The sequence below is a fragment of the Arthrobacter sp. R3-55 genome (assembly GCF_054161505.1).
This window is the reverse complement of sequence record NZ_CP096423.1, coordinates 620,185-676,842: the sequence shown is the minus strand read 5'-3', so window position 1 is coordinate 676,842 and position 56,658 is coordinate 620,185. Positions and strand designations below refer to the sequence as shown.

Here is a 56,658-nt window from a genome sequence, read left to right as displayed (position 1 = left end):
CCGCTGAGAGAACGCCGGCAAGCAACAGTGCCATGAGTCTGAGTCGATGACCGGTGATGCTCATATGATGCTCTTTCCCTGCGGAGTCTCGATGATGACTGTGGTGGCCTTGACTACAGCGGTGGCTACCGATCCGAGCTCCAGCCCGAGCTCGCGCACGGCTTCACTGCTCATGAGTGACACCACCCGGAAAGGGCCGCATTGAAGCTCCACTTGCGCCATGACCTTGTCCGCAGTGATCCCCGTGACCAAGCCAACGAAGCGGTTCCGGGCCGAACTTCCAACCCGGGCAGGGTCATCCGGGAGATGGGACTGGTCGCGGGCAAGCGTTGCGAGTTCCAGGCCATCCACGGCAAGTCGCCCGGCCGGATCCTTCTGCGCGGTCAGCGTTCCGTTCTCGGTCCAGCGCCTGACGGTGTCGTCACTGACACCCAGGAAGCGGGCGGCCTCGGAGATTCGTATTTGCGGCATGGGCTCAGTGTAGTTCCGTAAATGCGTCTGGATGGGGCTGATTTCTTCGCAATTCAATTATTACTGGGCACGCCCTCGGCTCCGGCGCAACCAGCACAGCGATGGGGAGGTAGTGGGCCGGGGTGCTGCACCCTTTGGCGCCCGGCGCACCCGTTTGGCGTCACGGGAGCACCGTTACCCGCGCGAGGCCACCGTAAGCACTGGTGCGGTGAGCGCGAAGTGGTGCGCCGCCGTCGTCGCACTCTTCGTCATCGGGGCGCCCCGGGCTCTAGCCCCGACGGACCCGCCGCCGTACCCTGTACTAGGGAGAGAGTCTTAGGCGCGAAGGAGCGTCCCATGGAATGGATTCGTCCGGACAACCCCAGCTATGACGAGGCCCGGAAACTCTTCAATGCGATGATCGACCGCAAACCGGCTGTCATCGCCAAATGCTCCGATCCCGCCGAAGTGGCTGAAGCCCTCAGCTATGCGCACAACCACAACCTGGACGTTTCAGTGAGATCCGGCGGGCATTCCGTGGCGGGCATGTCCACCAACGACGACGGGCTGGTGATCGACGTCCGTCCCATGAAGTCCATCAGCATCAACACCGAAGCGAAGACTGCCACCGCAGGTGCCGGACTCACGTGGGGCGAGTTCGACCGGGCAACCCAGCAATACGGCCTGGCCGTTACCGGCGGCCGCGCCTCAACCACAGGTGTTTCCGGATTTACGTTGGGCGGGGGCTCGGGATGGCTGGAGCGCTCCTACGGTTTCGCCTGCGACAACCTGCTCTCCGTGGACCTTGTCACAGCGTCCGGGGATCGGGTGACCGCCAGTCCGGGAGAGAACCCGGAGCTGTTCTGGGGACTCCACGGCGGCGGAGGCAACTTCGGTGTCGCGACTTCCTTGACCTTCAAACTGCACGATCTTGGGCCAACAGTCATGGCCGGCCTGATGCTGTTCCCGGGCGGGGATGCCGCTGACGTGTCCCGTGCCTACCGGCAGATTGCCCTTGACGCTCCCGACGCCGTCGGCACAGCGCTGGTGTACCTCACCGCCCCTCCGGAACAGTTCATTCCCGAAGACATGGTGGGCAAACTGGCCGTCGGCATGGCCTACCTCTACGCGGGAGACGTTGAGTCGGGCGAAGAACATGCCCGGCCGTTCAAAGAGTTGGGACCCGCCGTGGACCTGGTCTCCCCCATGGGTTATGCGGACTTCCAGTGCATGATCGACGACCCTCCGGATCTCTACAACTACTGGAGTGCCGACTACCACAATGAGCTCTCTGATGATGCGCTGGATCTTCTGGTGGACTCGGCGCAGCGGCTTCCCGGACCGAACTCCCAACAACTGGTGGCACGCTGGGGAGGGGCAGTGGGCGGGCCCGCTGCCGCGAACACACCGTTGCAGCATCGTGGCGCAGCATGGGTTAGTCACCCCTTCGGCCTGGCTGAAACGCCGGAGGGCGGCAAGGAAGCCAAAGCCTGGGTCAAGCAGTTCCGCCAGGATATTGCCCCGCACACCACGGGAGGGGTGTGGCTGAACTTCATCGGCGACGAAGGCCAGGACAGGATCATGGCGGCCTACGGAGAGCAGAACTATCGCAGGCTCTCCCTGGTCAAGCGCGAGTTCGATCCCGACAACGTGTTCCGCGGAAACCAGAACATCCTGCCCGCCCAGCACTGAGATCCCCACGCTCCTTCCCAGTTGCCGTGAACAGTTCGGACAGTGAAGCCCGGATTTCCGGGGCGGCAGCACGGCGGTAGACGTCCCGATGGCCGGCAACTGGGAAGGATCACTTGGGACTACACTTTGGCAATGGCCGTCTACATTGATCCGCCCCTATGGCCCGCACACGGGACCGTTTTTTCGCACTTGGTATCGGATTCATCACTGGATGAGCTTCATGCATTCGCCGCCGCTGCCGGTGTCCCGGACAGGGCATTCGACGGCGACCACTACGACGTCCCGGAACGCCGCTACGATGACCTCGTCCTCGCCGGTGCCATACCCGTCGAGGCCCGCATCCTGGTCCGCAAACTCATTGCAAGCGGCCTTCGGATCCCGGCGCGCGAACGGAGCAAAGCCCTCACGGTCCCGTTGATGGAGCGGTGGAACAGCACTCTCCCCGGCCACGAGGAGTTGGGGTTGGAACTGTTGGAACGCTGGGGTGAGGACGGCAGGAAGTACCATAGCCGCACCCACCTTTTGGCAGTTCTCGAGGCCCTCGACGTCCTGACCGAACCCGCGGTACCTGCCCGGACCGTCTCCTTGGCAGCATGGTTCCACGACGCCGTCTACGAAGGTGTGGCCGGCCAGGATGAGGAAGACTCGGCTATCCTGGCGGAGGACCGACTCACGGCCGCGGGCCTCGCCCCTGCCGACGTGACTGAGGTAGCCCGGCTCGTCCGGCTCACCTCCAGCCACTCCCCGGAAGCGGATGACCATGCCGGGGCGCTCCTCTGCAACGCGGACCTCTCAGTCCTCGGCGGCGACCAGCAAGCCTATGCGCGCTACCTGGCCGCCGTCCGCGAAGACTACGCCCACGTCAGCGACGACGACTTCGCGAAGGGTCGCGCCGCCGTCGTGCGTCACCTCCTTGGCCTGGACCCGCTGTTCCATGGGGAACGAGCCAAAGGGCTCTGGCTCGACGCCGCGCGGCGCAACCTCGCGGCGGAACTCGCGTGAGCGGTTCCCCGGGCGAGCCGGGCGAGCCTGGTGTGCCCGGCGAGCGTGATGTGCCCGGCGAGCCGGGTGTGCCGCAGCGACAACTTCCGTTCGCGGTCCGGTTTGAATGGGGGCTCGACGGCGCCCGCGCGGTAGTTCCCGGAGCCGACCTCGCGGTGGTGGTTGACGTCCTGTCCTTCACCACGTGCGTCAATGTTGCGGTTGAGCGCGGGGCGATGGTGTTTCCCTATCCTCATCGGGACGCATCAGCGATTGATTTTGCGGCTCATCATCAGGCTTTGCTGGCCGGGCCGAGGAACACCGGGGGCTTGAGCCTTTCCCCTTCCAGCCTCCGCACTGCGGGCACGCTGGAGCGCGTGGTCCTCCCCTCCCCCAACGGTTCAACAATCAGCCATGAGCTCGCGGCTTCGGCATCCAAGGTAGTGGCTGTCTCACTCCGAAACGCCGCCGCAACGGCCCGCTGGGTCCACGCCACCCTGCCCGAAAACGCCGTGATAGCCGTGATCGCAGCAGGTGAAAAATGGACGGACGGAGCGTTGCGGCCGTCGTTGGAGGATCAACTCGGTGCGGGCGCGTTCATTGCCGGCCTGGCAAATGCCGGGCGACGCGGCCTTTCTCCCGAAGCTGAGATGGCTGCCGTTTCGTTCGGCGCCGCCAGACCCCGGCTGACAGAAATGTTGCGCAGTTGCTCCAGCGGCCGGGAATTGATCGACGCCGGTTATGCCGAGGACGTCACTATTGCAGCGGAACTGGATGGCAGTTCCGTGGTGGCATTGCTGCTGAACGGGGCATTTCAGACGCCCTAGACTAGGAGGTATGACCTCCTACCTCCATGCCGATGCGAGCCCAGAGCTGCCCCTGGCGGTCCCCGACCTCGAACACGTCCTGGCAGTCCGTGGCGTCGGCGGCTACCGCCAGTACCGCATCCCTGCGCTCGCCGTCAGTATGCGGGGCACCCTGCTGGCTGCCTACGACGGCCGGCCCAACCTGGACGACCTCCCCAATCCCATCGACCTCCTCCTGCGCCGCAGCAAGGACAACGGAAAGACCTGGGGTCCACAGCAAGTGGTTCGGACAGGGACCGGACTGCAGGGATTCGGTGATCCCAGCCTGCTGGTGGACGCCCGGACCGGACGCATCTTCATGTTCCACGCGGCCGGAACCCACGCCGGCTTCTTCGAGGCCGTCCCCGGTCTCGCGCCGGACGACGATATCCAGCACGCGGACGTCAGCTACTCAGACGACGACGGCGACACTTGGCAGCATCGTCGGCTCACCGCACAGCTCAAGTCGGCTCACCCCGGAATCAGCGGCCTGTTCGCGGCGGCAGGACAAGGAATCCAGGTCCACACCGGACCGTTCAAGGGCAGGCTGGTTCAGCAGTACGTAGTTCTCGTGGAGGGGACCATCATGGCCGCCTCGGCGTTCAGTGACGACCACGGTGACACCTGGGTTTTGGGAGAACTGATCGGTGATGGCCCATCCGGGATCGGTCCCAACGAAAACAAGGTGGTGTGCCTGGACGACGGCCGGCTCCTGCTTCATTCCCGGGCGACGCCGTGCCGCCTTTGGTCAATCTCGGAGGACGGCGGGTTGTCGTGGAGCCCGCTTCAGCCGGTTGAAGATCTCCCCGATCCCAGCGATAACGGCTCCCTGACCCGCTTTGACGGGCAGCCGGGCATGCCATTCTCGGAACCCGGCACATCCCGTTGGCTGATCGCCAGCAACAACCAGGACCCGCACCTGCGCCGGAACACGGTACTCAGCCTCTCGCCCGACAACGGCGCCACCTGGCCGGCCAAGCTGGTGGTGTGCCCCGGAAGTTCGGCCTATTCCACGGTGACTCGCTTGCCTGACGGGAACATCGGGGTGTTGTATGAGCGGCAGGGCTACCGGGAGATCGTGTTCGCGTCCATCCCTGCGGAGCAGTTGACGAATCAGTTGGGAGGGTCTGGATCTGCTGATGGGGCAGGCCTTTCCTCCAATTGCCGGGCTGGCGCGGAATCCGGCGACGTGGTTTTCGACATGGAACTGCGATCCATCACCCCCGGCCGTCCTGTCGCATGGCAGAACGCAGGTGAATCCCATGTGGTTCCGTCTACCAGCGACGGCCAGTGGGACGTGCAAACGTGGAAGGAAATCGGCCAAGGCTACGCCGGAAACCAGGTCCTCGGCACCCGTGAAGCCCAAGACCTCAACTACGGACCTATCATTTCCGGCTACAAAGCCGGGGACATCCTCGCGTTCACCGGGCGGGTCCGCAACTGCGGCACCCGGGCGATGACCGGCGTCGTACTTCACGGACCGCACGCCAACCATGCCGATTTTCCGCCCGCAAACCTGCTGCCGGGCGAGCACCTCCTGTACTTCACGCCTACCTGCACCGTCACAGCCGAGGATCTTGACCGGAGCACGCTGGAAGTCGCGTTCACGCTGGAGGCCGACGGCGGGGCCGTGCGTGTGGTGCGACGGTTCAGTTTCGATCTGCGCACCGGTGCCGTGGAGACCTCTTAGCGGTAGGTGCTTCCTAGCGGTAGGTGCTGACGAACGGCTGGTTGGTCGGCACAATCTGCTTGCCCAGCGGCATCAAGGACACCGGGATCAGCTTCAGGTTGGCGATGGCCAGCGGGATCCCAATGATGGTGATGGCCATGGCAAAGGCGGTGACCACGTGGCCGATCGCGATCCAGATACCCGCAACGAGCAGCCAGATCACGTTGCCGAGGAGAGCGAACACCCCTGCACCGCCCGGCTTCTCCACCACCATTTGACCGAAGGGCCACAGGCAGTAGGCACCGATCCGGAACGACGCGATGCCCCACGGGATGGTCACAATGAGCACGCAGCAAATAATGCCGGCCGCGAAGTAACCCAAAGCCAGCCAGAACCCACCGAAGACAAGCCAGATGATGTTAAGGAGCGTTTTCATAGTCCCCATTCTCCACTGTGGGGCTGACAAAAAGCCTAGGGGTCTGCCCTGAATCTTCCCTTAACTAATCCGGCGTTCCACTGCCCGCTAAGCCAGGAGCTCATCCAGCTTGTCAAACGAAGTTCCCCAGCCGTCACGGGTCATGTCCACCCACTCCTGGGATTCGAAAGGGCCCTGCGTGACATTCATGCGCGTGCGGCCGTTGAGGTCTTCGAATTCCAAGCGCATTTCCTCGAATTCGTGGTCGGCGTCCGGAGCGGCCTTGGCTTTGGCGACCAGGAGGACCGGGGGTTCCAGCTCCGAGATCACAGCTTCGATGGGTGCTTCCTGCTCGCCGTTCTCATCCGACCACACCATGACCACCTGCCAGATGCCGCCCACCCGCGGCTCAACAATGATTTTCTCGCGGGGCGCCTCCACCTCCACGGGGCCAAACCACTGTGCGAGCTTGTCCGGATCCATCCAAGCGTCGAAAACTCTCTCGCGAGGGGCGTCAAACTCACGGCTCATGGTCAGGGTGAAGTGTTCTGTGCTCATGCTTGACTCCTGGTTTTCGTGGTTTCCGGTGAATCGGGATGTTGGAAGCGATTCTATGGGGTGCCAGTGACAGCCAGACGCTCTCCCACATCCCCGCCGGATCCCACCATCCCTCTCCCACATCCCCGCCGGATCCCACCATCCCTCTCCCACATCCCCGCCGGATCCCACCATCCCTCTCCCACTAAACCGTAGGTTTCCACCATCCCTCTCCCACATCCCAACGGGACGTGAGAGAGGATCGCCAGAAAACCCAAGGGATGAACTGGTCCCCGATTGTTGGACTGGCTATTGGGATTTTAGGCTGCGAGGGTCTGGGCCCGGTATTGGACCGGGCTCTGGCCTTCGAGTTTGGTGGAGATCCTTTCGTTGTTGTACCAGCGGATGTACTCGTGCAGTGCTGTTGCCAGGGCGTCGGTGCTGAGAAACCGGACGTGGTGGAAGAGTTCTTCCTTGAGATGTCCGAAGAAGTTCTCCATGACCGCGTTGTCGTAGCAGTTGCCCTTGCGGGACATTGACTGGGTGGCGCCGGCTTCGCTGAGCAGTTGCCGCCAGAACACGTGCTGGTATTGGAAACCTTGGTCCGAGTGCACCAACGGTTTTTGACCCGGTTCCAGGCAGGTGATGGCCTGACGCAGCGAGGTGTTGGCCAGTTCCAGGTTCGGGGAGTTACCGATGGAATAGGAGATGATTTGCCGGTCGAAAAGGTCCATGACGGGTGAAAGGTAGAGCTTCCGGTCCCCGACGCGGAACTCGGTGACGTCGGTGACCCACTTCTGGTTCGGAGCATCGGCGTCGAATTCCCGGTTCAGCAGGTTCGGTGCAATCACGCCCTGTTCGCCTTGGTAGGAGTTATAGCGTTTCCGCTGCCGAACCTTGCAGCGCAGGGCCAGGGCGCGCATCAGTTTCAGCACGGTCTTCTTCGCCACCGTCCAGCCGTGCTTCACCAGCTCGGTGTGGATGCGGCGATGTCCGTAACGGCCGTGGTTGGTCGTGAAGATCGTTGTGATGGCGCTCTTGAGAGCTTCCTTCGGGTCCGGGGACAGGAGCCGGGCCTGATGGTAGAAGAACGTCGAGCGGGCCAGCCCCGCGACCCGCAGCAGAACCGGGAGCGGGTAATCAGCCTTGAGAGCAACGAGGGCTTGAACCTTCACCGTCGTTCCTGAGCCCTCAAGGCCCGCAATTTTCCCAAGTAGGCCACCTCAGCCCGCAACAGTTCGTTCTCCCGACGCAGTTGCTCAAGCTCCGAAACCTCCGCAGACCGCGGAGCTGCCCCGGACTTCACGGACGGCACGGCACCAGGCTTCCGCGAGGGCACGGCCCCGGGTTCCCGAGAAGGTGCGACCTTCGGCTTCGCTGGCGTGCCGTTGCGTTTTGGCCGCAACCCATCCTCACCCGCCAATCGATAAGCCCTGACCCATTTCTGCAGCAGTTGACGTGAAGACAGGCCCGCTTCAACAGCCAAGTCCGGCCCGGTTTCGCCCGCCAGGAACCGCTGCACCAGCGCCAGCTTGACCTCGAAAGAGTATGACTTCGGCGCCTTGGTCACCAACACTCCTCGCCCATGAATCCTCCATAACCCATACAGTCCCCTGACCGGCACAGGCGGCGCATCCAAGTACCGGGCCGCCGCCCGATACCCCAGACCCCTTTCAAAACACGCTACAGCCGAGACCCGCTGCACCACAGACAAAGAACTACGCGAACACATAAAAACTGCTCCCCTCAAATCGGAACTGAAATTCTCAGTCCAACTTCAGGGGAGCAGTTCAGGACGTGAGAGAGGATCAGGCCTTGGCGGCTTGGACGAACGCGCGGATCCTGGCCAGGTCCTTAACCCCGCGGGAAGACTCCACGCCCGATGACACGTCAACTCCCCAGGCGCCGGCCGCGGTTGCCGCAAAGGCCACGTTGCCGGACTCCAGCCCGCCGGCGAGCAGCCACTCGCGGCCATCAAGCCCCTTCGCCCGGACAGAAGCGTAGTCCCAGGACTCCCCCGACCCCGGCACGGCGGCATCAACCAGGAAGAGCTCCTCGCCCAGATCGGCGAACTCGTCTTCAGGGGCACCCATGGTGACAGCCCTGATGAGCCGCATCCCGGCGTCGTGCACTGTCTTTACGTCCTCGGCCGTGCGGTGACCATGGAGCTGAACCCACTCGAGGCCTGCCGCTCGCGCTGTTTCAACGGCATCAGCGGCAGATTCGTGCCGAAAAACCCCCACGGGATGGACCCCGGCCGGCACCAAGGGAAGCAGGATTCGGACCTGTTCCGGGCTGACTTCGCGCGGGCTGGCGGTAAGGACGAATCCCACCGCATCCGCACCGGCGTCGACGGCCTCACTGAGGGATTCCGGCGTGCTCAATCCGCACACTTTGACGAACATTCCCGTGCCTCCAGCCAAACTCGCAACGTTTTCCACATATGACGTTAGCAAGCCGGAATGCGAACGCAGAAGCCATGTCCACCACTAGGCTGGTCGGATGGAGATCATTCGCTTTGCCGACATCCGTCCCGAGCCGTGGCGCAACGGCGGTGGGGTGACGCGCGAACTCGCCAGCCATCCCAAGGCAGCATCAGCCCAGGACGGGGCATGGGACTGGCGCGTCAGCATCGCCGACGTCTCCAAAGCCGGCGATTTCTCCGTCTTTCCCGGTATGGAGCGGGTTATCACCATCATCGACGGCGAACTGCTGCTGCTCTCCGTGGACGGCTCGGAGCACCCGCTGGAGAAGTATCGGCCCTTCCGTTTCTCGGGCGAGGCTTCGTCGTCGGCCACGCTTCCTACCGGGGACATCCGGGATCTGAACGTCATTGCACGCGAGGGCGCCTTCAAGGGCTACACGTCCATTGTGGAGATCTCGAAGAAGCGGGCCCACCCAGTGTTCGAAGGCCAGCTTGCTGTTGTGCTTGAAGGCAAGGCCACCGTCGCACCTGGCGCGGTTGCGGAGGCAACGTCAACTGTGGAGGAAGAGTCCGACGGCGACGCCCCGGCACCCAGCGCAGCCGAACCTGTTGAGCTCTCACGGTATGACGCCGTGGTCGGCTCCGATACCCGCAGCCCGGAAATCTCGGGCCGCGGCTTCATCGCGGTCATTTCAATCGACCACTTGGAAGCCCACGCCTAGGTTGGTGACGTTAGCCACCAGAAGTGGCCACCGCGTGCAGTAGTTGCTAGCCTGAAATGAAGGTTCCGCTCTGGAACCTCCGGACGACGGTTCAGTACCCGGAACGCGACAAGACTGGCCAAAGGAAATGTCATGTCGTGGATAATTCTCATTCTTTCCGGAGCTCTCGAGGCCGTGTGGGCCGCAGCGCTCCACCGTTCCAAAGGCTTCCGTAAACCCGTACCTACCGTCGTTTTCCTGGTGTCGGTCATTGCCAGCATGGCAGGACTCGCGATCGCCATGCAGTCCATCCCCACGGGCACTGCTTACGCAGTGTGGGTAGGCGTCGGCGTCGTCCTGACTGCCACGTACGCGATGGTCACCAAGGTTGAACGCGCGACGACGGCCCGGCTGCTTCTGCTTGCGGGCATCGGCGCATGCGTGGTCGGCCTGAAGGTGGTGGCATAGCCATGACTGCAAACACCAAGAACACCGGCAACGGGATTTTCTGGATCATCCTCCTGGCCTCGGCTCTGCTCGAAGCCGTCTGGGCCACGGCATTGGGCCTGTCCAACGGCTTCACACAACTCATGCCCACGGTGGTCTTCGCCATCACCGCAGTATTGAGCATGCTCGGACTGGGCATCGCTGTGAAGCGTATCCCCCTTGGTACCGCCTACGCAGTGTGGGTGGGTATCGGCGCTGCACTGACGGTTGGTTGGGCCATGCTCACGGGTGTGGAATCTGCGAGCCCGCTGAAGCTGCTGTTCATCGCGGGAATCGTGGGCTGTGCTGCCGGTTTGAAGGCCCTTCCTGCCGATAAGCCTGCTGCCAAGGCCGAATAGCTCCCCCGCTCGCTCCGTTTCGATGGCTAGCAGCGCATTAGACGTCTCCTACCATCGAATGAGCAGCGAACCATCGAATCGGTCGGACCGCCCCAGCTAACCCACGTCCACTCCCCCAGCAGGAATACCTTCCGCCTTCATCGGGTTCACGCCAACAAAGGGCTCTTGGAACACCTACGCGCATTGGAGTAGTTAATGACTGCAGTTCAGCTTGGCGACGGCCTCAAAGTCAGCCCCCTCGGCTTCGGCGGAATGGCACTTACCCCTGTCTATGGCGGAATCGAGCCCGAGGAAGGCTTGAACACACTCAGGCATGCGGTGGACGCGGGCATCACGTTCATCGACACCGCAGATGTGTACGGCGCGGGCAGCAACGAGGAACTCGTGGGCAGGCTCTTGAAAGAGCGGCGCGACGAGATCCAAGTGGCCACGAAGTTCGGAATTGAGGGCAACCCCGCGGACGGGTACACGGGTGTCCGCGGGGATGCGCCCTACATCAGGCAAGCGGCGGAAGCGAGCCTCCGCCGCCTGGGCACTGACATGATTGACCTCTACTACATGCACCGCCGTGACCTCCGCGTTCCGATAGTGGAAACCGTGGAGGCTATGGCGGAGCTGGTCCGAGAGGGCAAGGTCCGGCACCTCGGATTATCGGAAGTGACAGCCGAGGAGCTCAGGCAGGCCAACGCTGTCCATCCCATTGCCGCGGTCCAGAGCGAGTGGTCGATCTGGAGCAGGGATGTTGAGCTCAACGTTGTACCTGCAGCCAAGGAACTTGGCGTCGGGTTTGTGCCTTATTCGCCTCTAGGCCGTGGATTCCTTACGGGAACCGTCAGCTCGGGCGACCTTGGAGAAAATGACTTCCGCCATAAGATCCCCCGCTTTGGTGAAGAGGCACTTGATGCGAACCAGGCCGTGGTGGCCGCGGTCCGCGAGGTAGCCAGCGGGCTGGATGCAACTCCGGCCCAGGTAGCCCTGGCTTGGCTGTTTGCCCAAGGTCAGCGCCTCGGGATTTCCGTGGTTCCCATCCCCGGCACGCGTAAAACGTATCGGATCGACGAGAACCTTGGAGCACTGTCCCTGCAACTGGGAACAGCGCAGCTTGAGAAGCTCGACCAAGCTGCGGCCGCCGTCGTGGGTTCACGCTCTGCTGACCCGAACTGGGTTTCACAGGGCCGCGAAGCCAACAACGTAGGCTGATGCGCATGGATTCGCTTATTCACTCATTGCCTGAGGTCACCATCCGCAGCATCTCGGTCAGCGAAATGAACAACAACGTGTACCTGCTGACCTCAAAGTCCACGGGTGCGCAGTTGCTGATCGATGCTGCCGATGACCTTCCGGCCATTCGGCAGCTCCTCGAAGACAGCACCGCAGATTCCCAGGTTGAAACCAAGTTGGCCAGGATCGCCACCACCCACCAGCACTGGGACCACGTCCGGGCCCTGGCTGAGCTGGTGGAAGTCACCGGCGCAAGCACCTCAGCGGGAGCGGACGACGCCGATGCGTTGCCGGTTCCGGTGGATGTCCGGCTTGGTCACGGCGACGTTGAGCGGTTCGACGACCTTGAGGTCAGGGCAATCCACTTGCGCGGACACACCCCGGGCTCGATCGCTTTCGTGTACCAGGATCCGGACGGGCCGGCCCACATTTTCAGTGGGGACTCGTTGTTTCCGGGAGGCGTCGGCAACACACAGAACGATTCCGAACGTTTCACTTCTCTGTTGAACGACGTTTCGGAGCGACTGTTCGACGCATATCCGGACGAAACCCTGGTGCACCCGGGCCATGGGCTGCCCACGACCCTCGGCGCCGAGCGGCCACACCTTGAGGAGTGGCGCGCCCGAGGCTGGTGATTGCGGGGCCTGCTCTGCGTCCCAAACCCAAGGAATGGAGCGCAGAGCGGGCCTCACAACGCGAGACTCAAACTTGCGGGGCCTGCTCTGCGTCCCAAACCCAAGGAATAGCGCGCAGAGCGGGCCTCACAACGTGAAGTTAGCGGCCGCGACGCTCGTTCGATGCCGGTGCCGATGCGCGGCGGGGACCGCTGCGTGCCGGACGACCTGCACCGGATCCACCGCGGCCGGAGTTGCCGGAGGCACCCGAACCGTAGGATCCACCGGACGTAGCGCCCGTTGCAGAAGACCAAACAGCCTTGTTTCCACCGGTGCGGGTGCTGGTGGTGGATGCCGTGCGCGGAGCCGAAGCTGAGCGCTGGCCGGTAGCCGGACGCCCGCTGCGACCGTTCTGGCCCTGCGAGCCGGGAACGTCATTGCGGTGAGTAGCGCCGGCCTTGCCGCGACCACGGGGGCTGCGGGCGACGTCGTCGTTCATTGCTGCGCGACGCTCGGCGCGGTTGACGTCCGTGCGGACCGGCTCGGCCGCGACCTTGCCGCGTCCGTTGCGACCGCCACGGCCACCAGCAGTAGGAGCAGCCTGCGTGGAACGGCGTGCGCGCTTGCGCTGGGCGTTGGCGCCGGTGGACGTGCCGCCACCCTGCTGGGTCTTCGCAGCGAGGAGGGCCGCACGGGTGCGGGGATCAACCTTGTCCGCGATGTCGCCTACGAGCTTCGAAACCAGGGGTGAGCTGGCGGTGACGCGTTCAAACGAAACGTCGACGCCGGCAGCCTTCATGAGCTTCTTGACGTCGCTCTGCTGCTCGGGAAGCGTCAGGGTGACCACGGTGCCATCGGAACCGGCGCGGGCCGTACGGCCTGAGCGGTGCAGGTAGGCCTTGTGCTCTGTGGGCGGGTCCACGTGGATGACGAGCTCGACGTCGTCAACGTGCACGCCGCGGGCTGCGACGTCGGTAGCCACCAGCACGCGAACGTCACCGTTGGAGAACTCGGCAAGGTTGCGGTCGCGGGCGTTCTGCGACAGGTTGCCGTGAAGGTCGACGGCGGGAATGCCGGCGTCGGTGAGGGTCTTGGCAAGCTTGCGGGCGTGGTGCTTGGTCCGCATGAAGAGGACGCGGCGGCCGGCGCCGGAGGCCAGTTCAACAATGAGCTGCTTCTTGACGGTCTGGTCGTTGACCACCAGGACGTGGTGTTCCATGGTGGTGACAGCGGCCTGGGGATCGTCCACGGAGTGCGTCAGCGGGTTGGAAAGGTAACGGTTGACCAGCTTGTCAACACCGTTGTCCAACGTTGCGGAGAAGAGCAGGCGCTGACCCTGGGTGGGGGTCATGTCCATGAGCTTCTTGACGACCGGGAGGAAGCCGAGGTCAGCCATGTGGTCTGCCTCGTCCAGGACGGTGACCTCAACAGCTTCGAGGGTCAGGATGCGCTGGCGGATCAGGTCTTCGAGGCGGCCCGGGCAGGCGATGACGATGTCGACGCCGGCGCGCAGCGCCTTTTCCTGGCGTGCCTGGGAGATGCCGCCGTAGATGACCGTGGTGTTCAGGCCCATGGCCTTGGCCAGCGGCTCGATGGTGGCGTTGATCTGTGTTGCCAGTTCACGCGTCGGCGCAAGGACGAGGCCCATGGGGCGGCCGGGCTTGCGGAAGTGCTTTGCTTCGCGCTCGGCCAAGCGGGCCACGAGCGGGATGGCGAAAGCGATGGTCTTGCCGGACCCGGTGCGGCCCCGGCCCAGGACGTCGCGGCCTGCGAGCGTATCCGGGAGGGTCTTCACCTGGATGGGGAATGCCTCTTCGATGCCATCTGCGGCGAGGGATTCGGCAATGGGCTTGGGCGTGCCAAGGGCAGCAAAAGTAGTCATAAACTTCATGTCTTTCGGGCGGTGTCCAATTGCGGACATCGGCCCCCGACGCCGGTTGGGCCAGGGGTTCGCCGAGGAAAAGTCAGGTGGTCTACCGATTCGCTTCAACAGCGGTGGCCGGGACCAAATAGAACGCGTTCATCGACGCAGGATGTGCCTCTCACATGAAAAATGCCCCGCCGCGCAGCCTTTCAGGCCACCTGCTTCAGGGCGTCACCGCACATCAAGTGTTCCTAGCTTAGCAGTCTTTCTCCTGCGGGCCCGCATCGGCGCTGGTCAGGCTCCGCTGCGGGGCCCGATCTGCACCCTCCCGGGCACAAATACCCCGCAAAGCAGGCCCCACAACCAACCCCCACACCTTGCGAGGCCCGATCTACACCCTCCCGGGCACAAACACCCCGCAGACCAGGCCCCACAACCAACCCCCACACCTTGCGAGGCCCCACAACCAACCCCCACACCTTGCGAGGCCCGATCTACACCCTCCCGGGCACAAACACCCCGCAGACCAGGCCCCACAACCAACCCCCACACCTTGCGGGGCCCGATCTACACCCTCCCGGGCACAAACACCCCGCAAAGCAGGCCCCACAACCCCCCCCCACACCTTGCGGGGCCCGATCTGCACCCTCCCGGGCACAAATACCCCGCAGACCAGGCCCCACAACCAACCCCCACAACTTGCGGGGCCCGATCTACACCCTCCCAAGCACAGACACCCCGCAAAGCAGGCCCCACAACCAACCCCCATAAAGGGCTCAGGCGTGGTGCGTTAGTTCGGATTCGGGGTCGGGTGTACTTGCTTCGGCAGGGGTAGCGCCCTGCCGAGCGCCCCGCCGAGCGCCCGCCCGGGCAGCGACCCGCGGCGCAATAACAACCCCGACGACGGCGATAACCGCCGTGAGTGCGAAGACCCCCGCAAACGGGTTCGTCGTAAATGCCGCGAACACCAGCCCCGTAAGTGCGAGGGAGAGTGCGCCGCCGAGGGAGTCGGAAATGGACATGGCTGCACTGTTGAAGCCTTGGTTTTCCTCGCTGGAGAGCGCCAGGGTCATCACGGAGAGCCGCGGATACATAAGGCCCATCCCGGCGCCGGCAAGGATCCACCCGCCAATTGCCACAGCCGCGGGCAGGGCAAACGCGGCCGTCACCAGTGTGGAGATGACGGCCACCAACACCAGTGCAGCTCCGATCCTCACGGCGAGATCGTCAGCCAAGCGGGCACCCAGCCGGCCTTGGATTGCGGACGCCCCCGCCCAGGCCAGCGCAGCACCGGTCAGGGTCAGTCCGGCGAACGTGGGCGTGAATGCATACCGTTCAGTCAGCAAGTACGGCAGGTATACCTCGGCTCCGAAGAACGCCGCCGACGCCAGCCCGCGGACCAGGATTACGCTGGGCAGGCCGCGCCGGGCGGTGAGGGTGCCACGCGGTACCAGCGGCTTCACCGCTACAAGGGCAATGACAAGCGCGACGACGGCAATCGCCCCGCCGTAGCCCGGCACCTCCGCGGACAGGTTCAGCCCCAGGACAGCGATTGCCGCGAGCGCAGCCCACCCCATTCGGCCGAAGGCCCAGGGAACTGGCTCGGCAGCCGGTTCGGTGTTCATTCCCCGCACGGCCGGCACCACCATCAGCAAAGCCGGAACAACAAGGCCCACGACGCCGAGGAACACCCAATGCCAACTGCTCAATTGGGCCACCACGCCTGCCGCGAATGGACCTACCAGGGAAGGAACCACCCAGGACGCGGCGAACGCGGCGAAGATCTTGGGGTGCAGAACCGGTGGGTACACCCGGGCCACCAAAACGTAAAGGGCCACGGTCATCGCTCCACCGCCCAGACCCTGCACCAACCGGCCCAGCACCAGCACCTCCATGGTTTCGGCCGTGCCCGCTATGAGCAGACCAGCCACGAACAATGCCACGGAGGAGTACAGGGGTGCTGCCGGACCACGACGGTCGGACCAGTTGCCCGCTGCCACCATGCCCATCACGCCCGTGGCCAGAGGACCTGCGAAAGCCAAGGCGTAAAGGCTCGCACCGTCGAGGTCGCGGCTCACCAGCGGCATGATGGTGGTCACGGCGAGGGACTCGAACGCGCTGAGGAACACCAGGGCGCAGGCTCCCACGGTGGCGAGCAAGTAAGGGCGGCGCAGTATCCCGGCCGTTGAAGTGTCAGAGGTCATGGTGGCTACCCTAGAACCTCAACTAAAGTTGAGGTCAATCCACTACCCACGCCACCGGAGGCCACACCATGCAGCCAGCCACAACCCACCGGCCCCTCACCATTGGTGAGCTGTCCGAGCGAAGCGGAGTGGCGCCGTCGGCCCTTCATTTCTACGAACGAAACGGGCTGATCGAAGCGGAGCGGACGGCAGGCAACCAGCGGCGGTACCGGAGGGACACACTGCGGCGGGTCGCGTTCATCAAGACATCCCAGCGGGTGGGCCTGCCGTTGAAGGACATTCGCGAGGCGTTGGATTCCCTGCCGGACGGCCGGACTCCCACCAAACGCGATTGGGCCAGGTTGTCGCTGCGGTGGCGCAAGGAACTCGACGACCGCATCGCCGCCCTACAACACCTCCGCAACGATCTTGACGGTTGCATCGGCTGCGGTTGCCTGAGCCTGAAGTCGTGCACGTTGCAGAACCCGTCCGACGAGCTCGGTGCTTCAGGAGCCGGTGCGCAGCGCTGGAACCAACCCACGTAGCCGCATCAGAGGATGGCGGTCATGACGTTCCACCCGGCGCGCCCACCTGCTGACTCCCAACTAGTTCGAACTTGCCGAAGCAGCAACAGGCATTGCCTTCCGTCCACCCCTCGCGGCACGCTTGGCGTATGACTGAAAAGACGCACGACGGCGGCACTCTCCACGGCGAACAGCGCACCGGCGCTGACACGCACCAGCACGGCCACGAACACGACGACGCCCAGCAACGCGGCCTGAACCTGCACGAGGATGCGGACAATGCAGTGGACATGTGGGATGGCATGTACCGGGAACGGACCAAGGTGTGGAGCGGCAATCCGAATCCGCAACTGGTGGCCGAAGCCAAGGATCTGAAACCCGGCAAAGCACTGGACCTCGGTTGCGGCGAGGGTGCCGACGCCATCTGGCTCGCAGAGCAAGGCTGGACCGTGACCGCCTTGGATGTCTCCGCCGTCGCGCTTGAACGGGCAGCTGCGCATGCAGCGCAAACCAGCCACGCGGACCGGATCACGTGGCAGCAACAGGACCTCACGGAATGGGCGCCGCAGCCTGAATTCGACTTGGTCTCGGCCCAGTTCCTGCACTCACCCCTGCTGCCATGGCGGGAGTCCGTGGCGATGGCAGCGGCGGCAGTTGCCCCGGGCGGCACGTTGCTGGTGGTGGGACATCATCCGCACGGGCTGCCGTCGTGGAGCCACCATCACGATTCCGGCATGTTCTTCACGCCGGAGCAGCTGGCCGGCGCATTGCGTCTGGACCGCGAGCCGTGGTTCGTTAACGTCCTCACAGATCGCCAACGTTCCGTCACCGGCCCCGACGGCGAGTCGGGCACCACCTTGGACACTGTTTTGAGGGCTGTGAAACACGCCTAGGTACCGTCGGGAAGCAGCTCCGCGTAGGGTGCCACCACCTTGCCCGTGGCGGTGGAGTCCGGGTTGAGCATCCACCCGACGCGTTTTGCCGTGTTCAACATGACCACGCTCTCCACCAGTTCGATGCCCGGGATGCGCTGCTGGACGGTGAGCTCCATTTCCAGGACTTCGGCCAAGGACCGCAGCCACATGATGATGGTGAAGTTGGTCCGCCCTGTAGTTGAGGCCGCGAACCGCACGTTCCGGATGGCGCGGGACTCGATGGCGGCGGCCTCGTGCCTGCCTGGAGGGACGTTCGCGAACCACTGGATGGTCACAGGGTAGCCCGAGAATTGTTGGGCGACCTCGCAGCGGAAGGACAGCATCCGGCTGGCCAGGACCCTGCCCAGTTGCCGCTGCACGGTGGCCGGATTCCGGCCCAACGCCCTGGCGATCTCCGCCGCGGTGGCCCGTCCGTCCCGGGCAAGGAAAGGGATGAGCGCCAAGTGGCTTTCGGGGAGCGGGGTGGCACTGGCATCCGGTCCCGCCGGATGGTTGGTTTCAGGCCCTGCGAGCGCGCGGAGTGCCTGCTGCTCGCCCTTGGTGAGGACGTTGAGCCGCCAGGCGTAACCACTGATGTGGATGCGCGTGCAGAGTGCTGTCTGGTACTTGGTGAGTCCTCGGATCTCCTTCAGCCTCGGTAGCAGCTTCGTGCTGAACTGCTCCAAATCCTGGGTGATGACGGTCAAGGTCAGGTCGCGGTTGCTGGCCGCTTCTTCCACGGTGATCACCTCAGGAAGCTCGGCCAAAGCTGCCGTCACCTCCGGCCTCAGGTCCATGTCGCAATCGACATCCACCATAGCCAGGCACATATTTTTTGGATCACCCGTGAGATGAGAGGTGGTCCAGGCAGCGCCTGCGTCCCGGAGCCGGTCCCAACGCGCAGCCAAGGTGGTGGCGTGGACCCCGAGGACCTGTGCTGCGTCGGACCAGCTGAGCCGCGGCGAAATTTGCAGGGCATTGATCAGGCGCAGATCTTCCTCGCTGAGTTCCATGACTCAATACTGCCATATCAGTGCATAATTCCTGATATTTGGCGGAGAAAGTGCATATTTCCAGATGTTTCCAAGCATGTGAAGCACATCACCAGACAATTGTTTGAAGGAAGAGACCCGGATAAGCCCAGGAGTAAAACAATGACCATCGCTGCCGACGCCAAGGAGTTGCGGGACGACATCGTCCGCCTCCGTCACGACCTTCACCGTGAACCCGAAATCGGCCTGCAGCTCCCCCGTACACAGGAAAAAGTGCTCAAGGCACTGGAGGGACTGCCGTTCGAGATCACCCTCGGCAAGGAAACGACGTCGGTCACTGCTGTTCTCCGCGGCGGCGCCGGTCACGCTTCGGCCGGGAAGCCCGTGGTGTTGCTGCGGGCAGACATGGATGGGCTCCCCGTCCAGGAGAACACCGGCGTTGACTACACCTCCCGCGTGGACGGCGCCATGCACGCTTGCGGCCACGACCTCCACACCTCCATGCTGGCCGGTGCTGCCACTCTCCTGGCAGAGCGCCGGGATCAGCTGGCAGGCGATGTCGTGCTCATGTTCCAGCCCGGCGAGGAAGGTTTTGACGGCGCCAGCTACATGATCAAGGAAGGTGTCCTGGACGCCGCCGGCAAGCGCGCGGATGCGGCGTACGGGATGCACGTGTTCTCCTCCGTGGCCGACCACGGACAGTTCCTCACCAAGCCCGGGATCATGCTCAGTTCCTCGGCAGGGCTCTTCGTCACCGTCCATGGCGCCGGCGGTCATGGCTCGGCCCCCCACCTGGCCAAGGACCCCGTCACAGCAGCAGCCGAAATGGTGACCGCCCTGCAGGTCATGATCACCCGCCAGTTCGACCTCTTCGATCCCGTGGTCCTGACCGTCGGGGTATTGCAGGCTGGAACCAAGCGCAACGTCATCCCGGAGACTGCACGTATTGAAGCCACCGTCCGGACCTTCTCCGAAGCCTCACGCAGGAAGATGATGGAAACAGTACCCAGGCTGCTCCACGGGATTGCCGCAGCCCATGGGCTGGAGGTTCAGGTGCAATACGACGAGGAATACCCCCTCACCATCAATGACGAAGACGAGACCACCACCGCGGAAAAGGTCATCGCCGGAATGTTCGGCGGGTCCAGGCACACCCGGATGGCCCTGCCCCTTAGCGGTTCCGAAGACTTCTCCCGCGTCCTTGAGGAAGTCCCCGGCACCTTCATCGGCCTTAGCGCTGTTGCCCCCGGCGCCGACCACGCGACGTCGGCCTTCAACCACTCGCCTTACGCAACGTTCGACGACGGCGTCCTCACCGACGGTGCTGCGCTCTATGCCGAACTCGCTGTATCCCGCATCGCCGCCCTGGCCGGCAACTAGCGCCCGCCCCTTCCCCGCATCAGCTTGGAGAATCACATGACCACCACCGCAGGAACGTCGGCCGACGCCACGGTCCACAAATCCCATGCGCGGACGCTCATCGGCACCGGGATCGGCAATGCCGTTGAATGGTACGACTGGGCAATCTACGCAACGTTCTCACCGTTCATCGCCAGCGCCCTCTTCAGCCAGGCAGACCCCACATCAGCTGTGCTGTCCACCCTGGCGATCTTCGCCGTCGGGTTCGTTGCCCGTCCCTTCGGCGGGTTCGTGTTCGGCTGGATCGGCGACAGAATTGGCCGCAAGACCTCCATGACCGTGGCCGTTGCACTGGGCGCGGTGGGCAGCTTGCTCATTGGTATCGCCCCGACCTTCGCTGCCGTTGGCGCCTTCGCCTCGGTGATGTTGCTGGTGGCCCGCCTCATCCAGGGCCTTGCGCACGGCGGTGAGTTGCCGTCGTCGCAAACCTACTTGTCAGAAATGGCACCCAAGGAACACCGCGGCTTCTGGGCCACCCTGATCTACACCTCCGGCACCGCGGGAATCCTTGCCGGTACGCTGCTCGGCGCAATCCTGACCAACGTCCTGAGCAAGGAAGACATGAGCGCCTGGGGCTGGCGCATCCCCTTCCTGATCGGCGGCGCGCTGGGCATCTACGCCCTGTTCATGCGGGCCAAGATGAAGGAAACCGAAGCGTTCGAGGCAGAGGCTCCCAACGAGAAACGCCTGCCGATCCTGCCGCAGATCATCAAGTACCGGAAGCAGGCATTGCAGGTCATCGGCCTGACCGTCGGCCTGACTGTTGTGTACTACATCTGGGGTGTGGTGGCACCGAGCTATGCGGCGACCAGCCTGAAGATGGACCGCGGTGAAGCCCTCTGGGCCGGTGTCATCGCCAACGTGGTGTTCATCGCCGCCCTGCCATTCTGGGGCAAGCTGTCCGACCGGATCGGCCGCAAGCCCGTGATCATCGTCTCCGCAGCCGGCGCTGCCCTCCTGCACTTCCCCATGACGTGGCTGCTGAAGGACTCGCCGTGGCAGCTGGCAGTGTCCATGTCCGTGATGCTGTTCTTCATCGCCGGCAGTGCCTCGATAGTCCCGGCCGTTTACGCCGAACTGTTCCCCACCCACATCCGAACCATCGGCGTCGGCGTCCCGTACTCCATCTGCGTGGCGGCCTTCGGCGGCACGGCCCCTTACCTGCAGACGTGGCTCGGCAGCATCGGGCAGGCTCAACTGTTCAACGTGTACGCCGTGATCCTGCTGCTGGTGGGCATAGCCTTCGCCTTCTCCATCCCGGAGACCAAGGGCAAGGACCTGACGCTCTAGGTTCTCCCGCGATTGTTGTGAGGCCCGCTCTGCACGTTTTCCCAAGGTCTTGGGGTGCAGAGCGGGCCTCACAACGTTAAACGAAGCGGTCGCGGCCTGCCCGGTAACCAAAGAAAGCAGCCAGGGAGCCCACCACCAGGAACAGGATGCCCGCCGCCGCGAAACCGCCCGTTGCCTGGTGAAGTTGGCCCACCATCAACGTGCCCGCCGAACCTACCCCGTAGCCGACGCCCTGCATCATCCCGGACAAGTGCGCGGCGGTGTGGGCGTCGCGGGTGCGGACCATGATCATGGTCAACGCCACGGCAGTCAGCGCCCCCTGGCCGAGCCCGTTCAGCCCGGTCCAGACCCAGATCAGCTCGGTGGGACCAAAGATCGTGAGGGCAAAGCCACCGCCCGTCATCAGCGCCACCACCATGTTGATGATCCGCTGGTCCTTGAAACGCGTGGCAAGCGCCGGCGCAAACAGTGAGCCAAGCATCTGCAGCACAATGGACACCGACACGATCAGTCCGGCCGTTCCGCCGTCGATACCCCTATCGCGCAGGATTGGTGCCATCCAGGCGAACACGCTGAACGACATCATGGCCTGCAACACCATGAACATGGTCACCTGCCACGCCACCGCCGAGCGCCACACATTGACGCCGCCGTGGACGGCTTGATGTTTTACCGAGGGCTGGCGGATCGCCAACGGAAGGAACAGCAAGAGCACGACGGCGGCAGGCACCGCCCAGAACCAGAGCGCCGATGTCCAGTGGCCGGTTGCCGTAAACACCGGATACGTGAAGCCCGCCCCAAGGGCCGCTGACGCGCAAATCGCTGTGGTGTAGAGGCCGCCCATCAGGCCAAGACGGTGCGGGAAATCTCTTTTGACGACGCCAGGAAGGAGGACGTTGCAGAGGGCTATCGCGGCACCGCAGGCTGCTGTTCCGGCCAGAAGTGCGGGCAGGTGACCCATTCCCGGGAACTCCACCGGCCTCAGGAGCAATCCCGCGGTCAGCACTGCCATGGCTCCGAGAAGCACCCGTTCCGCGCCGAATCTCCGGGCGAGGATGGGGGCCAAGGGCGCGAAGACTCCCAGCAGGGTGACCGGCACAGTAGTGAGGACCACCAAGGACCAGCCCGGCAGGCCGGCGTCGGACGTTATTTCCGGGAGGACCGCGGAGAAGCTGGAGAAGACGGTGCGGAGGTTAAGACCGATCAGGACCAGGCAGATGCCGAGGTATACCAGGCCCCTTCTGCCGCTTAACTGTGTGGGATCCGGTGCAGGTTCTTCGTCGATCTCTGCATCCACCGCGATCTCAGGGAGGACTGATTTCTCTTGGTACCCGGGCGTCTTGGAGGAGGTCACACGTCCTATTCTGTCAGTGCGGCTTGGGCAGGGGCCCGTTGGGCGGGATATGACCGGTGAGCGGTGTATGGCCAGCGGTGTATGGCCAGCGGTGTATAGCCAGCGGTGTATGGCCAGCTGCCTTGGCAGCGTTATCCACATAGGAAAGATTTACCCTGCCTCTGCAGCATCGCGATCCATAGCGTTGAGGGCATGGACAAGACCCCCAAACCTTCACCTCACGGCACTACTTCCGAGCATCCTCTGCCGGCTTCTCAGAAGTGGCACCCGCGGGATTCGCGCCCCCCAGGATTGAAGGTAAGCATCTGGAGTTTGGCACTGGCCATCGGGGCGCCCATTGTCTTCATGATCGTCTTTCCCGTGGGGCTGCTCTTCATGTTGGGCGCTGAGTCACTCCCGTATGCAATTGCTGCGCACACCATTCTCCTGGTCCCCACCGGAGCTTGCTGGGTCGGGGCGTTGGTCTGTGGCCTGACCTGTCTCAGGCTGGCCAAACACCGCGATGCCGATGGGCAGCGGACCATCGCGTGGATGTTTGGGATCTTCGGGCTTTGTATTGCAGGACTCGAAGGGCTGGTGTTGCTCTTGGTAGTGCTTGGCAACTGAACACCGGTGCCCGCACCTTGGAACGTCCCCCCGCAAGTACCCAGCCGGGCCGAACTAACCCGCCCAACCAAAGTATTCTGGAAAGGATGAGTGAAACCCCAGATTCCCCGCGCCCCGTCACGCCCGGCACCCAGGCATCCTTTGGGACCTATGGCGGCCGGCCCGTCAGCTTTGTGCGCCGCGGAACCCGCTTGCAGGGACGCAGGCAAGCCGCGTGGGAAGAGCATGCCGAGCGTTGGGCCATCCAGGTGCCCCGCCACGTTGCCAACACCTCCGTACACCCGGACTACACTTTCGACGCCGAGGCTGTGTTCGGGCGCAAGGCTCCGCTGATCGTCGAGATCGGTTCCGGCCTGGGCGACGCCGTGGTTCACGCTGCAGAGCAGAACCCGGACAAGGACTTCCTGGCAGTTGAGGTCTACACCCCCGGCCTGGCCAACACCATCATCAAGATCAACAGCCGCGGGCTGACCAACGTGCGCGTGGTGGAAGCCAACGCCCCCGAGGTCCTCGAGTCGATGCTCCCGGAAGGCTCAGTCAGTGAGCTTTGGGTGTTCTTCCCGGACCCTTGGCACAAGGCCCGGCACCACAAACGCCGGCTCATCCAGCCTGCCTTCGCTTCCGTAGCTGCAAAGGCACTCGAAAAGGGCGGCTACTGGCGGATCGCCACTGACTGGTCCAACTATGCAGTGCACGTCCGCGAAGTCCTGGCCGGGTCCACGGAGTTCGAGAACATGCACGAAGGCGAGCGCAGCGGCGAGGAAAGCCCGCTGACGCAAGTGTGGCAATCCGGCGTCGAGTCTGTTGTGGGCGGTGCTCCGGTAAGGGAAGGCCGCGCGCCGGTCAGCACAGAGCACACCGGTCCCAACGAGGGCGTGGATGAAGAAGGCGGTTGGGCACCCCGCTTCGACGGCCGCATCCGGACCAGCTTCGAAAACAAGGCCCACGAGGCCGGTCGCATGATCTTCGACCTCACCTACCGCAAGCTTTAGCCAACGGATTTTTGGGGGAACCATGAGCTATCAGCCGCCGGTCGACTACTACCAGCAGCCGCAAAGGACCGGGACGCGCGGTCTGCCCGCCGGGATCACCAGCATCATCGCTGCTGTGCTCTCGCCGATCGCGGCCGTGGTCAGCATCCCCTTGGGCATTGCAGCAGTGGCCTCCGCCATGAGCCGTTACAACGAGGGCAATGACGCGTGGTGGTTTGGCGCCCTGGTGCTGGCGGGGATTTCCGTGATCCTGGCAGTAGTTGCCGTGGTGAGTGGATTGATCGCCGTCTTCCGGGCGGGCCGCATGAACGCGGGACGGATCACGGGCATCATCGGATTGGCCATCATGGCAGTGAACATTTTTGGCATTGTCTTCATGGTGTTCCTGGTGCTCGGTTCGGGTCAGGGGTTCTGATGCCGCAGGTGCGCGCCGAACGATTCATCCGCCTGGATCCGGACACAGCTTTCGCCCTCTCCCAAACGACGGGCCAATTCCGGCTCAAATGGGACCCGTTCATCTCTGCGCAGGCTTTCCTTGACGGGGCTACAGCTGCCGGAAAGGGTGTCAGGACCCGGACCGTTTCCCGCATGGGCCTGAAAATGGTCAGCGAATACGTCTCCTACACCCCACCCCGCAACGTGGGTATGACCATGGTTTCGGGTCCGTGGTTCTTTGAGAACTTCGGTGGCGGCTGGCGGTTTACTCCGGAGGACGGCGGCACCCGGGCGGTCTGGAAGTACACCTTTTCGTGCCGCCCGGCTTTGGTGAAGCCGTTGGCCGAGAGACTGGGAAGCTGGCTGCTGGGCCGGGAGATCGAACGCCGGATCGAGGCGTTCGCGCGGGCTTGCGAGAACCCGGCGCTGGTGGCCGAACTGCGGGCGCAGGGCACCGACGTCGTGGAGAAATAGCGGCTACGGCACGGAAATCGAAGCTACCGTATTCTCCGACTCATCGCGGAGCTCAACCCCAGCGATGCCGGCCAACTGTACCGGAGTGGCCCCGGTGATCTTGATCCGGCCGCTCTGAGTGGCCGTCCATCCGCACGTGCGTTCTTCGGCACCGTCCCGGCCTTTTACCCACAGATACAGGGTGCCTTCCAGCGGCATCGAACGGCCCTCCACAGCGAGCTCAGTGCCCCAGTTCTTTTTCACCATACCCACTGTCAGCTGCAAGCCGTTGTCCGCCTGAACTGAATAGCTTGCGTCCGGTTTCGGGGGCTGGTTCAGCAGGGGTCCGGCGAGGAAGCCAACTGCAAGGCAAGCAGCGGCCACCGCACCCACCACAGCCGCCCACCGCCGTCGTGACTTCTTTCGACGGACCGACAGATCCACCAGGACCTTTTCGGGAAGCGCCTCGGGTTCCAACGGTGAGAGCGTGTCAGGACCCCCAACGACCGTGAGCGCGACAGCGTCAGCCCGGGGAACGGCGTCGAGCAGTGCGGGCAGGCTTTCAAGCTCTTCCAGCTCACGGCGACACTCAGCGCAAGTGGCAAGGTGGTCCTCAAACGTACGGGCTTCGTCTGCCTCCAGCCCACCCAGAAGGTAGGCGCCCAGCAACTGGTGGACAGAGTTGCCGGTCATCGTTCCACCCCCATTTCATCAAGGATTGTCCGGAGGGCTTTCACAGCATAGAAAGCCCGGGATTTCACGGTTCCCGCAGGGATGTTCAGCTGCAGTGCTGCCTCGCTGACGGTAAACCGCTGGTAATGAAGTGCAACCAGGACCTCGCGGTGCTCGTGGCTAAGCCTCAACAGAGCTTCTTCCATAAGGACCCTGTTCAGAAGTTCGTCAACGCGCTCGGTCGCCGGATGGTCCGGGAGGTCCTGTTCACCGGTCTCGGCAGGGCGGCGCTGGGTCTTCCTATAGTTATCGATGATGACGTTGCGGGCCGTCCGGAAAAGGTAGCTGCGCAGGCTGCCGGTGATCTGCGGGGCGTGCTGCCACACCTTGAGGATGGTTTCCTGCACGACGTCGTCCGCTTGGTGGGCGTCGGAGGTGCAGCTGAGAACGAAGCGCTTCAGAGCCGTGCCATGGTCACGGTAGATCGCCGCCACCACGTCCTCGTCCAACGGCATGGCCACCTCCCTCACTGTTTTCCTCTGCCCCTTCGCCTATACGACGACGCGCGTCCGGAAAAGGTTCATCCCCATCTTCTTCCTCCGAACCGCCGCCGAGATCGCGGGAAGCCTGCGATATCCCCGAAAGGTTCCGTGCGAACAGGCAGGATTCCCGCGAACTCGGGATCCGGCAGCGCGTCACCCGAGGGCCCGGAGGATGCGCTCCTTGAAGGCACGCTCTTGGAAAAGATCCTTCCATTCGATCCGGATAAACCGCCAGCCCTCCTCGACGAGTGCTTTTTCCCGCCGTCGTTCTTGAAAAATGACTTCCTCGGTGGGGTTGAAGTCGAAATACTTGGTGCGACCGTCGAACTCCAACGCCAGCTTTTCCTCTTCCCATGCAAAGTCCATACGGTGGCGACCCAAACGGGACTGTACCTCGAACTGTGGCTGCGGAGGTTTGATGCGCAGCCTCTGCATCAACTCGCGGGTGAGTGTTTCGCCGGCAGATTCGGACCGCGGGTCCGCATGGTCCAAGGCCTTGCGCAGCGTGCGTATACCCCGTTTTCCAGCAGAAGCTGCTGCCAGGGATGCCACTGTGTTCCTGTCGGCGCCCACGCGCAATCCGTGGTCCATGATCACCAAGGCTTTGGGATAGTTCAGCATCCTGGCACTGTCAAAGATGGTGCGCTCCAGCGTCGTTGCCCGCAAGCCTTGAACGGGGACAACATCGTCTTCAGTGAAGCTTTCCGTGTGTCCCCGAACATCCTTGCCCCAACGGTCCGAGGAAGGCCGGGCCGGGTGCAGGATGTGAACCTTGTCATCCACACCCCAAACGAACAGACCGTGGAGCCGTGCCGCAGACAAGTGGCTGTAGACGAACCCACCCGTTGATGTGGTCAGTGTCCCGTGAGCATGGGCCACTATCCGCTCCCTGGCCTGCCTCCTCGGACCAAACTCATTCCACATTTTCGCCCTGATATAGCACCCATATCTCATCCGATGCAGTTCTCCTGTGTCCACCAGCGCCTTGATCTTCCGGCTGTTGAGACCGAACCGGAGCAGCTCGTCCGTCCTCCACATGTAGCCGCGCAGGGGAAGCGGGGGCACGGTGCGCGTATTTGGTGTTGGCTTCATCGGCTCAGCATGGCAACCAACCCTCGGCTGCAGGAGGGGTACACGTCGCTATGTGGAAACCTGAACCCCGAGAGCCCGGAAACAGTGCGAGGACGCCGGAAATTTGCCTCCGACGGCGCACGATTCCGGCGAAGTCAGGAGAAACCGCCGGGCTAGGATCGGGAGATGAGCGAGAATCCCCACGTCAAGGCCGCCAAGACCTGGCAAACCATGGTGGACAGCAATCAGGACCTGCTTCTGCGCAAGTCCGGCCATGACGTCCGGTGGTGGGCCGAACGGGGACTAGCTCAGGGAGTGAAGAACGACGCCGAGCTCCGCGACTGGATGCGCGATGAACACGGCATCACCGGTTATGCGCAATACGCAGTCTCCTGGGAGATGTTCGGTTACCCCGAGTTCATGCTCCGGGACGCCGACCAACTCATCGACGGCCAATACGCCAACCACCCCGGCCTCCGCCCGATTGCCGATGCCCTGCTGGCTTGGTCCGCTGAGACCGACGGCGTGGAGATCCAAATGCGCAAGGGCTACGTATCGCTACACAGCCCTCGGCGGAAGTTCGCCCAAGTCACCAGAACGAACAACACCACGGTTGACGTCGCCCTGCGCCTGGACGCCCCGGCCGAGGGCAGGCTCGAAGCCGTGAAAGTACGCGAGGGAGACTTCTTCGACCGCCGGGTGCGGCTGAGATCAATCGACGACGTCGACGACGAGCTACTCGGATACCTCGCCGAGGCGTTGGAACAGAACAGCTAGACGGCAGGCCACTCCCTGGGGAGGGGAAGTGGCTCACTACCCGGGCACGCTGAGATCGTGGGAAGCCTGCCAAGTCGCCGGAAGGTTCCGGGCGAGCACGCAGGGTTCCAGCGAACTCAGCGCCGGGACCAACCAACTAGCCCCGCGCACGCCCGTACAACTGCCGGACCAGATGCTCGATGTCCGGCTCGTGCAAGGACAGGTCAGCTACCTCGGCCGTGCTTGAGATGGCCGCCAGAACCGTGGCGGCGGAGAGCCTCCGAGGGTCGAACGAAACGCTGTGCCGGATCCCGTTGGCCTCAATACCTTCATGGACGGCGCCATCAGGCAGCGAAAAGAGCACACCCGAGTGCATGGGAGTGGCGAGGTCCACCACCATGGTGCGCACGGCTCCGGCCACCTCAGCCAAACCGGTGAGCTGACCGTCGTAGGCGATGGCGCCGTCGTCGACTACTAAAACGCGTTGGCACAAACGCTGGATATCGCTCATGTCGTGGGTGGTCAGCAACAGCGTGGTGCCGTTATCGCGACGCTCGGCGTCCAGGAACTGGCGCAGTTTCTCCTTGCTGATCATGTCAAGGCCAATGGTCGGCTCATCCAGAATCACAAGCTCGGGCCGGTGCAACAGGGCAGCGGCAACCTCGCCGCGCATGCGCTGGCCCAACGACAATTGCCGGACCGGGGTGGTGAGGAACTCCCCCAGGTCCATCTGATCGGCAAGCTCGCGGAACCTGGGCCGCCAATCCGCCTCGGGCATGCGATGCATGGCACCAAGGATCGGGTACGAATCCTGCAGGGGCAAGTCCCACCAAAGCTGGGAGCGCTGCCCGAACACGACGCCGATCTTCCGGGCCAGCGCTTTACGCTGCGGCACCGGGTTGAACCCGCACACGCTCACGCGTCCCGAGCTTGGCACCAGGACACCGGTCAGCATCTTGATGGTGGTGGATTTGCCGGCACCGTTGGCCCCGATGTAACCGACCGCCTCGCCCTGCTCCACAGTGAAGTCGATCCCGCGGACTGCGTGAACGGTCTTCCTGCGTCGCCGGAACCGCCCGGCAGGCTCCATGACTTGGAACTCGCGGCTCAGATTCTCCACGTCGATGATGGGCATGTCAGCCTCCTGCGCCGGTGTACTTTTTGATGGCCGCCCGCCAGAGGAGCAGCATGAGGCCGCTCAGCACGACGGCGGCCGGCAGTCCCAGCCAACCCGTCCAGGCCGGGATTCCGGCAGGGCCGTCGAGCTCGAGGATGACCAGGCTGGGAGCGTAGGCCACCAAGGTTGCGGGGATGACGAACGTGAAGAAGATCTGGATCGGGAAGAAGAGCGCCGCTCCGGGCATGGAGGCGACGTACCGTCCACCGTAGGTGAAAGCATTGGCGAACTGCCGGCCGTCCAGGATCCAGAATTGCATGGCTCCGGCGCCGAGGAAGAGTGCGCAAAAGATTGCCGCACCGGCAAGGGGGGTGATGATGGCCAGGGCGATCTTGGCCGGGTCCCAGTGGACGTCCGTGAGCAGGAGCGCTGCAGCCAGGGCCGCCAGCGCGAAGATCAGCCTACCCACGCGTCTCAACTGGAAGTCCGAGGTGGCCAGTTGGAGCAGCACAGGCAAAGGCCGGACCAACAACACCTCCAGCTTGCCGGACCTGATGGTCTCGGACATGGAATCGGTCTCTCCCAAGAGCAGGTCTCCCAAGGCGAACGCCACGGACGCCAGTCCAAACACCAGGAGCGTCTGGGCCAATGTCATGCCGCCAAAGGTGGAGACGTTGTGGACGATTGCGTAGAGCTCCACGAACTCAGTCAATCCCAGCAGAACCTGTCCGGCGACATCCGAGAAGAAACTGCCCCGATAGGCGAGCTGCGAACGGAGCCGGGCCGAGACAAGGAGTTTGAGGAGGACAAGGTTGGTGACAGGAGCGTGCGGGTCGCCGGCGCGGGAAGACATTGCGCGGCGGGAAGTCAGGGAAGACGTTGCGCGGGGGCTAGCCACCTTGCACCACCAGCCTCCGCGAACCGAAGCGGACCATCACCTGTACGACCACCATCAACACGGCCAGCCACAGAAGTTGGACACCCACCATCACAAGGCTTTCGACGCCGTCGGTCCTCCCCGCAAGGATGTCCACCGGTGTCTGCAGCATTGATGGGAACGGCGTGGCGCGGGCAAAGTCGAGCAGCCAGCCGGGAAACCAGGTCACGGGCACCAGGAATCCGGAGAGCAGGTTCATCAGGACCATGTACAGCATCCAGAAACCCCGGATCTCAAGGACCCAGAAGGACAGCAGGTTGATGGCGAAGAAGCCCAGAAAGTTCAGGGATATGGCGGCGAGGATGGACACGAATCCCAGCAGGTAAGGCCCGGGAGTTCCCGGCATCGCCAGGCCTGTCACCAAGGCACCAACGATCAGTGGCGGTAGCCCGCGGGGCAGGACGTCAAAGGCGGCGCGGCCCAGGTCCTGCGCCCAGTAGGACGCGGTCAGGTTGACGGACCGGGAGAGGTCCACGGCGATGTCCCCCGACTTCACCCGCCCGGCCAGCTCAGCGTTGCCGAACAGCCCCAAAGGTGCCAGGAGCGCCTGGCCCAGCCACACATAAGTGGCGGCCTCCATAGCCGAGTAACCCCCGATGGCGCCGCCCGCCGTCGTAATAGCGCTCAGCAGCAGCGATGCCCGGATCAGCCCGAAAACGGAGTTGGTAAAAGCGCCGGCGACGGCGGCAGTACGGTACGTGGAATGGCGGCCGAATGATGACTTCCCCAGTTCCCAATACGCGCGCACCGATCGAGTCTACTCACGGGTGGCACCGAAATCGCCGGAAACGCGGCGAGGTCGCCGGAACGCAACGGCGATTCTGCAGCGTTCCGGCGACCTCGGCAACGAGTGGCTTACGCGTCGGCGAATTCCTCGGACTCTTCGAACTCGACGGCCGCGATGATCTCCTTGGTCTCCGGGTGGATCATGAAGGCTTCGTCGTCGTCCTCGATCATGAGGTAGTCGCCGTGGTCGGTGGAGAAGTGCCAGGCGAGGGTCTTGACGCCGTCGTGCTCGTAGTTGGGGTCGCCCATGGTGATCTTTTCCAGGGCGTACCCGGCTACGTCGCATAGTTCACGGATGATGACCTCGAACTCGGGGGCGTTGGCGAGGGCTTCCTCGTCAGCCTCGGCCTGGCGCTCGGCGAGGTCCGGGATCAGTGCGACGCGCTCGGCAATGTGGGCTTCGATCTCCTCCTCGGTCAGGACCAGCAGCTCGGATTGGTCGCGAAGGTATGCGGCGTTGAGGTCGATGATGTCCTCTTCCTCAAGAAGTGATTCGAACTCGCCGTCGAGCTCGTCCAAGGCCACCACTGAAGCAGGCGGGGTTTCGGACTCGTCCAGTTCGCCGTCGAGGTAAGCCTCCGCTTCTTCCTCACTCAGCGCATCGAAGGTAGCCGCGGTGCGGTTGAAGAGCTCCAGATGACGGGTGGCGCCCATGCTTTCGAGGCCGGCGCGGATGTAGGCGTCCACTTCTTCGCGCTCCGGTGCGGTGAAGACGTACTGGGCAAAGCCGCCGGCCAGGGCTTGGGTCAGGTAGAAGTCCACAAAGAAGCTGTTGAGCGCAGCGGTGGCGATTTCGTCGCTGTTGAGGAGCTCCTGGTACATCTGGTTCACGACGTTGACGTTGGAATCCACAACATCCGCATTGCCGGCTTCGAAGCTGGTCTTGTTCAGGACGACGGGGTACTCGTTGGTAGTCATGGGAAATCCTCACTGCTGAAAGCTGATGGTGCTCCGGACACTTTCAACGTACGCGTGGGAGCGGCGCGGCAGTCGAGGATGAGGTGAACGGAGGGCGAAGTTTGGGAGCCGTTTTCTGCTGACTAAGATTGAACAGATATCCTCCTGCCGAAAGTAGCCCGACGCATGCCGTCCCACACAGACGAAAACTGGGAACTGGCCATTCAGACTCCTGCCATTAACGACCGCTCCCTGGCGGCCGGATTGGCCTATGCCATGGGCAGCCGAGTGAGCGGGATTTCTTTCGATTCGGCCACAGGCCTCCTGCTCGGCAAGGTCCGCGGCACCGGTCCGCAGCCTTATTCGACGTCGGCCAAACTGGTCCGCAAGCCCAGCGGCTGGAGCTGCACCGTGGGTATTTGCAGCTGCCCGGTCCGTAAGGACTGCAAGCACGTTGCCGCGTTGCTCTTCACTGCCGAGGACCACCCCACCATCCGCGCCCAGCTCCTTTCACAGGCGCCCGGAATCCAGACTTCCCGCGTTGGTTCGGGGCAGCAGGGCGGCGCCGCCCGTCCGGCCTGGGAACAAGCCCTCAACAGGCTGATCACCAAGCCTGGCACGGCTCCCAGTGCTGCCGGCATTCCGCTGGCGCTTCAGTTCGAGGTGGAAGAGCCCGCGGCCCACTTCTCCTACACAGGCCGCCGCGATCCTATGCGCAGCGTCCGCCAGCTCAAGGCCCGCCCCGTCATGATGGGCGCCAAGGGCAAATGGATCCGCGGCGACGTCTCCTGGAACAACCTCAGTTACGTCAGCTTCCGACGGGAATTCAACGAAGTCCACGTCGAATGGCTTCAGACTTTCCTGGCCGCCCATGGGTCCAGTAATGGCCGGCAGCAACCCTCCGGAGCCATGTGGTTGAGCCTGAACGACTTTGCTGCCAAGAATCTTTGGACCCTCCTGGCCGACGCCACCAAAGCCGGCATCCCGCTCATCCACTCCGCTGGTAGCGAGCCTGTCCGCGTTGAGTCCCAAGCCGCCGTCGTCGGACTGAGTTTGGCGCGTCTGGACGCCGCACCGGCGGCCCCAAAGCAGGAAGCGCCCGACGGCGGCCTGCAGCTTGCCCCGTCCGTCACCGTGGGCGGGGAGCCCGTGGATCCGGGATCCGTTGGCTTCCTGGGCAAGCCCGCCAACGGTATTTTCTTCACTCATTCGGGGGAAACCCTGCCCGGCGTGCCGCAACAAAAGAACCTGATCACGCTGGCCCCGATCGAGGGCGGCATCACTGATGAGCTCCTGGAGTTCGTCATGGATGGCCAAACGCTGCAGATTCCTGCCGAGGATGAGAGCCGGTTCCTGACCTCGTTCTACCCGAAACTTCGACAGTCCACGCCGGTCCAGGCCGCGGACGAATCGGTGGAGCTGCCCACCCTGGCCGTCCCCACGTTGTCCCTGCTGGCCAACTACGGCAACGACCACAAGGTCCGGCTGCACTGGGAGTGGCATTACAAGTCCGGCACGCTGGTCACCGCACAGCCGTTGTGGCGGCATCCGGACGACCGTGGTTACCGCGATGATGCGGAGGAAGCGCGGATCCTGGAGTCGCTCGGACGGCCGTGGGACGTGGTGCCCGCGCTGGCCGAGTCGGCAACAGGTGGCTGGGGTGCGCCACGCATCGCTGCCTCCGCGGAGCTCAGCGGCCTGGACACACTGGCGTTCACCGAAGAGGTGCTGCCTGCGCTCAAGGACCTGCCCGACGTCGTGATTGAAACGTCCGGTGACATCGCGGATTACCGTGAGGCCGCCGAGGCTCCCGTGGTGTCCATTTCCACCAAGGAAACGGCCAGCGGCGACTGGTTCGACCTCGGAATCGTGATCACCCTCGAAGGCGAACCGGTCTCCTTCGCAGCCGTGTTCTCCGCACTCGCCGCCGGAATGAGCCGCATGCTGCTGCCCAGCGGCGCCTACTTCTCACTGGATCTTCCCGAGCTGCACCAGTTGCGGGCACTGATTGACGAAGCCCGCTCCCTGCAAGACAACCCGGACAACAAGGACGGCACCCTTCAGATCAGCCGCTTCCAGGCCGGACTCTGGGACGAGCTGGCCCAATTGGGAATTGTGGACGAACAGGCCGCCGCCTGGCGTGAAGCCGTGGGTGGATTGCTCGACGACGGCGTGACCGGACTTCCGCTCCCGGCCGGACTTAACGCTGAGCTGCGTCCGTATCAGCTCGAAGGATTCAACTGGCTCAGCTTCCTCTACAAGCACAGCCTCGGGGGTGTCCTGGCGGACGACATGGGCCTGGGTAAGACCGTGCAGGCCATTGCGTTGATCTGCGCGGCGAAGGATCTGGCCGCATCCACTGCCGCTGCCGCGCAGGGCGACGCCGTTGAGGTGACTCCACGCGCTCCTTTCCTGGTGGTTGCCCCTACCAGTGTTGTGAGCAACTGGGCCTTGGAAGCGCAACGGTTCGCCCCGGGCCTGGTGGTGCGAACCGTCGGTGAAACTTTCGCCAAGAGCGGCCTGTCCCCTGTGGACGCATTGGCCGGTGCCGACGTGGTGATCACCTCCTATGCCCTCTTCCGCATTGATTACGATGCCTACGCCTCCTTCCAATGGGCGGGGCTGATGCTGGATGAGGCCCAGTTCGTCAAAAACCACCAGTCCAAGGCCTACCAGTGCGCGCGGAAGCTGCCGGCCCGTTTCAAGCTAGCCATCACCGGCACACCGCTGGAGAACAACCTCATGGAGTTCTGGGCGCTGACCTCGATCGTTGCGCCGGGGCTGTTCCCGAGCCCCAAACGGTTCGCCGAGAACTACCAAAAGCCAGTGGAAAAGAACGGTGACTCGGCGCAGCTAAGCAAGCTCCGGCGTCGTGTCCGTCCGCTAATGATGCGCCGCACCAAAGAGCAGGTCATCAAGGACCTGCCGCCCAAGCAGGAGCAGATCCTCGAAGTGGTGCTCAACCCGCGGCACCAAAAGGTCTACCAGACGCACCTGCAGCGTGAACGGCAGAAGATCCTGGGCTTGATCGATGACGTGAACAAGAACCGCTTCACGATCTTCCAGTCGCTGACGTTGCTGCGGCAGCTCAGTCTGGATGCCTCGTTGGTGGACTCTTCGCTGTCCGGCGTGCGCTCCTCCAAACTCGATGTGCTGTTCGAGCAACTGGAAGACGTCATTTCCGAGGGCCACAGGACACTGATCTTCAGCCAGTTCACCGGATTCCTTGGCAAGGTCCGCGAACGCCTGGAAGAAGAGGGCGTGGAGTACTGCTACCTCGACGGCAGCACCCGGAACCGCGGCGATGTTGTCAGCGAATTCAAGAACGGGTCCGCTCCGGTGTTCCTGATCTCGCTGAAAGCCGGTGGCTTCGGGCTCAACCTGACCGAGGCCGACTACGTGTTCCTCCTGGATCCATGGTGGAACCCGGCATCCGAAGCCCAGGCAGTGGACCGGACGCACCGCATTGGGCAGGCCAGGAACGTGATGGTCTACCGGCTGGTGGCCAAGGACACCATTGAGGAAAAGGTCATGGCGTTGAAGACCAAGAAGTCACAACTGTTCGCGGACGTCATGGAAGGCGACGCCTTGGCCGGTGGCTCGTTGACGGCGGACGACCTGGCGGCGCTGTTCGCGGAGTAGGGCGTGACTGACTGTAGATGCGGGCTAGTACAGCTAGACTGCGACGCGCTCGCCGCCTCCGGCTTTTCGTCGTCGTCGGTTGAGGTCGTTCAAGGCGCCTCCCAGAACGGAGACACCAATGGTCACGCCAACCACAGGATTGACGATCACGGCGAAGGCTCCGCCGATTGCCAGGGCTCCAGCTGCTGCCAGTAGTTGAGCTTTCATGTTGTCTCCCATTTCCGTTTACCGCCCGTAGCCGATGCTAGTAACCTGCACGTTCTCCTCCGCGCCAAATAGCCGCCTGCCCACGCCGTTGATGTAGACCCAGATGGCACTTCCATCGGCCATGACGTCCACCACCACGCCGGTGCCACATGCCACGCCGCGTAGCGTCACTTCCACGTCGTCGCCCCGCTGGAAGTACTCCCACGCCTTGTGATGCCTCACCGGCAACGTTTCCGGATCTGTCATCTGAAATACCCTGCCGTTCTGCACAGGCAGCTCCCCCTCTTTCCCGCCTAACTACGCCTAACTAGCAGTGCGCGGGCGCGGTGAAAGATGACGGGTATGCGGCAAATATTCGAGGAAGAGCAATTTAGTGCCTGCTTGGTCTTCCGCCGCCAGACTCAGTCGTCCAGCCGAACCCCACGCAGCAACAGCATGGTCCCGCCCACAGCAACAGCGGATGCCAGGAACACCCCCGCCGCACCGAGGCCCACCGCCACCACGCCGATTGCGCTCGGCAGGACCACTTGGCCCACCCTGTTTCCGGCCAGCCTCAGGGCCAAGGCACGCCCGCGTTGGCCTTCCGGCGCTTGGGCGGAGAGCCAGGACATGGTCAGTGGTTGGCCGATTCCCAGGCCCAGGCCGAGGAATGCCATGACGATGAAGAGCAACCACTCGGGCATCGGAATCGCTGCGACCCCGAGGGCAGCTGTGGAAATGGCCAGGCTGATGATGAGCAGTTTCATCCGGCCGAGCCGGCGGGAGGCACCGCCCAGCCCCAGCCGGGAAACCATGGAGAACACGGCCCGGACAGTCAGCATGAGGCCCACGGTGGCCGCGGTCAGGCCCCTTTCCGCACCCAATGCCGGCAGGTAGACGACGGTCAGGTCCACCACTGCCAGGACGGTAGCGCTGGTTGCCAGCGCACGCACCACGCCTGGTGTCCTGAGGAGCGCAGCCGCACTGCCCTTGGGACCGCCCTTGGCAGTGCGCCTCCCGCGGCTGACCTTGGACGAAATCACGAACGTGGTCAGGAACAGCACCAAGCTCATGGCCGTAGCGAGCAGGAAAATTGCCTGCGTATTGGGCCGAACGGAGGCACCACCCACAATGGAAATTGCCAGCGGGCCCAAGGCTTGCCCCAGTGAAGCGGCGAACGTCAGGTACCCGAAAGCGGAGTCCAGCCGCGATGATGCCGCGTTGTTCGCCACCACCGCTTGCTGCCCCACCACGCACGCCAGCTGGCCCGCGCCAAGGAGCGCCGTTCCAGCCACAAGCGCCGGGACTGACGTCCCCCAAAACAGTAGAAACGCAGAACAACCAAGCACGACGCCGGCCCCGATCGCCATGAGCCTGCGCTCACCCAGGCGGTCCACCAGTCCGCCGATGGGCAAGGCGAGCAGCAGGGGAAACACGGCGTAGCTGGCAGCGAGAAGACCCAACGCGAACCCGGGAACATCCAATTCAAGGGCCCGGTAGGTGGTGGCCGGGCGGACCAGGAAGGTGACTGCTTGGATGAGGGCCGAGTGGATCAGGAGTGCAGTGGACGAACGCCGTCCGAGTTCGCCGATCATTCGACCACGAGGCCGGAACTCGAGATCACCCGCAGCGTCTCATCCCGTGCGCCGATGACGTGATCGAAAGCGACTTTGGCTGCCGTCTCCGCATCCTTCGAAGCAATGGCTTCAACCAGGAGCCGGTGATTGGCTAGTGCTTCATCACGGCGTTCCGAGGCCTTATTGGTGAAGTATCGGTAGCGTTCAACCTGGCTGGCGATCTGCTGGTGGAAGCGCTGGGCCCAAGAGTTTCCAGCGATCCTGGCGATGGCCGAATGCAGGGCAACCCCGTACTTCATCGCTTCATCGGCGAACTCCACCATGGCCGCGTTGCGGGCCAGGATTCCGCGAAGTTCATCCAGATCTGCCGGGCTCGCGTTGGCACACGCCTCCCGTGCCATCAGGGATTCCAAAGCGGCCCGGACGTCATAGAGCTCTGAAATCACCTTCTCATCCAGTGCAGGGACCACCACTCCCCCGGTGGGTTGCTGCTCGAGCAGGCTTTCGGAAATCAGGCGTCGGATGGCTTCCCGGAGCGGAGTGCGGCTCACCTGCAACTCGGACGCCATGGCGGGCTCGTAGAGCCGCTCACCTGGCTTGAGCTCCAGGCTGAGTATTCGGCGTTTCAGCTCTCCGTAGACGAGGTGCGCCCCAGTGTTCCGTGGTTGTTCTGCCATGCCGTGCCATCCCCGCAAAAGTGTACTTGTATACATCTATACAACCAGTACCGAGTCATCCAAAGCAACAGAAGCAATGCTTGGATGACGTTGACCACTTCTGACTGACCACGAACGAGCCTGTTCGAGTGCCTTGTTGCAGTCCAAAGAGCCTCATAGTCTCGGCATGGCCGGCCTTCCCTGAAGGCGGGCAGCACCCACACGACAAACCCTGACAATGAGGTCCACCCATGGCGTTTACCGCTCAAAGAATCCGGAGGCCAGTGGCAATACTGGCCGCAGCCGTCACAGCTGCTGCCGGCATGGCACTCCTGCCGGCAGCCACTCCCCAAGCAATCGCAGACGACGCAACAGCAGTTACCATCACCCCGAACCCCGCCAGCCGCGGCGAAGCGTTCGAAGGCTGGGGAACCAGCCTGGTCTGGTTTGCGAACGCGACGGCGGGATACTCCCCCGAGCTGCGTGAGGAGTTGTACCAGAAGGTCTTCGGTGAGAACGGACTGAACCTCAACATCGCCCGCTACAACGTCGGCGGCGGCAATGCCTCGGACGTGGCCAATTACCTCAACGACGGCAGCGCTGTGGAGGGATGGTGGAAGCCGGTCACTGAAGCGCAACCCGGCCAACCGGCGTCGAACCTTTACAACCCGGACAGAACCGTGGACAAGACGCAGGCCAACAAACTCGCGTTCCTGAACGCCTGGGATCCTGACGACCCCGCGTCCTACAACCCCGACGCCGACCAAAACCAGCGCTGGTGGGTGGAGCGACTCGCCGCCGATCAACAGATCACCCATTGGGAAGCGTTCAGCAACTCCCCGCCCTGGTTCATGACCAAGAGCGGCTACGTTTCCGGCCAAGTGAACACCGCCAAGGGCGAGAACCTCCTGCCCGAAGCCGAAGCCAAGTTCGCCGCGTACATGAGGAACGCCGTCGAACTCCTCGAAAAGGGCAGCGGCATCACAGTGGACACCATCGATCCGTTCAACGAGCCAAACTCGGGCTACTGGGGAACGGACATCAACGCCGCCACCGGCAAACCGCCCACCACCTACACGCAGAAGCAGGAAGGTGCGCTGATCTACCCGGCTGCCCAGGACCGCGTGACCAAGCTGCTGGCCGCCGAGCTGGAAAAGGGCACCACGGACGCCGTCATCTCCGCAATGGACGAGACCGATCCCAGCAAGTTCATGACCAACTGGAACGGCTACAGCCAGGAAGCCAAGGACGCCGTTGCCCAACTCAACGTCCACACCTACGGCACCAATGATCGCCGCCGGGTCCGCGACCTCGCCAACTCCACGGACAAACCCCTGTGGATGAGCGAGGTTGGCGGTTTCTGGACCGGCAACCCTGCGCTCGGCGACTCAACCAGCGGCTGGGACCGCTCCAACATCACCAACGGCCTGGGCATCGCCGGCCGCATGGTCAATGACCTCCGCGAACTGGAGCCCGACGCCTGGGTGTTCTGGCAGCCCGTTGAGGACACGTACAAGCAGGAAAAAGCCGACAAAGGCTGGGGTTCCATCTACATCGACTTCGACTGCAACTACGAAGGCCGCGAAGGCTTCTCCAACCGCCGTATCAACGACGGCGCATCCCAGGAACAAGCCAAGTGCAAGGTCCTGACCAACCAGAAATACAACACCACACGGAACTTCACGCACTACATCCGGCCCGGCGATTTCCTCATCCAGAACGACAACGCCAAGACCGCCAGCGCCCTCCGCGCCGACGGAAACGGTGCAACACTGGTCCACTTCAATGACACCCCGACGCCGGAAAAGGTCACCATTGATCTCAGCCGCTTCGGCTCCATTGCTCCCGGTGCCAAGGTCACTCCCGTGATCACCACCAAGTCCCCGCTGGACGACATCGAGAAGAACGCCCTGGTCAAGGGCGCACCCGTGGCCGTGGATACCGCGGCAAAGTCCGCCACGCTGGAGGTTCCTGCCGCGTCTGTGGTGACTTTCGTCGTCGACGGCGTCAGTGGAGTTTCGGACGACGCCGCACCCGTGCAGGACGGCCACAGCTACCACCTCAGCGGTGAGGCGAGCGGCAAGTACCTGACCGGGCGGGCGAACGGAACTGCATCGATCGAGGAACTGGGCGGCGACGCAGCAGGCGTGGCTCCGCAGATGTGGACGTTCAACGCTGTGAACGCTGACGACGAGTTCGCGAACGATCGCCGGTGGGTTCTGACCAACAAGGACGGAAAGGTGCTCACCGGCAACGGTGGAGTCCTGAACGGGAGCCAGAGCGGCGCGGCAACACTGGCCTCGCTCACGCTGGATCAGGCCAAAGCCACTCCTTCTGCACAGTGGATAGTGACAACTGAGAACGGCAAACAATGGTCACTGGTCAATGCAGGCGCAGCCATCGCGTTGCAGGTTTCGGGCAACCAAACTGCCGCCGGAACCTCCGTAGCACTGGCATCCTCCACGGGAACCACGGCCGCGGCATTGGCCAACCCGCATCAGGCGTGGGCCTTCACGGACATTGCAGACCTGAAGCTCCTGGGTGTTTCTCCCGTTGAACTGAGCACTCTCACTGGCGTTGCGCCTACCCTCCCTTCTACAGTGACGCCGCTGTATGAGGCGGGTCCTGGCAAGCCGCTGGCTGTGACGTGGTCTTCTGTTGATCCGGCTGTTTGGCAGAAGGAAGGGAAGGTGACGCTCCGCGGTTCCGGCGTAGATCCCTACGGGCAGGCTTTTGACGATGCGCTCCTCACTGTGACGGTTGGGCAGTACGTCGCCACAGATCCCGCATCCGTAACAGTGGGAGTTGGTTCTACCGTGGCACAAGTCCAGGCCGCTGCGCCCACGTCCGTCCCCGGACACATCGGCGACGGCCCGGCCCGCAACCCGCTCCCCGTGACGTGGGACTGGGCTTCCCTCCCTGAATCCGCCCTGCAGTCCACCGGCACAGTGACAGTGCCGGGCACGGCGGGCTCACTGCCTGCAACCCTCACAGTGCTGGTGGTGGACCGGGTTCCGAGCAGCAACATCTGCAAGGACGACTCCACCACCTCTGTCACCGCGAGCTACACCGAAGGCTCCTACATCGCGAAGAACACCTGTGATGCCAACGCCTCCACCCGCTGGTCCAACTGGGTCAGCGGCGGCCGGGCCGGGGACAACCTGAGCTACACCTTCGGCCGCGACTACACCGTCTCCTCCGTGACGGTAACGTCCGCGGAAAAGGCAGCGGCGAGCCTCAAGGTCCAGTACCAGGACGCCTCCGGAACATGGAAGGACACCTCGGCGGGAACCATCACGGGACTCTCTACTTCCACCCCCGCGACGGTTCGCTTCGACCCCGTCACCACCCGCGGGATCAGGGTTTCATTCGTGACCACGGGCTCGTACACGAAGATCGCTGAAGTGGCGATTGCGGGATCACGCCTGGCCGACGCCGGACTGGCCGATCTCGGCCGGCTCCTGGTCAATCAGGCCTCGGTAGTGGGCTTCGCCCCCGGAACCACCGACTACCGGGTGCTGACCGCGACGGCGACTCCCGTCGTCGTCGGCTACCCGCTGGACACCAACGCCAAGGTGACCGTGCAACAACCCACCGCTGAGAGCCCGACGGCGGTAGTCACCGTGACGGCGCCGGACGGCACCACGAAGGAATACCGCGTGACGGTCTCCACGGGGAAGGACGCGTGCAAGGGCGACGGCTGGAAGACCAGCCCCCAGCCAGTGTTCGCCAACCAGGGGCAGTGCGTGAGCTACTTCGCGGCTGGCAAGTAAGGAACTTCTGAAATAGCGGGGCCCCTTGGGATTTCGATCCTGAGGGGCCCCGCTGAGTTTTCACCGAAGTGGGACGACTATGGGCAAAATGAACAGCTACAAGGGAACCGGGCCCGGGCAGAAGTCTTGGATGAAGTGGACCTTCTCAACCGGCGCTTGGCCGGAAAAGTCGTCTGATCTTCTCAGCCACGCACCCAGCGGTACGGCGTGGTCGTGGAGACCTTGAGCAGCCCGGAGCGTTCCAGGATTGGCCTCGAGAATTCGGTGGAGTCGCTGTGGATCAGGGTCTTGCCCATTTCGAGGGCGGCCTGTGCGCGACGAGCCGTCAAGGCCCGGTAAATCCCCCGGCCACGCCATTCTTCCCTGGTGGCACCGCCCCAGATCCCGGCGAAGGTTGTCCCAGGCACGGGCTCCAAGCGTCCCGCACTGACAATCTTCCCCTCAGCTTCGGCAACCCAAAGCTGCATGCCGTCCCCCAATGACAGCCGGCGCAGCAAGGCATCGGCCATCTCGTCGGAGACCGGTTCGCCGAAGACTTCGTCCTGCATGGCACTCATAGCCCGAACATCGGCTTCCTCAGTGACCTGCCGCAAAGTCACGCCGTCGGGAAGTGGCACCTCCGGGCTCAGTGCTTTCGCTTCACCGATCATGATGGACTCGGGCTCGTCCTGGGTAAAGCCGTTCTCGATCAGGGCCTCATGCAAACCCGGCGCATGGTCGTGCCCGCGGGATTTCCATTCCACCCTGGTGATCTCAGGTTCTGCGCGGAAGTAGGCAACTGACTCAGCAACAAGCCGCCCGATGGTGTGCGCATCCGCGTCGCCAAGGTTCTGGTACGTTACGAAGCCGCGGCCCTTCATGAAAGTCACCCAGCGCACGCGGCCGTGCTGTGTCACTTTGAGGGCGCTCGGGGTCTCGGCGTCGGTGCGGAGATTGTGGTCATAGGCGGCAAGGAAACGTGCGCGGTCTTCGCTGTGGCTCATTCCGCGAGCCTACTGCAGGGGATGAGGCCGCCTCCGCGGGACCGCCGGTTCGATGGCTCGCTGCGCCCGATGCCGTACGCACGGCACACTCAGCAGCGAACCCCCGAAACGGGCACAACCCCACCTCCGTGGGTCCGCCGGTTCGATGGCTTGCTGCGCGTTAGATGGTAGGAATCACCTAACCCGCAGCTAAGCCTCGAACCGGGAAGGCCACAGCCAGGAAAGGGGTATCGATGCACCGTCGGCGAACACGAAACGGTCTTCGCCCTCCCCCTGGCCCGCAACAAACGTGACGCCCCCGCCCGGCGAAGCACCTCCCTCGCCGGTGAGGACGACGACGGCGGCGTAGTCGCCGTCGTGCGCGGTGCCCGCGGTACCCACCCAAGGAATGGTGAGCTCCGAACCCATCGGGTGTGCACCGGAGCGGGTGGTAGTCCCGGAGGCATCCAACTCCAGGCCATACCCGGCCACTGCCCGTACAGTGCTGACCTCCGAAGACGCAGCATCCACCGGCCACCCGCCAATCCGCAACGCAGGCCCGGAAGCGCCCGAAGCGCCGGCAATCCGCACCAGCCGAAGCTCCACCGCGCCCCGCGTCGCCGAAACAACCGTGACCGAAGGACCGACCGTCGCGACACCGGACACCCCGCTGCCGTGATCCGGGCCGGCATCGGGATCGGGTTCGATCCAGTGGGCAGTGAACCGGGAAGCACCTACCTGAACGCCGTCCTCGGAGAACGAGCCGAGGTACTCAAACCCTGTCCGATGCGTCAGCCGGCCGGAGGAGTCAACGAACGCCACAGCGTTATCCACCGACTCCGGCGTCAGGTCCGGGAACGTGTGCGTCGAGTACCCGATCCTCGCGTACAGCGGAGAATCAGCCACCACAGCGCCAACAACAGCATGATCCGTGGCATGGTTCCGGATCCGGACCACGCCATCCGCACGGGTCCCATCAACCTGCCACCCCGGGGCCGCGATCAGCCGCTGGGTGTCGGCAACCTCAACGGGCAGGGGCTCTTCAACGCAGGTCCACACGCGGTGATCCGCCGGCAGCGCCAGCCCGAGCATCCCCTTCGCAGCCCAATACGGAGAGCCCGCACCGGAGTACGCCTGCTTCATGCCCGCAAACTCGCCATGCCAGCCGATGGACAGGAGGCCCTCGTCAGTGATGGACCCGTGCCGGGCAAAGTAGTCGAGCATTCCGGAGGCTGCCCGCCGCGCCATGCCGGGGGCCAGCCGGGTGTGCCCGGACAACTCCCCTACCCAGAAGGGCGCCGCGGCCGCGAACCGGTAGATCAAGCTGCGGCCCTGGATGAGCGGAGCACCGTTCGCCCCCACCAAGAACGCGGCGTCGTCCAGGAAGTCAGCCAGCCGGTCGCCGTCGAGCGTTTTCCGTGCAGTGACCCGCGGATCCGAGGGCGCCATCATCGCCCACAGCTGCGGGTACACCTGGAACGCCCAACCAACGTAGTGGTCGTAGGCGCGCTCGGGGCCGTCGGCGAACCAGCCCCCGCCTTGGTACAGGGAATCGTGGATGGCGAGGCCGGCGTCGATGTCTTCGTCGGAATACCGCCCTCCAACCGAGGCGAGGAACGTCTCCACCACAATCTGGAACCAAACCCAGTTAATGGGCGGATATTCCTCGCCGATCACGGTTTCGAACCAAGCGATGAGCTGCTCCTGCACGCGTTCGGGGAGCTTGTCCCAGAGGACGTCGCGGGTCAGTGCCAAACCAACAGCCAACGACGCCGCCTCAACCTTCGCCTGCCCCAGCTCACCGGGCGTCGGCCACCGGTCAGGATTGGCGGGGTTGGTCCCGGCGTCGAGCCCGGCGGCGTACCACTCCGCGATCCAGCCTGTGGAAGAGGGATCGCCCGCCATCCGGAACGAGGCCAACAGGAACGTCCGTGCGAAGGCCTCCAGCGAATCACTCCGTGGGCCGTACCTGCTGTTGGCTCCAGGCAGGTGGATATTGGCATGGTCCTCCGTGCCAAAGCGATGGGCGGAGCGCAGGAGGTGGTCCGCGTAAGCGCACCAGTGCTCGCGGGTCAGGCCGGTAAAGGGCGAGAGTTGGTGATCCAAAGGCGGCAGCAGCATCAGAGGGAATCCTCCAGTACGCCGGCCAGTCCACGCGGGGCTCCGACGGATGATTCCCGGACAATCAGCTCAGGGTTCAGGTCAATGCGATGCACAGGGCGCATCCTTCCTTCGGCCAGGCGGGCAGCCATGAGCTGGACCGCCACCTTGCCGACGTAGCTTTTGGGCGGCCGGACCGCTGAGATGGCGGGTTCGGCGAGGTAGGCAACTTCGTCGTCGTATCCCACGATCGCCATGCTTCCGGGAACGTCCACTCCCCGGTCCACGCAGTGCTGCACGAACGCCACGGCCTGGGTGTCCGAGTGAACCAGCATGGCTGTGGTCCCGGAGGAACGGCAGAGGTCCAGGACGTGATCGAAGTGCTTGGCGCGGTCGCCGTTGTCCAGCTTGGCCGAGTCCTCATGGATGGACTTTTCCGGCGGAATCTTCAGTGCGGCCATGGCCTGCTTCCAGCCCCGGACCACGTGCGGACTGGTGGGGCTCGTGGAATCAGTGAGGCAGCCGATCATCCGGTGCCCTTCCTGCCACAAGTGCCGGACGGCCATTCCGGCGCCGAATGAGTGATCTGTTGCGACCCATTCCAAACGGTGGGCCGGTATCTCCAACGGCGCCCGACGCTCAGCGAGGATCACTGGAATGGGCAGTGCATTGAGCCAGCGGAGCAGTTCCTTGCCATGCTCTCCGCTCATGTCCGGCGCCACAATCAGGCCGTCGATGTTCTGGGTGTCCAGCAGCGCCTGGACCTGGCGGCGGTTGTCGGCGGAGTCATAGGCGGAACCCCTGACCAGGATGCGGAGGTTCTGCGCTTCGGCCTCCCCGCGCGCACCGGAAATGACCTGGGGCCAGTAGTAGTCCAGCGATGGAACCACCATGCCAATGGAGTAGCTATGCGCCGACGGCCTCCCCACGGCAGCCGATCGGTCCAAGGGGCTGGGCAGCGTCGCGCCGCCGTGGACCCTGGACACCAGCCCTTCGTCTGCGAGGGTGTTCACATCACGCCGGATGGTCAACTCGCTGACGCCCAGCTTTGCGGCGATATCCCGGACCGTGATGGCACCGTGCGCACGCAATTCCTCCATGAGCCGCTCCCGCCGCTGCAGGGAAAAGAGGGACTTGCCGCCCGTTTCAGGGGTCTGCTCGGAACTCAAGATGTTGCCTCCACTGTGAGGGTAAACGCGCCCGAAGCGCGGTTTTCGGCGGGCATGCGGAATCGGATCCGGGTCAGTTTTTCGCCCCAGATATCGCTGAGGAGCGGATCGTCCAGGAGCCACTGGTCCACCAGCACGACGGCGGTGGCGGGCTTCCAGCGCAGGTGCAGGCCCTTGGTGGTTTCCGCAGCCGGAATACCTTCGGGCGTGATGGTCGCGGTAGCGTCCTTACCGACGCGGACGGTGCCGGCAACCAGGTAGGTGATGTCGACGTCGTGCGTTCCCTCAGGCGCGTGCTTTCCCTCAGGCGCCTGCGCGGGAAGGTTCCAGCGGTCGTCGATCACCACAGAGCCCAGGTCCCGGTTCATCAGCGAGGTGCGGATCCACTGCTCGGGGTGGTCCAACCCGTAGGCAGCCCCCAGTCCGAGCTCGAGCGTGGGTTCCTCCGCAGTGGGCTCCTGGAGAACGGTCGCCGCGAAGGATGAACCCGTCCCTTGCTCCAACCCGAAAGGCGCCGGGACGCTGTGCCACGCGCTCTGCATGGCGCGGATCCGGTAGCGATCGGGCCCGAACGTTTGAGCTGTGTACGTGGGCTGGCCGGCGTCGACCAGCAGGGGCACACCATCCACGGCCACCACCACGGAACCGACGTCGCGGTGGTTGTGGTGCTCGCCATTGTGCCCGCCCTTGGCCGCAAGGGTGAGCCCATCGGAGGATCCCGGAGTTTGTCGGGCCACCATGATCTGGACCGATGGCAGGTACGTCCCCCAACTGGGTAACAGTAAACGTCCCATTGGACCCTCATTGCGACGTTTACTGTCACCTAGTTGGGCGAGGGAGGTGAGTTGGGTGAGGACGCGGCCCAGTCCCGAGGCGGCGTTGGGTTCAGGTTCGACGGCGGCAAAGGCGGCGGCATGCGCGGCGGCGTCGGAGTTCCCCAGCCGGACAGCCCAGCGGTGCAGCATGCCCCACGGGAGTCCGTGGTGGGCACGGGCCGGACCATCGGCAACGTTCAGGAACCACCTGTGCCCCAGGTGCATGCGGTGCGGGAAGGCCACCAGCGCACGGATCACGGGCAGGTCCGGGTTCAGTACACCGCCGCTGGCTTCCTCCAACAACGCCAGGCCTTCCAGTGCACGTCCGGCACCGTTCCACCAGTAGGCGAAGCCCTCGTCAATTGCGCCGTCGGCCGGGATGGAGGCGAGGAAGCGGTCGAGTCCCTCGATGCAGCGGGCAACCACCGCCGCCTGCAGCTGTGGGTCATCAACCAGCAGCAATGCCGCCACAATGATGTTCGAGTGGATCCAGGGGTTCCAGTTGTGGACATCGCCATCCAACCCCAGCCAGTGCCAGTCGAGGCGCTCCTGGAAAGGGCGGATCACGCGCTCTTGCGCTTCAAGCCTGATTCTGCGGCGAAGGCCCGGGGCCCGGCTATCAAGGGCAGCACCGAGCAGATGGTCCACCCACGCTAGCTGTGCCACCACTTCCCCGGCGCCGAGATCCAGGTAGGGCCGCGAACGGTCCGGGACTACCTCGCCGCTGCGGTTGTACACGTCATCGTGCGCCGCCCAACTCCACGAGCTCTGCTCGCACAGGAGGTAGGCGCCGTCGATCACTTCGTCGAGCCAGCCCTCGGGGCCACCCACTGCTGCCATCACGACGGCGCGCGTCAGCCGCTGCTGCCGGCTCGCCACCAGTCCCTCGTACGCCGTGCGGTTGCCGTCCCGGAAGTAGCGCGCGTAGTGGGACACCAGCGGTTGAGGCCAAGGGGTCCCCTTCTCCGCTTCTGCTTGGGTGCGTAGTTCCGCAAGGGCGTGGTCGGCAGCGAGCTGCCATCCGGCGTCGGACGCTGGACGAATGGTGAGGCGATCACGGGCGCCTTGAAGCGCCTTCTCAAGGGCGGGCGCGCTGGCAGCATCACCCCAAGCACGCATGAGGGGTGGCGCAGGAACGGCGGCGGTGCCGGTTGCCATAGGAATTCTTCTCTCATTTGTTCGAGTCTGAATGTTTTTGATCAAGCTCGATTGAGTTGAATGAACTGTCTTGTTTATGAGTATGTACTGATTATTAGATGTGATGCAACACATAAAACACGGTCGAACAGGCCGTTGAGAATCTCGAAGGGAGGATCCCCTCAATGTCGCTCAAGCCCCAGGCACTGCTGGTCATGAATAGCGGAACCTTTGCTGACCAGTTCGACTCCACACGACTGGAGCGGCTGGCAGGACTGGTGGACCTTGGTGACCTGCCGTGGACGGATTCCTTGGACGAGCCCGGATTGCAGGGCCGCCTGGAAGAGGTGGAAATCCTCCTCACCAGCTGGGGAGTTCCGCAGCTCAATGCCGAGCGTTTGGAGCGCATGCCCAAGCTACGGGCCGTGTTCCACTGTGCAGGAACAGTGCGCAGCTTCGTCAGCGAGGAACTCTGGGACCGCGGCATCACCGTGACCAACGGAGCGGACGCCAACGCGATCCCCGTCGCCGAGTTCACCTTCGCCTCGATCGTCCTGGCCGGCAAGAAGGCGCACGTCCTGGCCAACGACGCCCGCACGTACCGGGAAGACTGGAGCTACATCGCGGACCGCGGAGAGCTGGGCAACATCGGCCGCGTGGTAGGCGTCGTCGGGTTCTCCCGCATCGGCCGCCGCGTAGTACAACTGGTCCAGCAACTCCAGGACGTCACCTGCCTCGTCAGCGATCCCTACGCCGATCCGTTGGAAGTAGCGGCCGCCGGCGGAAAGCTGGTCACACTCGAAGAACTCCTGCCCGTCTCCGATGTGGTCACCATCCATGCCCCCGCGCTCCCCGAAACCCGCAACATGATCAGCACGGCGGAGCTCCAAGCCATGAAGGACCACGCAACCCTCATCAACACCGCCCGGGGATCGCTGGTGGACACGGCAGCCCTTGAAAAAGAGTGCGCCACCGGACGGATCACGGCCCTGCTGGACGTCACGGAACCCGAGCCACTGCCGGCCGGCTCCACCCTCTATGACCTCCCCAACGTCATCATCACCCCGCACATCGCAGGTTCGCTCGGAACAGAAACCCGGCGGATGTCCGATGCCGCACTGGATGACCTTGAACGGTACCTCGCCGGCAAGGACCTCCTGGCCCAAGTAGTCCATGCGGACCTCGGCCTCAGCGCCTAGGCCCGGTCCCCCACGCAAGTCACACCCAAGCCGCACCTACGGCAAACTTAAAACCCAGTACTAAAGGAGAACGCAATGAAGCGCACAACCCTCGCCGCAATCGCCCTCGCGGTGACTGCAGGGCTCGGACTCACCGGCTGCGCCGGCGCTGCCGGTCCCGCCGAACCGCAGGCGGCCGAAGGCAAGACCCGGCTGACCGTCTCGGTATGGAACTACGAGGGCACCCCGGAGTTCAAGGCCCTCTTTGACAGCTATGAGGCTGCCAACCCCAACGTGGACATTGAACCCGTGGACATCCTGGCTGACGACTACCCCCAGAAAGTCACCACCATGCTGGCCGGCGGCGACACCACCGACGTCCTCACCATGAAGAACGTGATCGACTACTCCCGCTACGCCAACAACGGCCAGCTCCAGGAAATCAACAGCGTGGTGGACAAGGTGGGCAAGGACAACCTCGCCGGCATGGACGCCTTCAACATCGACGGCAAGTACTTCGCAGCTCCCTACCGCCAGGACTTCTGGCTGCTGTACTACAACAAGGACCTGTTCAAGGCTGCCGGCATTGAAGATCCCAAGGACCTCACCTGGGAAAAGTACACCGAGATCGCCAAGCAGCTCTCCACCGAGGCCGGCGGCAAGAAGACCTACGGCACCTACCACCACATCTGGCGTTCAGTAGTCCAGGCCACTGCGGCGGCCCAGAACGGCGCCGACCAGAACAGCGGTGACTACGGCTTCATGGAGGACCAGTACAACACCGCACTGGACCTGCAGAAGTCCGGCGCCACCCTGGACTTCGGCACCGCCAAGAGCCAAAAGACCAGCTACCGCACCATGTTCGAGTCCGGACAAGCGGCCATGATGCCCATGGGCACCTGGTACATCGCCGGCATCCTGCAGGCCAAGAAGGACGCCAAAACCAACGTCAACTGGGGCTTGGCTCCAATGCCACAGAAGAACGACGACGGCAAGGTCACCACGTTCGGTTCGCCCACGGCCTTCGCAGTGAACAAGAACGCTGCGCACTCCGATGAAGCCAAGAAGTTCATCGAGTGGGCAGCCGGCGAAGAAGGTGCCAAGGCGATCTCCAAGATCGGCGTAGTCCCGGCCCTGCAGAACGATGCCATCACCGCCGAGTACTTCAAGCTCGATGGCATGCCCACGGACGAGCTGTCCAAGAAAGCCTTCACCCCGGACACCACCGAACTGGAAATGCCCGTCAGCGACAAGTCAGCTGCAACGGACAAGATCCTCAACCAGGAGCACGACCTCATCATGGTCGGCGAGCGCTCCGTCAATGACGGCATCGCTGAGATGGGCAAGCGCGTCACCAGCGAAGTCCTGGGCAAGTAACGCCAGGCAAGTAGCTCTCCCCGGTTCCGGTGCTGCTTCCTTGAGGCGCAGCACCGGAACCCGGACCTGAAATCTCCGGATCCTGAAATGGAGGAACGCCCCCACCCGGGAGCGGTCATCATGACTACAGAAACAATCCCCCAGGCACCTGCCCCAGTGCAGAGCCGCGGCAACAGGAAGCAAGCCAGGCGTAACACGCTGATCGGCTGGACGTTCATCCTTCCGAACTTCCTTGGCTTCCTGGCCTTCACCCTCATTCCGGTCGTGGCCGCGTTCGCGCTCTCCTTCATGGAATGGACTTCCTTCAGCGCTCCCAAGTGGATTGGCCTGGCCAACTTCGAGCGCATGTTCGCCTCCGATTCGTTCTGGATCGCGCTGCGCAACACCGTTGTTTACGCCCTGGGCCACGTGCCGCTCACCATGGCCCTGGCACTGCTGCTGGCCATGCTGCTGAACCGCAAGCTCAAGGGCATCGGCTTCTTCCGGGTAGCCATCTTCTTCCCGTACATCACCTCTCTGGTGGCTGTGGCGGTGGTCTGGAACATGCTGTTCAGCCCGGACAGCGGTCCCATCAACCAGTTCCTCGGCGCCATCGGCATCGCCAACCCTCCCGGCTGGACCTCCAGCTCGGACTGGGCCATGCCGGCTGTGATCATCACCAGTGTGTGGCGCGATATGGGCTACTACATGGTCCTGTACTTGGCCGGACTTCAGGCGATCCCCACTGAGTTGTACGAAGCCGCCGAAGTTGACGGTGCCAGCGCCTGGCAGCGTTTCTGGAACGTCACCATCCCGTCCCTGCGTCCCACCACGTTCTTTGTGGTGGTCATGCTGACGGTCTCCAGTTTCAAAGTATTCGACCTCATTGTGGTCATGACCAACGGTGGCCCCGGACGGTCCACCACGGTGCTGTCCCAGCTGATCTACCAGGAAGGCATCGGCGAAGGTAAGTTCGGCTACTCCTCGGCGATCTCGCTGGTCCTGTTCATCATCGTGCTGACGGTTACCGTCCTGCAGTTCAAGATCCAACAGCGGAGGGAACGCTGATGACCAACATGGCCGAAGACCTCAAAGCCACACATCTGGCGGATGCAGCTCCGTCTCCGTCAGGGGCACTTACTGCGGAAGACCGTCGTCGTACTGACCGCAAGCGCTCCCCGCGGGAGCAGAAGAAGCGGACCGCGAACATCGTCATCTACGGTGTCCTGGTGGTCCTAGTGGTGGCGCTCATGGTGCCGTTCATCTGGATGCTTTCCTCGTCGTTGAAGGAGAACAACCAGGTCCTCACGGTGCCCATCCAGTGGATTCCGCAGGAGTTCGTGTGGAGCAACTACACGGACATCTGGACCCGGATTCCCATGATGGGCTACTTGCAGAACTCGCTGTACCTCGCCGTGATCATCACCTGCCTCCAGGTCCTCACGGGCTCGCTGGCTGCCTACGGTTTCTCCAAGGTCCGCTTCCCGGGCCGTGACGTGCTGTTCCTGGCCTACATCGGCACCATCGCTGTTCCGTGGCAGGCCTACATGGTGCCGCAGTACATCATGATGCAGAACCTTGGCCTGACCAACAGCTTCAACGCCTTGATCCTGCTGCAGGCATTCGGCGCGTTCGGTGTGTTCCTGATGCGTCAGTACTACATGACCATCCCGGACGAGCTCTGTGAAGCCGCCCGCATCGATGGCCTGAGCGAGTACGGCATCTGGGCCCGGGTGATCCTGCCGCTGTCCAAGCCGGCCCTCGCCAGCCTGGCGCTGCTCACGTTCGTGAACACGTGGAACGACTACATGGGCCCGTTCATCTACCTCACGTCCAACCGCCTCTGGACTGTCCAGTTGGGCCTGCGGTCCTTCGTTGGCCAGTTTGACGCCGAATACGCCATGATCATGACCGGCTCGGTGATCTCCGTGATCCCCATCCTCATCATCTTCCTGATCGGCCAGCGCTACTTCATCCAGGGCATTGCCACCAGCGGGATGAAAGGATGAGTAGTGTGAGCGCTAAACCGCGGCGTTGGGCCGGGCCGGGATTCGAGACCTTCGGGAGTATTTTCGGGTTCACTTACACCTTCCTGGCCGGGAACGCGCTGCTCGCCGTGGCCAACGCTCCCCTGGTCCTCAGCTTGTCGCTGGTGGCCGACCCCGCTTCTGCGTGGCCGTTCTTCCTGGCGCTTTCGGTCACCATCGCTCCGCCGCTCGCCGGCATCTTCGCTGCCTTCAAGGCATTGAACGACGACGGCGGCGCGGTCAAGCCGGTTGCCGCTTTCCTTCGGGGATACAAGCGCAGTTTCGCCAAGTCCGCAGTGCTGGGCGTTGGGGCTGTGGCCATGCTTCTGTTCCTCGGCGTGGACCTGGCCGTCATCCAGAACAATGCTTCTACCCTTCCCGGTGCCGCGCTATTGGTGCCGCTGATTGTCGTAGCAGCCGCCGTGACGGTGACCCTTTCCGTCACGGCGATTGCCGGCGTCGTACTCCTGCCTGAGGCGAAGCTGAAAAGCATCCTCAAGGCTTCGCTTTATTTGGTGGCCCAGCGCTGGTACCTCAGCCTGGCCCTGCTGATCCTGCTGGGGATCATCGTGTCCGCCGCCGTGATGCAGCCGGTCCTGGGTATCGCGCTGGCCCCGGCGCCGCTGCTGTTCGTGATCTGGAGCAACGCCTCGTACGCTTTCCACGCTGTGCTGCGTTCCGCGTAGACCCTGTTAGGACCTCTTTTGAGCAACTTCGCAATCGGCGATCAGGACTTCCTCCTGGACGGCCAGCCGTTCCGCATCCTCTCCGGAGCCATCCACTATTTCCGGGTGCACCCCGATCTCTGGGCGGACCGGATTGAGAAAGCCCGGCTGATGGGTCTGAACACCATCGAGACCTACGTGCCGTGGAATGAGCACTCGCCCTTCCCAGGTGCTTTTATTGCCGACGGCGGACTGGATCTTGGCCGGTTCCTTGACCTGGTGGCCGACGCCGGGATGCACGCGATCGTCCGGCCTGGTCCCTACATTTGCGCTGAATGGGATAACGGCGGGCTCCCGGCATGGCTGTTCACCGACCCCACGGTGGGTGTCCGCAGCAGCGAGCCCGGCTACTTGGCCGCCGTCTCCTCCTATATGGAAGCCGTGCTGGCGGTGGTGGTGCCGCGGCAGATTACGCAGGGCGGGCCGGTGATCATGTTCCAGATTGAGAACGAGTACGGCGCCTACGGGGACGATAAAGCCTACTTGCAGCATCTGGTGGACCTGTCCAAGCGCCTGGGTGTGGACGTTCCGCTGTTCACCTGCGATCAGCCGTTCGGGACCATGATCGAGGACGGCTCGCTGCCCGAACTCCACAAAACCGGGACGTTTGGCTCGCGTTCCCTTGAGCGGCTTGGTTTTCTGCGGGAGCGGCAACCCACTGGCCCACTGATGTGTGCCGAGTTCTGGAACGGTTGGTTCGACAACTGGGGAACGCACCACCACACCACCGACGCCGCTGCTTCCGCCGCCGAACTGGACGCCCTGCTGACGGCCGGGGCTTCAGTGAACATCTACATGTTCCACGGCGGAACAAACTTCGGGTTCACCAACGGGGCCAACGACAAAGGCATTTACGAGCCCACCATCACCTCCTACGACTACGATGCCCCTTTGTCCGAGGACGGACATCCGACGGCCAAGTACTTCGCGTTCCGGGACGTCATAGCCAAGCACTTCCCGGTTCCTGCGGAGGAGCCGGTTCCCCGGGCACCTGCTCCGGTTTCCGTGGTGGCCGTTTCTGAGTCTGTGCCGCTGCTTTCTGTTGCCGGGTCTACGTCTCTGGTGTCCGAAACCATTCCACCGGTGGAGGTGACCGGGCAGTACCGGGGCTTCTACCTCTACGAGGTGTTGCTGCAGGGCGGCGGAGTTCTGTCCTTCTCCGAGGTGCGGGACCGGGCCCAGTTCTTTCTGGACGGCGTGCCCGTTGGCGTTCTCAGCCGGGAACTGGGCGAGCGCACTGTTGTCATTCCCGGTGGGGGTCGCCTGCAGGTCCTTTTGGAGGATCAGGGCCGGGTGAACTACGGGCAGAGGATCGGCGAGGCGAAGGGGCTGATCGGGCCTGCATTACTGAACGGTGATGAGGTGCTGGACTGGGAAGTCGGCGCTGTTGATTTGGCCTCGCTGGACGCATTCCGGGCGGCTGCGGTTGCTCTTCCTCGGGGTGCCGCGTCCGCCGGTGTGGCTGGTCCGTCCATCTCCTTTGCCACTTTTGAGGCCGATGGCCCGGGCGACCGCTTCCTGCGGCTGGATGGTTGGACCAAGGGCAATGCATTCATCAACGGTTTCAATTTGGGCCGCTACTGGAGCCGCGGGCCGCAACGCACCCTCTATGTTCCCGGCCCGCTGATCCGCGAAGGCGCCAACGAGCTCGCCATTTTGGAACTCCACGGAAGCGCCACGCGCGAGGTGAGCTTCGTCGTCGGGCCTGACCTGGGCCCCTACGAAAAGTAACCCCCTCCCACATCCCACGCCCCACCGGCGACCCCTCTCCCACATCCCACGCGGTTTTCCCCAACCGTCTCCCACATCCCTCACCCTTCCCACCAACCCCCTCCCACATCCTGAACTGGTCCCCGATTGTTGGACTGGCTATTGGGATTTTAGGCTGCGAGGGTCTGGGCCCGGTATTGGACCGGGCTCTGGCCTTCGAGTTTGGTGGAGATCCTTTCGTTGTTGTACCAGCGGATGTACTCGTGCAGTGCTGTTGCCAGGGCGTCGGTGCTGAGAAACCGGACGTGGTGGAAGAGTTCTTCCTTGAGATGTCCGAAGAAGTTCTCCATGACCGCGTTGTCGTAGCAGTTGCCCTTGCGGGACATTGACTGGGTGGCGCCGGCTTCGCTGAGCAGTTGCCGCCAGAACACGTGCTGGTATTGGAAACCTTGGTCCGAGTGCACCAACGGTTTTTGACCCGGTTCCAGGCAGGTGATGGCCTGACGCAGCGAGGTGTTGGCCAGTTCCAGGTTCGGGGAGTTACCGATGGAATAGGAGATGATTTGCCGGTCGAAAAGGTCCATGACGGGTGAAAGGTAGAGCTTCCGGTCCCCGACGCGGAACTCGGTGACGTCGGTGACCCACTTCTGGTTCGGAGCATCGGCGTCGAATTCCCGGTTCAGCAGGTTCGGTGCAATCACGCCCTGTTCGCCTTGGTAGGAGTTATAGCGTTTCCGCTGCCGAACCTTGCAGCGCAGGGCCAGGGCGCGCATCAGTTTCAGCACGGTCTTCTTCGCCACCGTCCAGCCGTGCTTCACCAGCTCGGTGTGGATGCGGCGATGTCCGTAACGGCCGTGGTTGGTCGTGAAGATCGTTGTGATGGCGCTCTTGAGAGCTTCCTTCGGGTCCGGGGACAGGAGCCGGGCCTGATGGTAGAAGAACGTCGAGCGGGCCAGCCCCGCGACCCGCAGCAGAACCGGGAGCGGGTAATCAGCCTTGAGAGCAACGAGGGCTTGAACCTTCACCGTCGTTCCTGAGCCCTCAAGGCCCGCAATTTTCCCAAGTAGGCCACCTCAGCCCGCAACAGTTCGTTCTCCCGACGCAGTTGCTCAAGCTCCGAAACCTCCGCAGACCGCGGAGCTGCCCCGGACTTCACGGACGGCACGGCACCAGGCTTCCGCGAGGGCACGGCCCCGGGTTCCCGAGAAGGTGCGACCTTCGGCTTCGCTGGCGTGCCGTTGCGTTTTGGCCGCAACCCATCCTCACCCGCCAATCGATAAGCCCTGACCCATTTCTGCAGCAGTTGACGTGAAGACAGGCCCGCTTCAACAGCCAAGTCCGGCCCGGTTTCGCCCGCCAGGAACCGCTGCACCAGCGCCAGCTTGACCTCGAAAGAGTATGACTTCGGCGCCTTGGTCACCAACACTCCTCGCCCATGAATCCTCC

The 56,658-nt window shown here is 63.5% G+C and carries 54 protein-coding genes and 1 riboswitch (1 of these 55 only partly in view); of the genes, 26 read left to right on the top strand and 28 right to left on the bottom strand.

What is annotated here, in order from left to right:
* Positions 1-64, bottom strand: the start of a protein-coding gene (modA, locus tag M1D51_RS03280) for a molybdate ABC transporter substrate-binding protein (RefSeq protein WP_458108511.1). 743 nt of this gene lie to the left of the window's left edge; only the first 64 of its 807 coding nucleotides appear in the window; its start codon is at positions 62-64; the stop codon falls past the left edge of the window.
* Positions 61-471: a TOBE domain-containing protein gene (locus M1D51_RS03275; RefSeq protein ID WP_172323120.1), complete on the bottom strand. Its 411-nt coding sequence runs from the start codon at positions 469-471 to the stop codon at positions 61-63. Before M1D51_RS03275 ends, modA begins: the two co-directional genes overlap by 4 nt.
* Before the next feature lie 336 nt (positions 472-807).
* On the opposite strand from M1D51_RS03275, the gene M1D51_RS03270 reads away from it, so the two are divergent.
* From M1D51_RS03270 to M1D51_RS03255, 4 genes are all read left to right on the top strand, one after another.
* Positions 808-2,142: an FAD-binding oxidoreductase gene (locus M1D51_RS03270; RefSeq protein ID WP_458108510.1), complete on the top strand. Its 1,335-nt coding sequence runs from the start codon at positions 808-810 to the stop codon at positions 2,140-2,142.
* A gap of 132 nt (positions 2,143-2,274) precedes the next feature.
* Positions 2,275-3,144 (top strand): DUF4031 domain-containing protein, encoded by an 870-nt coding sequence (locus M1D51_RS03265; protein WP_458108509.1) that lies wholly within the window; start codon positions 2,275-2,277, stop codon positions 3,142-3,144.
* Positions 3,145-3,194: 50 nt separating this feature from the next.
* Entirely contained in the window at positions 3,195-3,950 is a 756-nt protein-coding gene (locus M1D51_RS03260) for a 2-phosphosulfolactate phosphatase (protein WP_458109537.1), read from the top strand.
* A gap of 10 nt (positions 3,951-3,960) precedes the next feature.
* Positions 3,961-5,658 carry a sialidase family protein gene (locus tag M1D51_RS03255; RefSeq protein ID WP_458108508.1) on the top strand — a complete coding sequence of 566 codons (1,698 nt, stop codon included), beginning with the start codon at positions 3,961-3,963 and terminating at the stop codon, positions 5,656-5,658.
* Between the two features lie 13 nt (positions 5,659-5,671).
* Here the strand turns inward: M1D51_RS03255 and M1D51_RS03250 are convergent, their stop codons facing one another.
* The 5 genes from M1D51_RS03250 to M1D51_RS03230 all read right to left on the bottom strand — a co-directional run bounded on the left by M1D51_RS03250 (position 5,672) and on the right by M1D51_RS03230 (position 8,994).
* Positions 5,672-6,073 (bottom strand): YccF domain-containing protein, encoded by a 402-nt coding sequence (locus M1D51_RS03250; protein WP_011776159.1) that lies wholly within the window; start codon positions 6,071-6,073, stop codon positions 5,672-5,674.
* A gap of 87 nt (positions 6,074-6,160) precedes the next feature.
* Entirely contained in the window at positions 6,161-6,610 is a 450-nt protein-coding gene (locus tag M1D51_RS03245; RefSeq protein WP_458108507.1) for an SRPBCC family protein, read from the bottom strand.
* A 299-nt stretch (positions 6,611-6,909) separates the two neighbouring features.
* Entirely contained in the window at positions 6,910-7,764 is an 855-nt protein-coding gene (locus tag M1D51_RS03240) for an IS3 family transposase (protein WP_458107040.1), read from the bottom strand.
* Positions 7,761-8,159, bottom strand: a complete 399-nt coding sequence (locus M1D51_RS03235) for a helix-turn-helix domain-containing protein (RefSeq protein WP_458107041.1) — start codon at positions 8,157-8,159, stop codon at positions 7,761-7,763. The genes M1D51_RS03240 and M1D51_RS03235 overlap by 4 nt, the downstream gene beginning before the upstream one ends.
* Before the next feature lie 238 nt (positions 8,160-8,397).
* Positions 8,398-8,994, bottom strand: a complete 597-nt coding sequence (locus tag M1D51_RS03230) for a phosphoribosylanthranilate isomerase (RefSeq protein WP_172323110.1) — start codon at positions 8,992-8,994, stop codon at positions 8,398-8,400.
* A gap of 97 nt (positions 8,995-9,091) precedes the next feature.
* Between M1D51_RS03230 and M1D51_RS03225 the strand changes: the two genes are divergently transcribed.
* The 5 genes from M1D51_RS03225 (at position 9,092) to M1D51_RS03205 (ending at position 12,416) form a co-directional block, all read left to right on the top strand.
* A complete protein-coding gene (locus M1D51_RS03225; RefSeq protein ID WP_458108506.1) occupies positions 9,092-9,736 on the top strand; it encodes a HutD/Ves family protein in 645 nt (214 codons plus the stop codon).
* Positions 9,737-9,793: 57 nt separating this feature from the next.
* A riboswitch (guanidine-III (ykkC-III) riboswitch) is annotated at positions 9,794-9,859 on the top strand.
* A 9-nt stretch (positions 9,860-9,868) separates the two neighbouring features.
* On the top strand, positions 9,869-10,183 hold the full coding sequence (locus M1D51_RS03220; protein ID WP_172323106.1) for a DMT family transporter: 315 nt from the start codon (positions 9,869-9,871) through the stop codon (positions 10,181-10,183).
* A gap of 2 nt (positions 10,184-10,185) precedes the next feature.
* Positions 10,186-10,560 (top strand): DMT family transporter, encoded by a 375-nt coding sequence (locus M1D51_RS03215; protein WP_458108505.1) that lies wholly within the window; start codon positions 10,186-10,188, stop codon positions 10,558-10,560.
* A 195-nt stretch (positions 10,561-10,755) separates the two neighbouring features.
* A complete protein-coding gene (locus tag M1D51_RS03210; RefSeq protein WP_458108504.1) occupies positions 10,756-11,760 on the top strand; it encodes an aldo/keto reductase in 1,005 nt (334 codons plus the stop codon).
* A 5-nt stretch (positions 11,761-11,765) separates the two neighbouring features.
* Positions 11,766-12,416 (top strand): MBL fold metallo-hydrolase, encoded by a 651-nt coding sequence (locus M1D51_RS03205; RefSeq protein WP_458108503.1) that lies wholly within the window; start codon positions 11,766-11,768, stop codon positions 12,414-12,416.
* Positions 12,417-12,555: 139 nt separating this feature from the next.
* Here M1D51_RS03205 and M1D51_RS03200 read toward each other — a convergent pair whose 3' ends face one another.
* Together M1D51_RS03200 and M1D51_RS03195 are read right to left on the bottom strand one after the other, a co-directional pair.
* Positions 12,556-14,277 carry a DEAD/DEAH box helicase gene (locus tag M1D51_RS03200; RefSeq protein ID WP_178995961.1) on the bottom strand — a complete coding sequence of 574 codons (1,722 nt, stop codon included), beginning with the start codon at positions 14,275-14,277 and terminating at the stop codon, positions 12,556-12,558.
* Positions 14,278-15,035: 758 nt separating this feature from the next.
* A complete protein-coding gene (locus M1D51_RS03195) occupies positions 15,036-16,463 on the bottom strand; it encodes an MFS transporter (RefSeq protein WP_458108502.1) in 1,428 nt (475 codons plus the stop codon).
* 68 nt (positions 16,464-16,531) lie between these two features.
* Here M1D51_RS03195 and soxR point away from each other — a divergent pair, with 68 nt between their 5' ends.
* A complete protein-coding gene (soxR, locus tag M1D51_RS03190) occupies positions 16,532-16,987 on the top strand; it encodes a redox-sensitive transcriptional activator SoxR (RefSeq protein ID WP_172325666.1) in 456 nt (151 codons plus the stop codon).
* A gap of 128 nt (positions 16,988-17,115) precedes the next feature.
* Positions 17,116-17,859, top strand: coding sequence for an SAM-dependent methyltransferase (locus tag M1D51_RS03185; protein WP_172325665.1), 744 nt, complete (start codon positions 17,116-17,118; stop codon positions 17,857-17,859).
* On the opposite strand, the gene M1D51_RS03180 is transcribed toward M1D51_RS03185, so the two are convergent.
* Positions 17,856-18,893 (bottom strand): Lrp/AsnC family transcriptional regulator, encoded by a 1,038-nt coding sequence (locus M1D51_RS03180; protein ID WP_172325664.1) that lies wholly within the window; start codon positions 18,891-18,893, stop codon positions 17,856-17,858. The genes M1D51_RS03185 and M1D51_RS03180 overlap by 4 nt on opposite strands.
* 141 nt (positions 18,894-19,034) lie before the next feature.
* Here M1D51_RS03180 and M1D51_RS03175 point away from each other — a divergent pair, with 141 nt between their 5' ends.
* Together M1D51_RS03175 and M1D51_RS03170 are read left to right on the top strand one after the other, a co-directional pair.
* On the top strand, positions 19,035-20,252 hold the full coding sequence (locus M1D51_RS03175) for a M20 metallopeptidase family protein (RefSeq protein ID WP_458108501.1): 1,218 nt from the start codon (positions 19,035-19,037) through the stop codon (positions 20,250-20,252).
* Between the two features lie 36 nt (positions 20,253-20,288).
* Positions 20,289-21,581, top strand: coding sequence for an MFS transporter (locus M1D51_RS03170; RefSeq protein WP_458108500.1), 1,293 nt, complete (start codon positions 20,289-20,291; stop codon positions 21,579-21,581).
* 76 nt (positions 21,582-21,657) lie between these two features.
* Here the strand turns inward: M1D51_RS03170 and M1D51_RS03165 are convergent, their stop codons facing one another.
* On the bottom strand, positions 21,658-22,935 hold the full coding sequence (locus tag M1D51_RS03165; RefSeq protein ID WP_458108499.1) for a CynX/NimT family MFS transporter: 1,278 nt from the start codon (positions 22,933-22,935) through the stop codon (positions 21,658-21,660).
* Positions 22,936-23,247: 312 nt separating this feature from the next.
* On the opposite strand from M1D51_RS03165, the gene M1D51_RS03160 reads away from it, so the two are divergent.
* The 4 genes from M1D51_RS03160 (at position 23,248) to M1D51_RS03145 (ending at position 25,442) form a co-directional block, all read left to right on the top strand.
* Positions 23,248-23,541, top strand: coding sequence for a hypothetical protein (locus M1D51_RS03160; protein WP_458108498.1), 294 nt, complete (start codon positions 23,248-23,250; stop codon positions 23,539-23,541).
* 86 nt (positions 23,542-23,627) lie between these two features.
* Positions 23,628-24,533, top strand: coding sequence for a tRNA (guanosine(46)-N7)-methyltransferase TrmB (gene trmB, locus M1D51_RS03155; RefSeq protein ID WP_026543457.1), 906 nt, complete (start codon positions 23,628-23,630; stop codon positions 24,531-24,533).
* Between the two features lie 22 nt (positions 24,534-24,555).
* Complete coding sequence (locus M1D51_RS03150; protein WP_172324786.1) at positions 24,556-24,948, top strand: hypothetical protein; 393 nt, start codon at positions 24,556-24,558, stop codon at positions 24,946-24,948.
* Positions 24,948-25,442: a type II toxin-antitoxin system RatA family toxin gene (locus M1D51_RS03145; protein WP_458108497.1), complete on the top strand. Its 495-nt coding sequence runs from the start codon at positions 24,948-24,950 to the stop codon at positions 25,440-25,442. The genes M1D51_RS03150 and M1D51_RS03145 overlap by 1 nt, the downstream gene beginning before the upstream one ends.
* A gap of 3 nt (positions 25,443-25,445) precedes the next feature.
* On the opposite strand, the gene M1D51_RS03140 is transcribed toward M1D51_RS03145, so the two are convergent.
* The 3 genes from M1D51_RS03140 to M1D51_RS03130 form a co-directional block, all read right to left on the bottom strand.
* On the bottom strand, positions 25,446-26,114 hold the full coding sequence (locus M1D51_RS03140) for a zf-HC2 domain-containing protein (protein WP_458108496.1): 669 nt from the start codon (positions 26,112-26,114) through the stop codon (positions 25,446-25,448).
* Positions 26,111-26,608: a sigma-70 family RNA polymerase sigma factor gene (locus tag M1D51_RS03135; protein WP_458108495.1), complete on the bottom strand. Its 498-nt coding sequence runs from the start codon at positions 26,606-26,608 to the stop codon at positions 26,111-26,113. Before M1D51_RS03135 ends, M1D51_RS03140 begins: the two co-directional genes overlap by 4 nt.
* A gap of 180 nt (positions 26,609-26,788) precedes the next feature.
* On the bottom strand, positions 26,789-27,727 hold the full coding sequence (locus M1D51_RS03130; protein ID WP_172324778.1) for a type IV toxin-antitoxin system AbiEi family antitoxin domain-containing protein: 939 nt from the start codon (positions 27,725-27,727) through the stop codon (positions 26,789-26,791).
* A gap of 165 nt (positions 27,728-27,892) precedes the next feature.
* On the opposite strand from M1D51_RS03130, the gene M1D51_RS03125 reads away from it, so the two are divergent.
* A complete protein-coding gene (locus tag M1D51_RS03125; protein WP_458108494.1) occupies positions 27,893-28,483 on the top strand; it encodes a DUF5655 domain-containing protein in 591 nt (196 codons plus the stop codon).
* A 136-nt stretch (positions 28,484-28,619) separates the two neighbouring features.
* Here M1D51_RS03125 and M1D51_RS03120 read toward each other — a convergent pair whose 3' ends face one another.
* The 4 genes from M1D51_RS03120 to M1D51_RS03105 form a co-directional block, all read right to left on the bottom strand.
* Positions 28,620-29,597 carry an ABC transporter ATP-binding protein gene (locus M1D51_RS03120; protein ID WP_172324776.1) on the bottom strand — a complete coding sequence of 326 codons (978 nt, stop codon included), beginning with the start codon at positions 29,595-29,597 and terminating at the stop codon, positions 28,620-28,622.
* A 1-nt stretch (position 29,598) separates the two neighbouring features.
* Positions 29,599-30,477: an ABC transporter permease gene (locus tag M1D51_RS03115; RefSeq protein ID WP_458108493.1), complete on the bottom strand. Its 879-nt coding sequence runs from the start codon at positions 30,475-30,477 to the stop codon at positions 29,599-29,601.
* Positions 30,470-31,264 carry an ABC transporter permease gene (locus tag M1D51_RS03110; protein ID WP_458108492.1) on the bottom strand — a complete coding sequence of 265 codons (795 nt, stop codon included), beginning with the start codon at positions 31,262-31,264 and terminating at the stop codon, positions 30,470-30,472. Before M1D51_RS03110 ends, M1D51_RS03115 begins: the two co-directional genes overlap by 8 nt.
* Before the next feature lie 107 nt (positions 31,265-31,371).
* Positions 31,372-32,220, bottom strand: coding sequence for a DMP19 family protein (locus tag M1D51_RS03105; RefSeq protein ID WP_458108491.1), 849 nt, complete (start codon positions 32,218-32,220; stop codon positions 31,372-31,374).
* Positions 32,221-32,385: 165 nt separating this feature from the next.
* On the opposite strand from M1D51_RS03105, the gene M1D51_RS03100 reads away from it, so the two are divergent.
* A complete protein-coding gene (locus M1D51_RS03100; protein WP_458108490.1) occupies positions 32,386-35,841 on the top strand; it encodes a DEAD/DEAH box helicase in 3,456 nt (1,151 codons plus the stop codon).
* 33 nt (positions 35,842-35,874) lie between these two features.
* On the opposite strand, the gene M1D51_RS03095 is transcribed toward M1D51_RS03100, so the two are convergent.
* From M1D51_RS03095 to M1D51_RS03080, 4 genes are all read right to left on the bottom strand, one after another.
* The gene (locus tag M1D51_RS03095) at positions 35,875-36,048 is read right to left on the bottom strand and encodes a hypothetical protein (protein WP_172324149.1); all 174 of its coding nucleotides are present in this window, start codon (positions 36,046-36,048) and stop codon (positions 35,875-35,877) included.
* Positions 36,049-36,066: 18 nt separating this feature from the next.
* A complete protein-coding gene (locus M1D51_RS03090; RefSeq protein WP_458108489.1) occupies positions 36,067-36,294 on the bottom strand; it encodes a hypothetical protein in 228 nt (75 codons plus the stop codon).
* Between the two features lie 155 nt (positions 36,295-36,449).
* A complete protein-coding gene (locus tag M1D51_RS03085) occupies positions 36,450-37,622 on the bottom strand; it encodes an MFS transporter (RefSeq protein WP_458108488.1) in 1,173 nt (390 codons plus the stop codon).
* Positions 37,619-38,281: a GntR family transcriptional regulator gene (locus tag M1D51_RS03080; RefSeq protein WP_172324152.1), complete on the bottom strand. Its 663-nt coding sequence runs from the start codon at positions 38,279-38,281 to the stop codon at positions 37,619-37,621. The genes M1D51_RS03085 and M1D51_RS03080 overlap by 4 nt, the downstream gene beginning before the upstream one ends.
* A 263-nt stretch (positions 38,282-38,544) precedes the next feature.
* On the opposite strand from M1D51_RS03080, the gene M1D51_RS03075 reads away from it, so the two are divergent.
* Positions 38,545-42,033: a discoidin domain-containing protein gene (locus M1D51_RS03075; RefSeq protein ID WP_458108487.1), complete on the top strand. Its 3,489-nt coding sequence runs from the start codon at positions 38,545-38,547 to the stop codon at positions 42,031-42,033.
* Positions 42,034-42,215: 182 nt separating this feature from the next.
* Here M1D51_RS03075 and M1D51_RS03070 read toward each other — a convergent pair whose 3' ends face one another.
* The 4 genes from M1D51_RS03070 to M1D51_RS03055 all read right to left on the bottom strand — a co-directional run bounded on the left by M1D51_RS03070 (position 42,216) and on the right by M1D51_RS03055 (position 48,237).
* Positions 42,216-43,016, bottom strand: a complete 801-nt coding sequence (locus tag M1D51_RS03070) for a GNAT family N-acetyltransferase (protein WP_458108486.1) — start codon at positions 43,014-43,016, stop codon at positions 42,216-42,218.
* A gap of 189 nt (positions 43,017-43,205) precedes the next feature.
* Positions 43,206-45,116 (bottom strand): DUF2264 domain-containing protein, encoded by a 1,911-nt coding sequence (locus M1D51_RS03065; protein ID WP_458108485.1) that lies wholly within the window; start codon positions 45,114-45,116, stop codon positions 43,206-43,208.
* The gene (locus M1D51_RS03060; protein ID WP_458108484.1) at positions 45,116-46,264 is read right to left on the bottom strand and encodes a LacI family DNA-binding transcriptional regulator; all 1,149 of its coding nucleotides are present in this window, start codon (positions 46,262-46,264) and stop codon (positions 45,116-45,118) included. Before M1D51_RS03060 ends, M1D51_RS03065 begins: the two co-directional genes overlap by 1 nt.
* Complete coding sequence (locus M1D51_RS03055; RefSeq protein WP_458108483.1) at positions 46,261-48,237, bottom strand: heparinase II/III domain-containing protein; 1,977 nt, start codon at positions 48,235-48,237, stop codon at positions 46,261-46,263. The genes M1D51_RS03060 and M1D51_RS03055 overlap by 4 nt, the downstream gene beginning before the upstream one ends.
* 164 nt (positions 48,238-48,401) lie before the next feature.
* Here M1D51_RS03055 and M1D51_RS03050 point away from each other — a divergent pair, with 164 nt between their 5' ends.
* From M1D51_RS03050 to M1D51_RS03025, 6 genes are all read left to right on the top strand, one after another.
* The gene (locus M1D51_RS03050) at positions 48,402-49,415 is read left to right on the top strand and encodes a hydroxyacid dehydrogenase (RefSeq protein WP_458108482.1); all 1,014 of its coding nucleotides are present in this window, start codon (positions 48,402-48,404) and stop codon (positions 49,413-49,415) included.
* 75 nt (positions 49,416-49,490) lie between these two features.
* A complete protein-coding gene (locus M1D51_RS03045) occupies positions 49,491-50,771 on the top strand; it encodes an ABC transporter substrate-binding protein (protein ID WP_172326301.1) in 1,281 nt (426 codons plus the stop codon).
* A 120-nt stretch (positions 50,772-50,891) separates the two neighbouring features.
* The gene (locus M1D51_RS03040; RefSeq protein WP_024818234.1) at positions 50,892-51,818 is read left to right on the top strand and encodes a carbohydrate ABC transporter permease; all 927 of its coding nucleotides are present in this window, start codon (positions 50,892-50,894) and stop codon (positions 51,816-51,818) included.
* Entirely contained in the window at positions 51,818-52,759 is a 942-nt protein-coding gene (locus tag M1D51_RS03035) for a carbohydrate ABC transporter permease (RefSeq protein WP_458108481.1), read from the top strand. The genes M1D51_RS03040 and M1D51_RS03035 overlap by 1 nt, the downstream gene beginning before the upstream one ends.
* Before the next feature lie 5 nt (positions 52,760-52,764).
* Complete coding sequence (locus tag M1D51_RS03030) at positions 52,765-53,463, top strand: hypothetical protein (RefSeq protein ID WP_458108480.1); 699 nt, start codon at positions 52,765-52,767, stop codon at positions 53,461-53,463.
* Positions 53,464-53,481: 18 nt separating this feature from the next.
* Entirely contained in the window at positions 53,482-55,233 is a 1,752-nt protein-coding gene (locus M1D51_RS03025; protein ID WP_458108479.1) for a glycoside hydrolase family 35 protein, read from the top strand.
* 149 nt (positions 55,234-55,382) lie between these two features.
* Here the strand turns inward: M1D51_RS03025 and M1D51_RS03020 are convergent, their stop codons facing one another.
* Together M1D51_RS03020 and M1D51_RS03015 are read right to left on the bottom strand one after the other, a co-directional pair.
* Complete coding sequence (locus M1D51_RS03020; RefSeq protein ID WP_458107040.1) at positions 55,383-56,237, bottom strand: IS3 family transposase; 855 nt, start codon at positions 56,235-56,237, stop codon at positions 55,383-55,385.
* The gene (locus M1D51_RS03015) at positions 56,234-56,632 is read right to left on the bottom strand and encodes a helix-turn-helix domain-containing protein (protein ID WP_458107041.1); all 399 of its coding nucleotides are present in this window, start codon (positions 56,630-56,632) and stop codon (positions 56,234-56,236) included. Before M1D51_RS03015 ends, M1D51_RS03020 begins: the two co-directional genes overlap by 4 nt.
* Positions 56,633-56,658 lie beyond the last annotated feature (26 nt).

What these genes read in the sequence shown, in the direction of transcription:
- M1D51_RS03275 (WP_172323120.1), bottom strand. Translation starts at nt 471, where the DNA reads ATGCCGCAAATACGAATCTCCGAGGCCGCCCGCTTCCTGGGTGTCAGT.
- M1D51_RS03270 (WP_458108510.1), top strand. Translation starts at nt 808, where the DNA reads ATGGAATGGATTCGTCCGGACAACCCCAGCTATGACGAGGCCCGGAAA.
- M1D51_RS03265 (WP_458108509.1), top strand. Translation starts at nt 2,275, where the DNA reads ATGGCCGTCTACATTGATCCGCCCCTATGGCCCGCACACGGGACCGTT.
- M1D51_RS03255 (WP_458108508.1), top strand. Translation starts at nt 3,961, where the DNA reads ATGACCTCCTACCTCCATGCCGATGCGAGCCCAGAGCTGCCCCTGGCG.
- M1D51_RS03250 (WP_011776159.1), bottom strand. Translation starts at nt 6,073, where the DNA reads ATGAAAACGCTCCTTAACATCATCTGGCTTGTCTTCGGTGGGTTCTGG.
- M1D51_RS03245 (WP_458108507.1), bottom strand. Translation starts at nt 6,610, where the DNA reads ATGAGCACAGAACACTTCACCCTGACCATGAGCCGTGAGTTTGACGCC.
- M1D51_RS03230 (WP_172323110.1), bottom strand. Translation starts at nt 8,994, where the DNA reads ATGTTCGTCAAAGTGTGCGGATTGAGCACGCCGGAATCCCTCAGTGAG.
- M1D51_RS03225 (WP_458108506.1), top strand. Translation starts at nt 9,092, where the DNA reads ATGGAGATCATTCGCTTTGCCGACATCCGTCCCGAGCCGTGGCGCAAC.
- M1D51_RS03220 (WP_172323106.1), top strand. Translation starts at nt 9,869, where the DNA reads ATGTCGTGGATAATTCTCATTCTTTCCGGAGCTCTCGAGGCCGTGTGG.
- M1D51_RS03215 (WP_458108505.1), top strand. Translation starts at nt 10,186, where the DNA reads ATGACTGCAAACACCAAGAACACCGGCAACGGGATTTTCTGGATCATC.
- M1D51_RS03210 (WP_458108504.1), top strand. Translation starts at nt 10,756, where the DNA reads ATGACTGCAGTTCAGCTTGGCGACGGCCTCAAAGTCAGCCCCCTCGGC.
- M1D51_RS03205 (WP_458108503.1), top strand. Translation starts at nt 11,766, where the DNA reads ATGGATTCGCTTATTCACTCATTGCCTGAGGTCACCATCCGCAGCATC.
- M1D51_RS03200 (WP_178995961.1), bottom strand. Translation starts at nt 14,277, where the DNA reads ATGACTACTTTTGCTGCCCTTGGCACGCCCAAGCCCATTGCCGAATCC.
- M1D51_RS03195 (WP_458108502.1), bottom strand. Translation starts at nt 16,463, where the DNA reads ATGACCTCTGACACTTCAACGGCCGGGATACTGCGCCGCCCTTACTTG.
- soxR (WP_172325666.1), top strand. Translation starts at nt 16,532, where the DNA reads ATGCAGCCAGCCACAACCCACCGGCCCCTCACCATTGGTGAGCTGTCC.
- M1D51_RS03185 (WP_172325665.1), top strand. Translation starts at nt 17,116, where the DNA reads ATGACTGAAAAGACGCACGACGGCGGCACTCTCCACGGCGAACAGCGC.
- M1D51_RS03180 (WP_172325664.1), bottom strand. Translation starts at nt 18,893, where the DNA reads ATGGAACTCAGCGAGGAAGATCTGCGCCTGATCAATGCCCTGCAAATT.
- M1D51_RS03175 (WP_458108501.1), top strand. Translation starts at nt 19,035, where the DNA reads ATGACCATCGCTGCCGACGCCAAGGAGTTGCGGGACGACATCGTCCGC.
- M1D51_RS03170 (WP_458108500.1), top strand. Translation starts at nt 20,289, where the DNA reads ATGACCACCACCGCAGGAACGTCGGCCGACGCCACGGTCCACAAATCC.
- trmB (WP_026543457.1), top strand. Translation starts at nt 23,628, where the DNA reads ATGAGTGAAACCCCAGATTCCCCGCGCCCCGTCACGCCCGGCACCCAG.
- M1D51_RS03150 (WP_172324786.1), top strand. Translation starts at nt 24,556, where the DNA reads ATGAGCTATCAGCCGCCGGTCGACTACTACCAGCAGCCGCAAAGGACC.
- M1D51_RS03145 (WP_458108497.1), top strand. Translation starts at nt 24,948, where the DNA reads ATGCCGCAGGTGCGCGCCGAACGATTCATCCGCCTGGATCCGGACACA.
- M1D51_RS03140 (WP_458108496.1), bottom strand. Translation starts at nt 26,114, where the DNA reads ATGACCGGCAACTCTGTCCACCAGTTGCTGGGCGCCTACCTTCTGGGT.
- M1D51_RS03135 (WP_458108495.1), bottom strand. Translation starts at nt 26,608, where the DNA reads ATGCCGTTGGACGAGGACGTGGTGGCGGCGATCTACCGTGACCATGGC.
- M1D51_RS03130 (WP_172324778.1), bottom strand. Translation starts at nt 27,727, where the DNA reads ATGAAGCCAACACCAAATACGCGCACCGTGCCCCCGCTTCCCCTGCGC.
- M1D51_RS03125 (WP_458108494.1), top strand. Translation starts at nt 27,893, where the DNA reads ATGAGCGAGAATCCCCACGTCAAGGCCGCCAAGACCTGGCAAACCATG.
- M1D51_RS03120 (WP_172324776.1), bottom strand. Translation starts at nt 29,597, where the DNA reads ATGCCCATCATCGACGTGGAGAATCTGAGCCGCGAGTTCCAAGTCATG.
- M1D51_RS03105 (WP_458108491.1), bottom strand. Translation starts at nt 32,220, where the DNA reads ATGACTACCAACGAGTACCCCGTCGTCCTGAACAAGACCAGCTTCGAA.
- M1D51_RS03100 (WP_458108490.1), top strand. Translation starts at nt 32,386, where the DNA reads ATGCCGTCCCACACAGACGAAAACTGGGAACTGGCCATTCAGACTCCT.
- M1D51_RS03095 (WP_172324149.1), bottom strand. Translation starts at nt 36,048, where the DNA reads ATGAAAGCTCAACTACTGGCAGCAGCTGGAGCCCTGGCAATCGGCGGA.
- M1D51_RS03090 (WP_458108489.1), bottom strand. Translation starts at nt 36,294, where the DNA reads ATGACAGATCCGGAAACGTTGCCGGTGAGGCATCACAAGGCGTGGGAG.
- M1D51_RS03085 (WP_458108488.1), bottom strand. Translation starts at nt 37,622, where the DNA reads ATGATCGGCGAACTCGGACGGCGTTCGTCCACTGCACTCCTGATCCAC.
- M1D51_RS03080 (WP_172324152.1), bottom strand. Translation starts at nt 38,281, where the DNA reads ATGGCAGAACAACCACGGAACACTGGGGCGCACCTCGTCTACGGAGAG.
- M1D51_RS03070 (WP_458108486.1), bottom strand. Translation starts at nt 43,016, where the DNA reads ATGAGCCACAGCGAAGACCGCGCACGTTTCCTTGCCGCCTATGACCAC.
- M1D51_RS03065 (WP_458108485.1), bottom strand. Translation starts at nt 45,116, where the DNA reads ATGCTGCTGCCGCCTTTGGATCACCAACTCTCGCCCTTTACCGGCCTG.
- M1D51_RS03055 (WP_458108483.1), bottom strand. Translation starts at nt 48,237, where the DNA reads ATGGCAACCGGCACCGCCGCCGTTCCTGCGCCACCCCTCATGCGTGCT.
- M1D51_RS03050 (WP_458108482.1), top strand. Translation starts at nt 48,402, where the DNA reads ATGTCGCTCAAGCCCCAGGCACTGCTGGTCATGAATAGCGGAACCTTT.
- M1D51_RS03045 (WP_172326301.1), top strand. Translation starts at nt 49,491, where the DNA reads ATGAAGCGCACAACCCTCGCCGCAATCGCCCTCGCGGTGACTGCAGGG.
- M1D51_RS03040 (WP_024818234.1), top strand. Translation starts at nt 50,892, where the DNA reads ATGACTACAGAAACAATCCCCCAGGCACCTGCCCCAGTGCAGAGCCGC.
- M1D51_RS03035 (WP_458108481.1), top strand. Translation starts at nt 51,818, where the DNA reads ATGACCAACATGGCCGAAGACCTCAAAGCCACACATCTGGCGGATGCA.